Source organism: Pseudomonas sp. GM50 (assembly GCF_000282375.1).
In the GTDB taxonomy this organism is placed as follows: domain Bacteria; phylum Pseudomonadota; class Gammaproteobacteria; order Pseudomonadales; family Pseudomonadaceae; genus Aquipseudomonas.
In genome coordinates this window covers 1-48444 of record NZ_AKJK01000142.1, presented here as the reverse complement: position 1 = coordinate 48444, position 48444 = coordinate 1, and the positions used below count along the sequence as shown (strand labels likewise).

The window sequence follows — 48444 nt, the reverse complement described above, 5'->3', positions numbered from 1 at the left end:
AGCTCCTACGCCGCTTTGGCCACTGGTCAGACCGGTCATGCCAATTTTTCTATTTCCACTTGTAATCCTGAAAAAACCCAGCGTAGACTGCGCCTGCACTGGACATACCGGTAAGACCACAATAATTAAGTCCTGAATCTGATGCGCGAAGCGCACGGCAGCCAGGACACCGACCAGGATTCCTCCCATGCTCAGATGGTGCTCGCGTTCAATCTTCCTCCAAGTGGTTCTCGGACTGGTGCTCGGCATCGTCTGTGGGCTGGCCCTTCCCGAATATTCCGCCCAACTCAAACCCCTCGGCGACGGTTTCATCAAACTGATCAAGATGCTTATTGGTCTGATCGTGTTCTGCGTGGTGGTCAGCGGCATCAGCGGTGCCGGCGACCTGAAGAAGGTCGGACGCATCGGCCTCAAATCGGTGATCTACTTCGAAATACTGACCACCATCGCCTTGGTGATCGGCCTGGTGTTCGCCTTCACGACCGGTATCGGTAGCGGTGCGAACATTCATCTGGAACAGCTCTCCACTGCCGACATGGGCGACATCGCCCAGCGCGGTCAGCACATGCAAACCACCTCCCAGTTCCTGATGAACCTGATCCCGACCTCGGTAATCGGCGCCTTCGCGGAAAACAACATTCTGCAAGTCCTGCTGTTTTCGGTGCTGTTCGGCAGCGCGCTGAACCTGGTGGGCGAAGCAGCGTCGGGTATTTCCCGACTGATTAATGAGCTGAGCCACGTGATCTTCCGCATCATGGGCATGATCGTGCGTCTGGCGCCGATCGGCGTGTTCGGCGCCATCGCCTTCACCACCAGCAAATATGGCCTGGATTCGTTGCAACACTTGGGCAGCCTGGTCGGCCTTTTCTACATGACCTGCGTGGCGTTTGTGACATTGATTCTCGGCCTGGTGATGCGCCTTTCGGGCCTGAAGATGTGGCCGTTGCTCAAGTACCTGCGTGAAGAACTGCTGATCGTCATGGGCACCGCTTCTTCCGACGCCGTGCTGCCACAAATCATGCGCAAGCTTGAGCATCTGGGCATCGGCAGCTCCACGGTCGGGCTGGTGATTCCGACCGGGTACTCGTTCAACCTTGATGGCTTTTCGATCTACCTGACCCTGGCCATTGTGTTTATCGCCAATGCCACCGGCACGCCGCTGGCCATGACGGATCTGCTGACAATTCTGCTGGTGTCGCTGATCACCTCCAAAGGTGCCCACGGGATTCCCGGCTCGGCGCTGGTGATTCTCGCCGCAACCCTGACTGCAATCCCGGCGATTCCGGTAGTGGGCCTGGTGCTGGTGCTGGCGGTGGACTGGTTCATGGGCATCGGCCGGGCGCTGACCAACCTGATCGGCAACTGCGTCGCCACCGTGGCCATCGCCCGCTGGGAAAAGGACATCGATATCCAACGGGCGAACAAAGTGCTTTCCGGTCAGGTGGGCTATACCTTCCAGCCCAGGAAACCGGTCGCCCCGGCCCATCAGCAGGAATTCTGAATAATCGCCGTGCCTGCCTGCGGACAGGCACGGCCATCAATCGTTATGGATGCTTATGGAACAGACAGTGATCACCACATCAACCGTCGTAAATTCAGTCGTAGAAAAACTTCGGGCCGCATTGGCCCGTGGTCAGTGGCGCTCCGGCGAAATGCTGCCGGGCCAGCGTGAACTGGCCGAACAACTGGGCATCAGCCGCCCGAGCCTGCGTGAAGCGGTCATCGTGCTGGAAACCCTCGGGCTGGTGCGCTCCATGCCGGGCAAAGGCGTGGTGGTGCTGGAAGCCAATCTCAACGACAGTCAAAGCCACGACAGCGCGGTAGCCGGGGCCAGCCTGGAAGACGTGCTGCAACTGCGCTACACCCTCGAACCGTTCATTGTGGGCTTGGTGGCGCAGTCCATCAGCAGCAAGGAAGTCGGGCAACTGCGCCTGACCCTGATGGACATGCGCGAAGCCCTTGAGGCCAACGACAGCGAGGCCGGCGTGAACGCCTACATCGCATTCCATGAGGAGCTGTTCACCCTGACATCGAACCCGATTTTCCAGAGCGTGGTGCAGCAAACCAGCAACGCCCTCAAGCAAAGCGCCGACGTGCTGCGCAATTCGCCCGAGCATCTGGCTGAACGCCTTGAAGAAAACGAAGCCGTGGTGCGTGCCATACGCAGCAAGAACAGCGCCCAGGCCAGCGCCGAGATGCGCCGGCACATCCTTCGGGAAGGCCAACGGATGGGCATCGAATTGAACATCCCGGACGACCACCTGGGCAGTTAAACCCTCTTCGAACTGGAGACAGGCCATGAACAGCTTCGCCTCACCACAGATATTCACTGCCCTACCCTTCTCCCGAACGGACACCGGGAAACTGCCGGCGGATGATCTCTATTCACGGATCTTCGACGCCATTCTCGAACAGCGCATCCATGCAGCCAGTCGTTTTACTGAAGACAGCCTGGCGCAGATGTTCAGCGCTCGACGCAGTGACATTCGTGGCGTGCTGACGCAGTTGTCCCATCAGCAGATCATTATCCTTCGCACCAACCATCGTCCCCGAGTCGCCGCGCCCGATGTCGAACAGACTCGGCAGACGCTGCATGCCCGACGACTGACCGAAATCACGCTGGTTCGACTGGCCTGCCAGCGGCCTCGCCCACAAGACTTGAAACGCCTGCATGCCTTGATCGACAGCGAACGCCAATGCACGGCGCGTGGTCCGGCCATTCGATTGTCTGGGGAATTTCATCTGCAACTGGCCGAAATGGCGGGGAACGCACCGTTGGCGCATTTTCTCGGCACTCTGGTGCCGCTGACTTCGCTGGCGATTGCGCAGTTTGATGCGCAGGCAGGCGGTGATTGCGCGTGGCAGGAGCACACGGAGATCGTCGATGCAGTGGCGCGCGGGGATGCTACGGCGGCCGAGATGTTGATGACCCGGCATCTGGATCATCTTGACGAAAAACTGCTGAACGCTGGATCGGTAGTCAGCCAGAATCGTGTTGCCGGTTAGATCGCCTTCGCGGGCAAGCCTCGCTCCTACAGAGGACATGCAATAGCTGTAGGAGCGAGGCTTGCCCGCGAAGGCGTCATTACCGACGAACACATATTCAATCCGCCGCGACCCGCGCAAAACCCTCACGAATCTTCTCTTCCGGCAATTCATCGGCAATAAACACGATCACGCTTTCCCGCGCCTCATCGTCCGCCCACTCGGTATCCCAATCGAAGCCGTACAGTTTCAGCACGCCCTGAAACACCATGCGCCGCGGTTCGCCAAGGATGTTCAAAACACCTTTGTAGCGCAGCAGTTGCTTGCCATGTTCTTCCAGCAACTCGTTCATGAACTCGCTGAGTTTATCGATATCCAGCGGCTTGTCGGTGCGCAGCACCAGGCTGGAGATGCGATCAATGGAGGGCGCCTTGCTCACCGGGCGCAAACTCACGCCACCACCGAGGTCGGCATTGAGGTTGAAGCCGCGCACGTCGAGCAGTTCGGCCAGATCAATCTTGCCGTGGTCGACCACGCGGATTGGCGCGCGACGGTTGATGCGGGTCAGGCGCTCGCTGAGGGCAGTGAAGGTCGGCTCGTCCACCAGATCCCGTTTGCTCACCAGCAAGCGGTCGGCAAAGCCGATCTGTGCCTGGGCAATGGTCTGGGTCAGGTGCAGGTCGGCGTGGGCCGCGTCCACCAGGGTGATGATGCCGTCGAGGATGTAGCGCTCACGCAGTTCTTCGTCGATGAAGAAGGTTTGCGCCACCGGGGCCGGGTCGGCCAGGCCGGTGCATTCGATGACCAGACGATCGAAGGCGATTTCACCGCTGTCCAGGCGTTCGAGCAGCAGGTACAGCGCCTTGGTCAAATCGGTGTGGATGGTGCAGCAGACGCAGCCGTTGGACAGCGTCATCACTTGCACCGGCTCGTCGCCCAACAGTTGGGTGTCGATACCGGCGTCACTGAATTCATTTTCGATCACGGCGATTTTCAGGCCGTGCTCGGCTTTGAGCAGGTGGCGCAGCAAGGTGGTTTTACCAGCGCCGAGGAAGCCGCTGAGGATCGTGACAGGGATGGGAGAGGACAACTGGAATCTCCTGTTTCACAAAATTAGAAATCAACACAAAAACAAATGTGGGAGCTAGCCTGCTAGCGATGGCGGACTGTCAATCAACAGTGATGTTGAATGTTCAGGCGCCATCGCTAGCAGGCTAGCTCCCACAGGGATTGCTATTAACCCGACAACCGGGTCAACAGCACTTCGGCCCACCCTTGCCACCGTAACGGGCTTCCTGACGTTCGCGAAAGAACATCTCGTAGCTCATCACCGGTTTGTCCGGGTGTTTGGTTTGCATATGCTCGACGTAGTTGTCGTAGTCGGGCATGCCGACCATCAGGCGCGCGGCCTGACCGAGGTATTTACCGAGGCGACTCAGGTCATTGAACATGGTGCAGTCCTCGATTACGCATCCGGCTGAGCCTGGAATGGAGATTCTTTATCCGTACGTTCTTTGCTACCCCAGGCGGCAATGCCGACCTTGAGCGCATAGAACAGGATGCTGAATACCACAAACAGGAACAGCGCGGTCAGCGTTGCGTTGGTGTAGGCGTTGTAGATCACATGCTGCATCTGCTCGATGCTCTTGGCCGGGGCCAGAATCTGCCCGTTAGCCAATGCATCGCTGTATTTCTTCGCCAGCGACAGGAAGCCGATTGCCGGGTTGGCATCGAACAGCTTGATAAAGCCTGCGGTGGTGGTGCAGATCAGCAACCACACGGCGGGCAGCATGGTGACCCAGATGTAACGTTGGCGCTTCATTTTGATCAGCACAACGGTTGCCAGCATCAGCGCGATTCCGGCCAGCATCTGGTTGGAGATACCGAACAGCGGCCACAAGGTGTTGATGCCACCCAGTGGATCGATCACGCCTTGGTACAGCAGGTAACCCCACATCGCTACGCAACCGGCGGTTGCGATCAGGTTGGCGGTCCAGGACTCGGTGCGTTTCAGCGCCGGAACGAAGGAGCCGAGCAAATCCTGAAGCATGAAACGCCCGGCACGGGTGCCAGCGTCGACCGCGGTCAGGATGAACAGCGCTTCGAACAGGATCGCGAAGTGGTACCAGAACGCCATGGTGTTTTCACCGGGCAGCACACTGTGCAGGATCTGCGCGATACCGACCGCCAGGGTCGGCGCACCACCGGCACGGGCCAGGATGGTGGTTTCACCGATGTCCTTGGCCACCGCTTGCAGGGCTTCCGGAGTGATCGCAAAGCCCCAGTTGCTGACCGCTTGCGCCACCGCCACCACATCACCCCCGACCACGGCCGCCGGGCTGTTCATGGCGAAGTACACGCCTGGCTCGATCACCGAAGCGGCAACCATTGCCATGATCGCCACGAAGGATTCCATCAGCATGCCGCCGTAACCGATGTAACGGGCGTTAACTTCGTTATCCAGCAACTTCGGCGTGGTGCCGGAGGAGATCAGCGCGTGGAATCCCGAGACCGCGCCACAGGCAATGGTGATGAACAGGAACGGGAACAGACCGCCCTTCCACACCGGCCCGGTGCCGTCGATGAACTGGGTCAATGCCGGCATTTTCAGCTCAGGCATGGTGATCAGAATGCCGATCGCCAGCGCAACGATGGTGCCGATCTTCAGGAAGGTGGACAGGTAATCACGCGGCGCCAGAATCAGCCACACCGGCAACACCGCCGCCACGAAACCGTAGCCGATCAGCATCCAGGTGATCTGGACTCCGGTAAAGCTGAATGCCTTGGCCCACACTGGGTCAGCGGCAATCTGCCCGCCCAGCCAGATCGAACCCAGCAGCAACGCCACGCCGATCACCGAGATTTCACCGATGCGACCCGGGCGGATGTAGCGCATGTAGATGCCCATGAACATCGCGATCGGGATGGTCGCCATCACCGTGAAAATACCCCACGGGCTTTCGGCCAAGGCCTTGACCACAATCAGCGCCAGCACCGCGAGGATGATGATCATGATCAGGAAGCAGCCAAACAGCGCGATGGTCCCGGGGATGCGGCCCATTTCTTCACGGACCATGTCGCCCAAAGAGCGACCGTTGCGACGGGTGGACATGAACAGGACCATGAAGTCCTGAACCGCACCGGCCAGCACCACGCCGGCAATCAGCCACAGCGTACCGGGCAGGTAGCCCATCTGCGCCGCCAATACTGGACCGACCAGCGGCCCCGCGCCGGCGATGGCTGCGAAGTGGTGTCCGAAGAGTACGTGTTTGTTGGTCGGTACGTAGTCCAGACCATCGTTGTTGAGTACGGCGGGAGTGGCTCGATTGGGATCGAGCTGCATCACCTTGGTGGCGATGAACAGGCTGTAATAGCGGTATGCGACGAGATAAATAGCGACTGCTGCGACTACGATCCAGAGGGCGTTGATGGCTTCGCCGCGGCGCAGGGCCACGACACTTAGCGCAAACGCTCCCAGGACAGCCACGGCAAACCAGGCAAGGTGTTTAGCCAGACGGGGCATAGCGTGTCTCCTGCCAACAGCCAGTAGCTGCGGCGGTAATTATTATAATTGTGTCCGCAGTGCGGAGCGGGCCCAATATCCGCCCATGCTGTCGACAAATAAATCCGCGTTACTACGTACGTGGTGTCTACGTAGTTCTACGTAGATGACGCAAAACCTGTGGGAGCGAGCCTGCTCGCGATAGCGGACTGACATTCAGCGTCGATGTTGACTGTGCCACCGCTATCGCGAGCAGGCTCGCTCCCACAAGGTTTTGCATTTCGCAGGTCATTCTGTCCAGCACCGCTACTGGAGGCGCGTATCTTTGGCATATGATGCCGGGCCTTCGCCCTCCCTCGGTCTGGCCAGGAGTAGAGATGCAGCTCAAACACAAAATCGTCGCGCTCGGGATTCTGCCGCTTGTGCTGGCGATCGCGGTCATCTGCGCGCTGGTGATTTCCCTGAACCGCCAACTGGGTGATCAACAGGCGCAACTGATCGAAGACAGCATTCTGGCCAGCAAGCGCGCAGAACTGAAAAACTACGTCGAAATGGCGCAGAGCCTGATCGCGCCGCTGTACGACGACGGTCGGGGTGATGAGCGCGCACAGCAACAAGTGCTCGAAGAACTGCGCAAGCTCAGCTTTGGCATCAACGGCTACTTCTTCGTCTACGACCGCGAAGGTCGCAGTCTGATGCACGCGCGCCAGTCTGAGCTGGTGGGCAAATACCTGTGGAACATGACCGACCCTCATGGCCTGCCGGTGATCCAGGCGTTGCTCAAAAGTGCGCAATCGGGCGAAGGTTTTCAACGTTACGCCTGGAACAAACCCTCTTCCGGCCAGGTGACCGACAAGCTCGCCTACGTGGTGATGCTCGACCATTGGGGCTGGATGCTCGGCACCGGCATCTACCTTGAAGACGTCGAACGCGCCACCCAACAAGCGCGTGCCGAGGTGGCTCAGGGCATCCGTAAAACCATGCTGGCGATTGCCGCGGTGGCCCTTGTGGCAGTGCTGTTTGTCTTCGCCAGCGGCATGACGCTGAACGTCAGCGAACATCGCCTGGCCGACAAAAAACTCCAGCGCCTGACTCAACGCATCGTCAGCTTGCAGGAGGAAGAACGGTCGCGGGTTTCCCGAGAGCTGCACGACGGCATCAGCCAGCTACTGGTGTCTATCAAGTTTCAGTTCGAACTGGCCAGCCATGTGCTGGAGAATGGGCAAGACAAGGGATTGGGCATTTTAAGAGACGCCACGCAGCGCCTCGGAGACGCGATTGGCGAAGTTCGCAGCCTCTCTCATGACCTGCGCTCGTCGCTGCTCGACACCCTCGGCCTGCCGGCGGCGATCGGTCAGCTCGCCGCAGAGTTCGAGCAACGCAGCGGTCTTGTCGTGACCTTCAACGATAACGAATTCGACTGTCACCTGGTCGATGGCGCTGCCGTCTCGTTGTTTCGCATCGTGCAAGAAGCCCTGACCAATATCGAACGCCACGCACAGGCAAAAAACGTCATCATTACCCTGCACGGCTCTGAAAAGTCCGTACAGTTGACGGTGGTCGATGACGGTATCGGTTTCAACGTCGCCCAGGTCGAACGTCGTCACGCTGGCATTGGCCTGCGCAACATCCGTGAACGTATCGAGCATTTTGGCGGTCGATTCGACCTGACCTCGATGCCGGGAAGAAGTGAGCTGGACGTGCTGTTGCCGATGAAACTGCCCGGTACAGAACGCTGACTCACCCCATAACAATTAGAGTGAATGCCTGCGATGAACCTGCCCTACCCGATCCGCGTCGCCCTGGTCGACGATCACTCCCTGGTCCGCGACGGGATCAAATCGCTGCTGGCGGTCATGGCGCAGCTGGAAGTGGTCGGAGAAGCCGAGAATGGCGTCGATGCCATCGAGATGGTCGGGCGCTGCCAGCCGGATCTGTTGCTGGTCGACATCAGCCTGAAGGACATCAATGGCCTTGAGCTGACGCGGTTGTTACGCAGCCAGTACCCGTCGCTCAAGGTGCTGGTGCTGAGCATGTACGACAACTATGAATACGTGAGTGAATCGGTTCGCTCGGGTGCCAGCGGCTATGTGCTGAAGAATGCGCCTTCACGGGAAATCATTGCGGCGATCGAAGCCATTGTCAGCGGCGGGACGTTCTACAGTGCCGAAATCGCACAGCGGCTCATCGCCGATAAAAGTACCGACAACGAGCTTACTCCGCGCGAAAGCCAGGTGCTGTACAAGATGGCTCAGGGGCTGAACAACAAGGAAATGGCTCGCGAACTGGACATCAGTGTCCGCACTGTAGAAACCCATCGCCTGAGCATCCGTCGCAAGCTCAACATCGACAAACCCGCCGCCCTCGTAAAGTACGCGATCGATCACGGGATCATTTCGCGCTAGAGGCGATTCACACCGCACTCGTGTTAACGACACGTGCCGTGCGAATGAACAAGGCGCGTACCTTGTCCCAGAAATTCCCGCCCAGTACGAAAAAGCTGCCGATCAACATGGCATCGCCCAGCGCCTGGAGCTGCCAGATATTGGGTCTCAGCCCCGGCCAGAGAGTATCTATGTAAGGTTCGAGAAATCCCGAGATCAGCGGCAGGCAAAACATCACTAGGCCAATTCTATGGCGAGCCGGGCCTACTTCCACGTCTGCCGGTGCCAGTGTGGAGACGTAACCGAACATGCTGCGCTTGAGCTGCTGAAAGCCGGATTTTCCCATAATGGCAATGACCAGAATCAACAGAACCTTGTTACTGATAAACAAAACGCCTGTCAGTGCCGCGATCTTTGAGCCGGGCACATCCAGTGCGGCAGCGATAGGCACCATCAGCCAGGATCCCAGCATCAAACAGATAATCGCGATGCCCAGTTTGAAGCGCCAACCAGCGGAACCAGGTGCATTGTCATCCTGAGGGGTGCTCATGGTCTTCTTAACCTTTTTTGCCGGGATTAATGGATCTTCAGAAGCGTAGCAGTTGGTTGATTCCATGATCATTCAACATGACCTTGTATTTGTCGGAGCTGTACTAACCTAAGCAAACCGGCTCAAGCCTTGATACCTGTAGGAGCGAGCGGTGCGGCGATCCGACTTGCCCGCGAAGAATGCACCGCGGTTTTTCAGGTATTACGCGTCAACGTTCTTCGCAGGCAAGTCGGATCGCCGCACCGCTTGCTCCCACAGGATTTGTGTAGGCACTCAATACTTGGGGACTCTTGGATGAGGTTTTCCCGTGATCTGTTTGTAGTGCAGCGATGCTGACGCGCTCGGGTCGGCTGCTTCTGCTATGCACCCTCAGCCTTGGCGGCTGTGTCCGTCTGGGGCCGGATTTCCAGGCCCCCGGCGAAGCATGGACAAAACTCTGGAGCAGTCCTGCACTTGAACAGGCCAGCCAACGACGCCTGGATCCTGATCTTCGCCAGTGGTGGCAAGTGTTCGCCGACCCGGTCCTCGACGCGCTGATCGCCGAATCGGATGCGCACAATTCAGACCTGAAAATCGCCGGCCTTCGCGTCATGGAAGCCCGTGCCCGGTTGGGTATTGCGCAAAGCGGGCGCTATCCGCAACTGCAACAGGCCAGCGCCGACAGTCTGTACTTCAACCGCAACCAGTCTGGCGGCAACAACCCGCAGGACAGCCACTTCTGGCAACACAGCGCGGGCTTTGACGTCGGTTGGGAGCTGGACTTCTGGGGGCGTTTCAGTCGCGCCATCGAGTCGTCCGATGCCAGTTACTTCGCGGCTCAAGCCAACTATGAAGACGCACTTGTACTGCTGCGAGCTCAGGTGGCCGACACCTACTTCTCGTTGCGCACCACCGAAGCGCGTTTACGCGTCGCCCGAGAAAACGCCGAGCAGCAAAAGCGCAACTTTGAGATCACCGAAAAACTGTTCAACAGTGGCCAGAGCGCCGAACTCGATTTGCAACAAGCCAAGACTCAGTACCTGGGCACCTTGAGCAGTATCCCGGATCTTGAGGCGCAAGTACTGCGCACCCGCAACGCGTTGGCCGTGCTGATCGGCCGGCCGCCCAGCGCCCTGCCCCAATTGCTCGAAAACGAGGGACTGATCCCGCTGGTGGACCGAGCCGTGCTGCAGGACGTGCCGGCCAGCCTGTTGTTGCGTCGCCCGGACGTGCGCGCCGCCGAGCTCAATGTCGCCGCCCAGTCGGCGCTGATCGGTGTGGCGCAAACCGACTTCTATCCGTCGCTGACCTTGCTGGGCAGCATCGTCTGGACCACCGACACCTTGAGCGGCACCTCCAACAGCCTGGACCTGATCGGCGGCCCCAGTTTGCGCTGGAACCTGTTTGACCACGGCCAGATCAGCAACAACGTGCGTGTACAGGATGCGCGGTTGCAGCAGCTGATTGAGGTTTACCGCGACAAAGTCCGCCAGGCCGCACGGGAGGCCGATGATGCCGCCAGCAGCCTGATCAAATCACTGGAACGCGAGCGCATCCTGGGTGAAGCACAGGTCGCCGCCAAGCGCTCGTTGAGCCTGGCCAGCACCCAATACCGCGAAGGTTACTCGGACTTCCAGCGCGTGCTGGATGCTCAACGCGCATTGCTCGAACAGCAGGACAATTACCTGCTCAGCCGCAGCAATGCCGTGAGCAACCTGATCGCGCTGTACAAAGCCCTTGGCGGTGGGTGGTACAGCACGCGGCCGACAGTCGATCAAAGCACTCGCCAGCAAATGGAACAACGCACCGACTGGGGCAACCTGCTGAATGAGCCGGCCCCTTCGCAAGCATCCTATCCCGAGCCAGAAGGTCAAAGCCGATGACTGAGCCCTCGCCGCCCGCCACAGAGGCGCCCTCCCCCAAAGCGCCCGAGCCTGCTGCCGATCCCGCAAAAAAGGGCATCAAATGGGTGATGCTGCTGATCGTATTGAGCCTGGCCTGGTACTTGTTGGCTGACCGTTTCACGCCCTATACGCAACAGGCTCGGGTGGGCGCTTTTGTCATTCCGGTGGCCTGCGAAGTGGCCGGTCGGGTGATCCGTGTGAATGTGCGCAACAATCAGGACGTCAAAGCGGGCGATGTGCTGTTTGAAGTGGATCAGCAGCCCTATCAAATAGCCGTCGACCGCGCACGCGCAGACCTTGAATCGACACGCCGGCAGGTCGGTGCCAGCACCGCCGGCATTGCCTCCGCGCAAGCCAATTTGCGCGCCGCCCAGGCCAATGAACTCAAGGCGCGGCAGGACAATCAGCGTCTTGAAGGTTTGTACCGCGAAGACCCTGGCACCATTTCCGTGCGCCTGCTGGAGGTTTCTCGGGCCAGCCGTGAACAGGCCGTCAGCCAGGTCGCCGCAGCCCGCGCCGAAGTCCAGCGGGCACGGGAGCAGGAAGGTGGCAGCGAAGAAGACAACGCGCTGTTGCGTAGCGCCGCCACGGCGTTGTCAAAAGCCGAACTGGACTTGTCCAACACGCAGATTCGCGCACGGTCGGCGGGACTGATCACCGATCTGCGCACCGATGTCGGACAGTTCGCCACTGCCGGCAGCCCGGTCATGACCCTGATTGCCATCCACGATGTATGGATCAGCGCGGACATGACCGAAAACAACCTCGGCCTGGTCGAGGTCGACACCCCTGTCTCGATCGTTCTGGATGCCATGCCGGGGAAGGTTTTCGAGGGCCGCGTGCGCAGTGTCGGCTACGGTGTCAGCGTCGGTCAGCCCGCTGCGCCCGGCAGCCTCCCCAGTGTGCAGAACAGTCGTGACTGGCTGCGTCCGGCCCAGCGTTTTCCTGTGATCATCGAGTTTTCGGAGGACTCAAGGAAAACGCTGTTCGACAATCGCGCCATCCGTGCCGGTGGACAGGCTGAAGTCATGGCGTTTCCTACCGAAGGCAATCCACTGAACCCGCTTGGGCGTCTGTTTGTGGGGCTGATGAGCTGGCTAAGCTATGCCTATTAAGGGCGTGCCTACTCAGCGCACGCCTCGTGTTCAACGGGCGTTGCGTCTAGGCACAGGCACGGCGTTGTGCCTGGCGGCCAGCTTCGGCCTGGGTTTGCCGATCCCGTTCCTTGCGCCGGTGCTCGCCGTGTTGCTATTGGCCACGCTCAATCGGCCGCTGCCCTTCAAGGCCGGATTGATTCTCGCACTGGCTGCGATGTTAACCACCGGCGTCGGCCTGTTGTTGATTCCGATCCTGCGTTATTACCCGATTACCGGCGTACTGCTGATCGGAGTCAGTCTGTTCCTGGCTTTTGGTTTTGGCCTGCGCGGCGGCAACGCCTTGATCATGACCTTTCTGATCATTGGCCTGACCATGATTTCCTCGGCCGGCGTCGCCGAGTTCGATCTGGCGATCATGGTCATCGGCGCCTTGGTCAAGGGCTTGATCCTTGCCGTCCTCGTCGTGACGGTCAGTCACTGGCTGTTTCCCGACCCGGCCAATGCGCCCTCCCCACCCGCCGCCAGCGCTCTGCCAGCGCAAGAAGTGGCCAGGGTTGCACTGCGTGCGACCCTGATTGTCATGCCGGCATTCCTGTTGGCCCTGATCGACCCGGCCAGCTATCTGCCGATCATTTTGAAAGCGGTCAGTCTTGGCCAGCAGAGTTCGACAACAACGGCGCGCAACGCTGCTCATGAGCTGCTCGGTTCGACTTTCATGGGGGGGCTGTTGGCTGTTGTGTTCTGGTGCGCACTCAGCCTGTTTGTGCACTTGTGGATGTTCTTTTTGTGGATGCTTCTGTTCGGCTTGCTGTTGGCGCGCAAGCTCTATGCCCTGAGCCCGACCCGACAAACCCCGGGGTTCTGGCTGAACAGCCTGATCACGTTGATCATCCTGCTGGGTCAATCGGTTCAGGACAGCCTCGCCGGAAAGGACGTCTATACCGCCTTCGTCGTGCGCATGGGATTGTTTATCGCCCTCACGCTCTATGCCTTGCTGATGGTCCATCTGCTTGATCGGCGGCAGCGCAATCCAGGCGTCACCCAGCTCACGGAGTGACCTGATAACCCCGCCCTTGCAGGCAACCGTGATGCTGCTGTTTCACATCCCCCTCGAGCTGCTCATAAAACTCGTCATGTTGACGTCCTGGTACCTGCGTAGCATCCACCGCAGCACCCTCCGAGGCTGGCGGGCTTGAGGTGCTCTGGTTGTTCGTGACGTTGCTGCAATCATTGATATCCAGCTGGATTTGTTCCGAGGTCTGCCCTTTCAAGGGCACGACCGTTTCGGCCTGAACCTGCGAATAGATCATCGACATGACGACACACAGGCTAAAAGACGATAACCGACTCATGATGACCTCCGACAAGGTCCACTGTGTTTGCGGGCCAGTGTTTGGCTGGGAAGCTCCTGGAACAACGCTCGATAACTGCTGGAAAACCGCCCCAAATGCCAGAACGACCAATCCATCGCCACTTGCGCGACCGTCGTTTCCCCGGCCGTTCGCCTGAGCAATTCGCGGCGCGCGCTGTTGAGCCGACGCAAGCGCAACCAATGCGTGGGTGTCATTCCGGTGTATGCCTTGAACGCATGCTGCAACTGACGCAGCGAAACCCCGGCCACCTGGGACAGCTCCAGTAAATTGAGGGTTTCTTCCGGGGTATCGGCGGCCCATTCGGCGACGCGCTTCATGATCGTTCGCTCGTCCGCCCGGCGCTGCAAGCCTGCGCGATCAAGGCACACACAGGCGTTATCGAGGATGTACAAACAGTCCTCCAACAGTTGCTGGGTCAACGCCTCTTTGTTCGGCGGATCCAGCGTCTGCGTCAGCCGCGTCAACGTCCCGCTCAACCAGCGGCTGAACAGCGCGTTCTGCCCTGAATTGAGCGGCGACATGAACAAGCCTTCGAGCCGCGCCACGTCCAGGCCATGCCGTTGAACGAATTCCGGACCGAACACCACGGCGATTTCCTGGTAGTTCTCCGGGGTGATCCAGATGTTGCGGCTTTCACCATTCAACACATACAGCGAGTTGTCGCTGCGATCGAAACAGAACGCCAGCGATCCCTCGGGGGCGCTGAAATTCTGCTCGACCCGGGTGTTCATCTGTTCCTCGTAAATCTCTACGCCTTGCAAGTCCAGATAGCGCACCCGCCCGGCGAAATGCCCCGGCGACATCTGCTGGTAATGCTGCACCCAACCCGGTGTGGCGCGGATTTGCTCGGCCACGTCGGCGGTGTTGAACGCTTGAACCTGTAATGGATTGCACGCTGTCATGGGGTGCCTTACGCACTCTTTTGGTGCGCTTTGTACTTGTTTAAAGTGGATAGATGGAACGGCAAGGCTCACCCAAGATAGTCGTCAACGCGCCACAGGGGAAGTGTTCGGTGGATGAAGCCGCTTTCCCCGGCGTCAATAAAACCAACAACGAGGTCTTTATGAATGTCCCTTTCGATCAGCTGCTCACGTGGCTGAAAGATCACAAGATTACCGAGGTCGAGTGTGTGGTCAGCGACTTGACCGGCATTGCTCGCGGCAAGATTGCACCCACCAACAAGTTCCTGCATGAGCGAGGCATGCGCCTGCCGGAAAGTGTGCTGTTGCAAACGGTAACCGGGGACTTTGTCGACGACGACATCTACTACGACCTGCTCGACCCGGCCGACATCGACATGGTCTGCAAGCCCGTCGCCGATGCGGTTTACGTCATTCCATGGGCCATCGAACCCACCGCCATCGTGATCCACGACACGTTCGACAAGTTCGGCAATCCCATCGAGTTGTCGCCACGCAACGTGCTGAAGAAAGTACTGCAGCTCTACACCGAAAAAGGCTGGAAGCCGATTGTCGCGCCGGAAATGGAGTTCTACCTGACCCAGCGCTGCGAAGACCCGGACTTGCCGCTCAAGGCGCCACTGGGACGCTCCGGCCGTGCGGAAAGCGGTCGTCAGTCATTTTCCATCGACGCCGCCAACGAGTTCGATCCGCTGTTTGAAGACGTCTACGACTGGTGCGAACTCCAGGGCCTGGACCTCGATACGCTGATCCACGAAGACGGCCCGGCGCAGATGGAAATCAACTTCCGTCACGGCGATGCGCTGGACCTGGCGGACCAGATCACTGTGTTCAAACGCACCCTGCGTGAGGCGGCGCTCAAGCACAACGTCACCGCAACCTTCATGGCCAAACCCATTGGTGACGAACCCGGCAGCGCGATGCATATCCATCAAAGCGTGGTGGACATCGCCACCGGCCAGCCGATTTTTGCCGATGCAGACGGGCAGATGAGCGAGTTGTTCCTGCACCACATCGGTGGCTTGCAAAAGTACATTCCCAAAGTGCTGCCGATGTTCGCGCCCAACGTCAATTCGTTCCGCCGCTTTCTGCCCGACACCTCGGCGCCGGTCAACGTTGAATGGGGCGAAGAAAACCGCACCGTCGGCCTGCGCGTACCGACCTCCAGCCCCGACGCCATGCGCGTGGAAAACCGCTTGCCGGGCGCCGATGCCAACCCTTATCTGGCAATTGCCGCGAGCTTGTTGTGCGGTTATCTGGGCATGGTCGAAAAGGTCGAACCGAGCGCCGCAGTGCAGGGCCGCGCCTACGAGCGGCGCAATCTGCGCCTGCCGATCACCATCGAGGACGCACTGACGCGCATGGAAGAGTGCGAAACCATCGAGCGTTATCTGGGCAGCAAATTCGTCCGGGGTTACGTCGCGGTCAAGCGGGCCGAACACGAAAACTTCAAGCGGGTGATCAGCTCCTGGGAGCGCGAGTTCCTGCTGCTCAGCGTTTAGTCCGAAACGGCCCCATCGCGAGCAGGCTCGCTCCCACATTTGAAATGCATTCCCCTGTGGGAGCGAGCCTGCTCGCGATGACGGCCTACCAAACACCAAAGAAGCGCCTGAAGAATCCAATAACTCCAAGAGGTGTCGATATGCGTCTATTGAAATCCGTGGTTCCGGTTGCGCTGACCTTGCTGTTCAGCGCCACTGCACAGGCTCAGCCAAGTGTGAGCGTCTACAACTGGACCGATTACATCGGCGAGACCACCCTCGCCGACTTCCAGGCGAAAACCGGGACCAAAGTGATCTACGACGTATTCGATTCCAACGAAACCCTGGAGGGCAAACTGCTCGCCGGCCGCACAGGTTATGACGTGGTAGTGCCCTCCAACCATTTCCTCGCGCGCCAGGTGAAGGCCGGCGCGTTCCTCAAACTGGATCGCTCGCAGTTGCCCAACTGGAAAAACCTCGACCCGAAGCTATTGGCCCTGCTGGAAAAAAACGATCCGGGTAATGAACATTCCGTGCCGTACCTGTGGGGCACCAACGGCATTGGTTACAACGTCGACAAGGTCAAGCAGGTGCTGGGCATCGATCGCATCGATTCCTGGGCGGTGTTTTTCGAGCCAGAGAACCTGAAGAAGCTCAGTCAGTGCGGCGTGTCGATGATGGATTCGGCGGATGAAGTGTTCCCGGCAGTCCTGAACTACATGGGCATGGACCCCCGCAGCGAAAACCCCGCGGACTTTAAAAAGGCCGAAGCCAAACTGATGACCATCCGGCCTTACATCACCTATTTCCATTCGTCCAAGTACGTGTCGGACCTGGCCAATGGCGACATTTGCGTTGCGTTCGGCTATTCGGGCGATGTGTTCCAGGCGGCTAACCGTGCCAAGGAAGCGAAGAATGGCGTGAACATCGCCTACTCGATCCCCAAGGAAGGCAGCAACCTGTGGTTCGACCTGTTGGCGATACCTGCCGACGCCAGCAACCCGAAAGAGGCCCTCTCGTTCATCAACAACCTGTTGGACCCGCAGGTAATCGCCAAGGTCAGCGCCTCGGTGGGTTACGCCAATCCGAACCCGGCGGCCAAGCAATACATGGACCCGGAGCTGGTCAATAATCCAGAGGTCTATCCTCCTCAGGAAGTCCTCGACAAACTCTACATCTCCACCACCCCGCCCCAGCCGATCATGCGTCTGATGACCCGCTCCTGGAGCAAAGTGAAGTCCAACCAATGAATCAGTACGACAACGAACACGCTCATTCCTATTACGCCGCGTCGGCCAACAGCCTGGCGCCCTACCCCGTACTGGCTTCCGACCTCACCGCCGATGTCTGCGTGGTGGGCGGCGGTTTTACCGGCGTCAACACCGCGATCGAGCTGGCGCAGCGTGGGCTCTCGGTGATTCTGCTGGAAGGCCGGCGAATCGGCTGGGGCGCCAGCGGGCGTAACGGCGGGCAACTGATCCGCGGTATCGGCCATGACGTCAGCGGTTTCGCCCGATATGTCGGTCAGGACGGCGTGCGCTATTTGGAGCGTGCAGGCATCGAATCGGTGGAACTGGTGGGCAACCGCATCCGCGAGCATGGGATCGATTGCGACCTGCGCTGGGGTTTCTGCGAGTTGGCCAACACCCCGGCGCAGTTCGAGGCGTTCAAGGCGGAACTGCAAAGCCTCGCCAAACTGGGTTACAGCCATGAAACCCGACTTGTCGGCCCCGAGCAGATCCGCCAGCAAGTGGTGGGCTCCGATGTTTATGCCGGCGGCCTGATCGACATGGGTTCGGGGCATTTGCATCCGCTGAATCTGGTGCTTGGCGAAGCGCGCGTGGCCGAATCCCTCGGGGTGCGAATATTCGAACAAAGCCCGGTGCTGGAGTTGATCCATGGCGGCACCGTTCAGGTTCGCTGCGCGGGCGGCACGGTGCGCGCCGGTAGTCTGGTGCTGGCCTGCAACGCGCACCTGGAAGAACTCGAACCCCACCTGAGCGGCAAGGTTTTACCGGCAGGCAGTTACATCATCGCTACCGAACCCTTGGCGCCTGAGGTTGCTGCACAATTGATCCCGCAGAACCTGGCGCTGTGCGACCAGAAAGTCGGCCTCGATTACTACCGGCTCTCGGCGGATCGACGCTTGTTGTTCGGCGGTGCCTGTCATTATTCCGGGCGCGATCCGGGGGATATCGGCGCTTACATGCGGCCAAAAATGCTCAAGGTCTTCCCACAGTTGGCGGACGTGCGCATCGATTATCAATGGGGCGGCATGATCGGCATCACCGCCAACCGCTTTCCCCAGGCCGGACGCTTGAGCCAGTACCCGAACGTGTTCTACGCCCAGGGTTACTCCGGTCATGGCCTGAACGTGACCCATTGGTGCGCACGGTTGCTGGCCGAAGCGATTCATGCCGGGCACAGCCAGGGGCTGGACGTTTTCAGCGCCGTGCCACACATGACTTTTCCCGGTGGAAAAGTCCTGCGTTCGCCACTGCTGGCCCTCGGGATGTTCTGGTATCGCCTGCGCGAATTGCTCGGCTGAGGTTCGGACAAGAACCTTACACAAACCTGTGGCGAGGGGGCTTGCCCCCGTTCGGCTGCGCAGCAGTCGTCAATATTCTATATGCGGTATGCCTGACGGAATGCGATGGCAAATTGTGGGGCCGCGTTGCGACCCAACGGGGGCAAGCCCCCTCGCCACAAATGCCCATCTGATCATGATGGGGCCGGTGCATCCTTGATCGGTCTTTTAATTTGCTCAATCGCAAGTCACTTCTATATTGAGGGAGTGCTCTGACTTTCCTGCCTCCTCGCGAGTGCGGCCTATGGCTACGACTGACCAACTGATCATTTGCGAGCACTGCGACTGCGTGTATGAAAAAGTCACGCTCGCCAAACATCAAAAAGCCCTGTGCACCTGCTGCGGCGGCGTGCTCCAGCGTTATAACGCGCTGTCGGTGGAGCAGCGTCTGGCCTTGGCCTTCACGGCAACGGTGTTGTGGATTTTCGCCAATTTCTATCCCGTCATGAGCATCAGCCTCAAGGGCCTGAAAAACAGTGCGACGCTGTGGGATTCGGTATTGGCGTTGAGCCAGGGGCCGATCACCTTTATTGCGCTGGTGGCAGCGATATCCATCATCATCGCGCCGCTGTTTCAACTGGTGTTGCTGATCTGGGTCCTGAGCTTCGCCCTCGGGCGTCGGCGCTCGCCCGGCTTCAAGCTGTGCATGCGCTGGCTGGAAACCCTCAGGCCCTGGAGCATGCTCGAGGTCTGCCTGCTGGGCGCAATGGTCGCAGTGTTCAAGCTCGCCGGGTTGCTGGATGTCATACCCGGCATCGGCCTGTTTGCCCTGGCCGTTCTCAGCCTGCTGTTGATTCGCATTGCCGGGCGCGATGTGCGTGAACTGTGGGACATCCTATGAACCGGCCACCGCTCGCCAGCGAACTCAACCTGTGCCTGTGCCATAGCTGCGGCCTGGCCTGCGACATCACCGATAACCCTCACGAATGCCCACGCTGCGGCGCGCCACTGCATGCCCGTAAAACCAACTCATTGACCCGCACATGGGCCTACTTGCTGACCTCGCTGGTGTTTTATATCCCGGCCAATCTGCTGCCGGTGATGAACACCAGTCTGTTCGGCAACGGCTCCGACAGCACCATCATGAGCGGTGTGCTGGAGTTCTGGGCACACGGAGCGTGGGACATTGCCCTGATCATTTTCATCGCCAGCATCGCGGTGCCAGGCATCAAGTTCGTTGCCCTCTCCCTGCTGCTGATCACGGTGCAACGCGGCAGCCTTTGGGCGCGCAAGGAGCGTTCGAAGCTTTACCGTTTCGTCGAGTTGATCGGCTACTGGTCGATGCTCGATGTGATTGTTGTCGCGCTGGTCGCCGCACTGGTGAAATTCCAGGCCCTGGGCGATATTCAACCGCGCCTGGGCATTCTGTTTTTTGGCCTGGTGGTGGTGTTTACCATGCTGTCTGCCATGAGTTTCGACCCGCGGCTGATCTGGGATGACGAGCGGGCCAACCCACCAAACGAGGAGGTCATGGATGAAGTCGCAAGCCACTGATGGGCCGCAAGACCCCGGCCAGGCCAATATCAAGACTCGTCGCTTCAGCGTTTCGCTGGTGTGGATCGTGCCGATCGTTGCGGTGCTGGTGGGCATCTCCCTGGTGATACACAGCGTGATGCAGGAAGGCCCGACCATCAACGTCACCTTCAAGACCGGTAGTGGCCTTACGGCCAACAAGACCGAGGTCAAGTATCGCAACGTGGTCATCGGCCACGTCTCGGAAGTGAAGCTGAGCAACGATCAGAAAAGCGTCAACGCCACGATCCAGCTCGACAAACAGGCTGAAAGCTTCACCCGCGAAGACTCGCAATTCTGGGTCGTGCGCCCGCGCATTGGTGCCGGCGGCGTCTCGGGCATCGATACCCTGCTGTCAGGCGATTACATTGGCGCCGACATCGGCGTGGCGCATGCCCGTTCCAAACACTTCATTGGTCTGGAAAACCCGCCGCCCATTACCTATGGCGAGCCGGGCAAGCGCTTCATGCTGCACACCCAGGATCTGGGCTCGCTGGACATCGGCTCCCCCATCTACTATCGCAAGATTCCGGTTGGCCAAGTGGTGGCCTATGCACTGGATGCGGATGGTAAAGGGGTGAACATCGAAATTTTCGTGCATTCGCCCAATGACGCCTACGTTACGGAGAACACCCGGTTCTGGAACGCCAGTGGTATTGATGTGAGCGTCGGTGCCAATGGTTTTGCAGTGAGTACCGAGTCCTTATCGTCCTTGTTGGTGGGCGGCATCGCGTTTCGCGCGCCGGAATACAGCCCCAACGATCAGCCGGCCAGCGAGGATAAAGCCTTCGACCTGTTCGAAGATCAGCAAACCGCCCTCGCTCCCCCCTACGGCAAGGCGCAGTACCTGGGCTTGCGTTTCGACCAGGCCCTGCGCGGGCTCAAGGTCGGTGCACCGGTGGAATTCCTCGGCATGGAGTTCGGCAAAGTTGTGTCGGTCACTCTGGATTTCGACGCGAAAAAACGCAGCTTCCCAGTCAATGTCGGCATCGTGATCTACCCGCAACGCCTCGGTCAGGCTCACGCCAAAATGCTCGAGGCCTTGAAGCATGACCCTAATGACGAAGCCGCTGGCGTGCGGCTGATGGGCAGTTTCATCGAAAACGGCCTGCGCGCTCAGGCCCGCAGCGGCAATCTGTTGACCGGTCAGCTTTACATCGCACTCGACTTCTACCCCAAAGCCGAGAAAGTCGTGTTCGATCCGACCGCCCGTCCCGTCATCATCCCCACCATTCCCGGCAGCCTCGAGCAGTTGCAGGAAAAACTGGAGGGCATGGTCAACAAGATCAACCAGCTGCCAATCGAACGCATTGCCGGCAATCTCGACGGTAACCTCGTCGAACTGCGCAAGAGCCTTGTACAGTTCAACGCCAGGACCCTGCCCGGCGTGCAGACCACCCTGGCGGACGTCAGCAAGACCTTGCAATCGGCCAGTTCGACCCTCGCCGACGATTCGCCGCAACGGGAGCAGTTGACTCAAACCCTGGACGAACTCGGACGCATGTCACGCTCGCTGCGTGAGCTCTCGGATTACCTGGGCCGGCATCCGGAATCACTGATTCGCGGTCGCCCCGACAATGCCGCGCCGATCGATTTGCAGGCGCCACCGCGCAACTGACCACAGGAGCAACATCCATGACTTTCTCGCTAAAGATCACGCTGGTCACCGCGTTGTTGTTGCTCACCGCTTGCCGCAGCGATCCGATTCAGTTCCACACCCTGACCCCGGCCCAACCGAGCGGCGCAAGCAGCAGCGCGGAGATCCAGATCGAAAGCATCACGGTGCCGCCCCAGGTCGACCGCCCGCAGATTGTCATTCGCCAGGGCAACAGTGGCGTGGCAATCCTCGAAACCGAATGGTGGGCCGCGACACTGGTGGATGAATTGCGCAGCGCCCTGGTCGATCAACTGGTCAACAGCAATCTGCAACGCAGAGTGTCGTTGCGCCTGGACGTGCAGCGCTTTGATTCGATTCCCGGTCAATACGCCTTGATCGACGCCAAATGGCGCCTGCGCAGCCTCGGTGCTGGCGTTAGCGCACTGATCACCTGTCGCAGCACGTTGCAGACCCCTTCCGGTGCGAGCATTGATGACCTGGTGGTCGCCCATCAGAACAATGTGAAGCGGTTAGCTGCCGCCATCAGCCAGGCAGCAATCGGAGCTTCGCAGGGCTGCCCGTCGGTCAAGTAGCGAGTGCGCAAGAAATGCCGGTGTGGTTTTCCCTCGATGGCAAAGCACGTAGGATGCCGCCCAACCACCGAGGCTGACCGATGTCCCATACAGGTACCCTTCAGGGTTCGAGCGTAAGAACCCTGATTTTTCTTCTGTTCGTGATCCAGCTCATCTCCATGGGCGCGATGGAAATGAGCGGGCCGTTCTGGCCCGTCCACCTGCGTGGGCTGACGTCGTCGGAGTCGGTGTTCAGCTTCGCCAGCATTGCCGTCTACGTCGGGCCGATGCTGGGCATTATTCTGACCAGCGCATTCTGGGGTCGTATCGGCGACCGCTATGGCCACAAGTTGATGATGATCCGTGCCCTCGCCGGCTTATCGTTAACCCAGCTTGGGCTGGCCCTCTTCAGCGATATCTGGGTGATCCTGCTCCTGCGCTTCTTGCAGGGCGCGTTCGCCGGGTACATTGCCCCGGCCCAAGCCTACGGAGTCAGTATCGAAGCGCCTTCGCGACGGGCCCGGTTGTTCGCGATCCTGCAAATATCCACCAACGTCGGCTCATTGCTCGGCGCGGTGATCGGCGGGCTGATCCTCGATTACGCAACCTTCTTCTGGATCAACATCATTGCCTCGGCCCTCTGCGCGATCTGCACCATGGTGGCTGCCGTGACCTTGCCGGATGTTCCTCCGGTGAAAAAAACACCGATGGCGGATGCGATAACGCCGGTCAGTCGTTCACGCAGCGTCTGGCAAGGTTCACCACTGCTGTCGTTGCTGGGTGTGATGGGGATTCTGTTGCTGGCGCGGATGCTGCCGCAGACTTCGTTCTCGCTGTATGTCAGCTCGGTGTTCGAGGTCAGCAACTCGGTGGTCGGTCTGTGCTATGGCTTGTTGGCGCTGGGGTTCATCATCTCGGCCACGCCATGGTCGCGGTATTTCGAACACCTGAGCCACCAGGAAACCCTGCACCGCATCACCTGGATTGTCATCGGTTGCGTCGGCTTGACCGCCGTGGCCGGCATCACCCGCAACCCGGCAGTATTTGTCATTGCCTACTTCGTTTGGGGCGTGCTGTTGGGCGCGACGACGCCCGTACTGATGGCGTTGATCTCGAAAACCGCCGACAGCTCACAGCAAGGTCATGTATTGGGGATTGCCCAAAGCACCGCGCAATTCGCTTCCATCGCAGGCATCTCGGCCGGGGGGGTGCTCAGCCAGATCTATGGTTTGCAATACACCTACCTGTTTGTTTGCCTGGCCTACGTGGTCGCGCTGATTCCCATTGTCGCCCTGCGCTATTGGCCAGTGGTGATGCAGCCGAGCCAGGTGCCCCCCGGCGACTGATCCAGCAGGCCCCTCTTGCGCCGCAGGGTCACAGTAAATTAGCATTGGGAATACTTCTCAATCGCTAAAAATTATCATCCATGAGCGATACCCTGCCCGCGACCCATAACAACCATCTGCGCGCGATCGAGGCCCTGTACAGCGGCCATCACGGCTGGCTGTACGCCACGCTGCGCAAAAAACTGGGCAACGCCATGGATGCGGCCGATCTTGCACAGGACACTTTCACCCGCATACTCGCCTCCCGAGTCGCGGTCATTGAGCAGCCTCGGGCTTACCTCAGCTGCGTGGCCAAGGGCATTCTGGTCAATTGGTATCAGCGCAAGGCGCTCGAACGCGCCTATCTGGACGCCTTGGCGCTGTTGCCCGCGCCCGAGGTGCCCTCCCCCGAATTGCGCTTCATGGTGCTGGAAACCCTGCACGAAATCGACGCGATGCTCGACTCCCTGCCCCCACTGGTGAAGCGTACGTTCCTGCTGTCGCAGATCGGCGGGCTGAAATACGAGGACATCGCCAAGCAACTGGGCGTCTCGCTGATTACCGTCAAGCGCTACATGAAGCAGGCCTTCGTGCAATGCCTGATGCTGGTGGAATGAATGCCGACTCGCCACAGCGACGCGCAAATCGATCCGCGAGTTCTCGAAGAAGCCGCCGAATGGCTGATGCGTCTGAGCGAAAGCGACTTCAACGAAACCCAGCGTGCCGAGTGGGAATGCTGGCGTGTCAGCAGCCCCGAGCGTCATCGCGCCTGGGCTCGTGCGCAATTGCTGCAAAGCAAGCTCGGCGGGCTGCCGCCGTCACTGGCGATGTCGGCGCTGGATCGCCCAAGCAATCCTGAGCGACGCACCGCACTGGCAAAACTGGCGACTATCCTCGCGGTACTGCCCACCGGCTGGGGCAGTTGGAAACTGCTGGAATCGCAACAATGGACGGCCGACTATCGGACTGCCGTGGGCCAACGTCGTGAAATGACCCTGGCCGACGGTTCGCACATCACCTTGAATACCGACACCGCCATCGATGTGCTGTTCGACGCTAACCAGCGACTGATCAACTTGCGCGAAGGTGAAATTCTGGTGCAGACCGTGCCGGATGTATTGCCCCAGGCCAGACCTTTTCTGGTCAGCACCCGTCAGGGGCGCATGCAGGCCTTGGGCACACGGTTTACCGTTCGCCAATGGCAGACCCGCACCCACCTTGCCGTGCTGGACGGCGCGGTCAGAGTCGAGTTGCCCCGTGACAGTCACGTCGCCCCATTGATCGTCAATGCCGGGCAACGCACCGATTTTTCCGCGCAAGCCTTTGGCCGGTTGAACCCGGTGGACAGCGCCGTCAGCGCCTGGGCTCAAGGCATGTTGATGGCTGACAACGTACGTCTGGCCGACTTCCTCGCCGAACTGGCGCGCTATCGCAAAGGCTTCGTACGCTGCGACCCGGCCATTGCCGATCTGCGCATTTCCGGCGCCTTCCCCATCAGCGACACACAACGCACCCTGAACATGCTCGTGCAAACGTACCCAGTAATCGCCACCGGGCATTTAAGCGGCTATTGGGTCACGCTTTCTCCCGCCTGAGCTCGCAAAAAAATATTGCGGTGCAGGTGATACTTTTTTTGATCTCGACTGGCTAGGGAAGGAAGAACTTCTCAACCTCGTCGAAAGGGTCATCACTCCATGTTCGTTGCACGCCCTCAGTGTTCGGATCGCTCGTTGAAACTGGCTGTCCGTAGCGCGTTGCTAAGCCTTGCCCTGACCGGTGCCGTCAGCCCGACTGCCTCGGCCGCCGCGCCGGTACAGCTGGATGCCGCAGCTACCCGCGCCTACAACATCGCGCCGGGGCCATTGGGTGCAACGTTGTCCAGATTTGCCGTGGACGCCGGCATTGCCCTGTCATTTCAGCCCTCGATGACCGAAGGCCTGACCAGCCCGGGCCTGTCGGGCACTTACTCGACGCAGGAAGCGCTCAACCGATTGCTGGCCGGCAGCGGGCTGGACATCGTCTCACGCAATGACGGCAGCTACACTCTGGCACCGCGTCCAGCTGACAGTGCAGGCGGGTTGACCCTTGATGAAACCACGGTCAACGGTATCGCCGGCCGTACCAACAGTCTGCCGCCGGCCTATGCAGGCGGTCAGGTCGCCCGCGGCGGGCGCCTCGGCCTGCTGGGCAACAAGGATGTGATGGACGCGCCTTTCAGCGTCAGCAACTACACCTCGGCACTGATGAAGGATCAGCAGGCGGTCACCGTGGCCGATGTGCTGGAGCGTGATTCCTCGGTGCGCTCCACCGGCCAGACCGGCGGCATCGTCGACTCCTTCTTCATCCGCGGCTTCCCGGTAGGGGAAGGCAACCTCGGTGAGTTGGCCTTCGATGGCGTGTACGGTGTGGCCCCCAACTACCGGGTGTTCACCGAGTACGCCGAGCGCATCGAAGTGATCAAAGGTCCCGGCGCCCTGCTCTACGGCATGTCACCGAACAGCGGTGTCGGCGGCGTGATCAACGTGGTGCCCAAGCGCTCCCTCGATGAAGACCTGACCCGGTTCACCGCCAGTTATGCCATGAACTCGCAGATCGGCGGGCACATCGACGTCAGTCGGCGCTTCGGTGAGGAACGCCAGTTTGGCGTGCGCATCAACGGCAGCACCCAGCAAGGCGACACCGCCATCGATGATCAATCCCGGGACGTCGATATCGGCTCGATCTCGCTGGATTACCAGGGTGAACGCCTGCGTACCACCCTGGACCTGATCAGCCAGAAGGAAGAGTTTGACGGGGCGTCCCGGCCTTTCCTCATCGCTTCCGGTGTGGAAATCCCCTCCGCCGCCAACGGCCGAACCAACGTCAGCCAGGACTGGGGTTGGTCCGAAACCCGTGACAAATCGGCCTTGCTCGGCGCCGAGTACGACCTCAACGACGCCCTGACCGTATTCGCCCACGCCGGCGGCGGCAAGTCGGATGTCGCGCGAATGTCCGACCAGACCCCGACCATCCTCAACAGCGCTGGCGATACCCGGTCAACCCCCGGCTATTACAAATTCGAAGTCGAGCGCTACACCGTGGATGCCGGTGCTCGCCTGCGCTTCGACACCGGCCCAATCAGCCACAGCACCACCGTGCAAGTCACCCGTTACCGCGATGAGTTGTCCAGGGGTATCAACTCCGGCCCGGCGGTTCTGTCGAACATGCATCACCCGGTCGACCGTCCGAAACCATCGATTGCCAGCCCCGATGCGCTGAAAGTCTCCGAGACCGAACTGTCCGGCGTGGCCCTGGCCGACACCCTGTCGATAATGGACGAACGTTTGCAGGTCACCCTTGGCTTGCGTAAGCAGAACATCAAGTCCGATAACTTCAACACCGCCGGCGTAGTCACAACCTCGTACGATGAAAGCGAAACCACGCCGCTGTTCGGGGTAGTGGTCAAACCCTGGGATCACGTTTCGTTCTACTACAACTACATCGAAGGCTTGAGCAAGGGCGACATCGCGCCAGCCACAGCCTCGAACTCGGGCGAGATCTTCGCGCCTTACATCTCCCGTCAACAGGAGGTCGGGGTCAAGGTCGATTACGGCACCTTCACCTCAACGCTCGCCCTGTTCCAGATAAAGAAGCCCAGCGGCGAACTGGCCAGCGGCGTGTTCTCGGTGCAAGGCGAACAACGCAACCGCGGCGTGGAGTTGAACGTGTTCGGTGAAATCGCCCAAGGCACGCGCCTGCTCGGTGGCGTGACCCTGCTCGACGCCGAACTGACCAAAACCGGCACCGCCGCCAATCGCGGCAATAAACCGGTGGGTGTGCCCGAGGTTCAGGCCAACCTCTGGGCCGAGTGGGACACGCCGTGGGTCGAAGGTTTGACGCTGACCAGCGGCGCGATCTACACCGCCAGCCAATACGTGAACCAGGCCAACACCCAGGAACTCGATCCGTGGACCCGCTTCGATGTCGGCGCTCGTTATGCCACCCGTATCGCGGAACGCCCGACTACTTTCCGGGCGACAGTGCAGAACGTGTTCGATCGTGAGTACTGGTCTGGCGTCGCGTCTTACGGCGCCTTCTCCCAAGGTTCGCCACGCACCCTGCAACTGTCGGCCACCGTCGATTTCTGAAAACGTTCAGCCCGAGCAGTGGCTGAACCGCTGCTCGGCTGACCCTGTAAAGGCTTCAACCATGGCATCTGTTCATCGACACAGCCACGCCTTCGTTGCCCTGCTATTGGCAGGACTGCTGGGCGTGGCATTGTTTTTTTCACTGGCACCGCGCAACGCGGTTGCCGCCGTTCAGGACCCTGCAGCAGTTACGGTGACCGACTTGCTGGGCCGCAAGGTCAAGGTTCACCTGCCGGTCAGACGGGTGATTCTCGGCGAAGGTCGTCAGCTGTACCTGGTCGCCGCACTGGATACGCAGAACCCGATCGAGCGCATCGTCGGTTGGCGCAAGGACTTGATCCAGTCCGACCCGGACACCTACGGCGCCTACCTGCGCAAATTCCCCGACATTGGGAAGATTCCCACCTTCGGCGGCTTTGAAGACGGCACGTTCGACATCGAGCAAGCGATCTCCCAGCAGCCGGACGTGATCATTCTCAACATCGAAGCCCAACATGCCACTGAAGACGCTCGCTACATCGAGAAACTCGACGCCTTGGGTATTCCAGTGGTCTATGTCGATTTTCGCAACAACCCGATGGACAACACCGAACCGACCATGCGCCTGTTCGGCAAGCTGTTCGGCAAGGAAGCGCGCGCCGAGGCATTCCTCGACTTTCGGCAACCAGCAAATCCGTCGTGTCACCGACGTCATCAAGGCCAGTCAAGCGCCGCGCCCGAACGTGTTCATCGAGCGCATCGGCGGTTACACCGACGACTGTTGCCTGAGTTTCGGCAACGAGAACTTCGGTCGTTTCGTCGAGATGGCCGGCGGCAACAACATCGCCAAAAGCATAATCCCAAGCACCTTTGGCCAGTTGAACCCTGAACAGGTAATTGTCGCCAACCCGGATCAAGTGGTCGTGACCAGCGCCAACTGGGAAGCGTTTGCGCCCAACGGGCGTTGGGTCGGCGTCGGCCCGGGCGCCGACCTCACAGAGAGTCGACGCAAACTGGCCTGGTACACCCAGCGCCCGGCTTATGCCGGGATCAGGGCTCAGGACACTCAGGCCTTTCATGCAATTTGGCACCAGTTCTACAACAGCCCTTACCAATTCGTGGCTATCCAGCAACTCGCCAAATGGTTTCACCCCACGCTGTTTGCCGACCTCGATCCCGACGCCTCGTTTCGCGAACTGCATGAGCGATTCCTGCCGGTACCGTATGAGTCGGGTTACTTCGTCAGTCTGAAGGAGAGCCCTCAATGAGCTCCCTGGGTGAAGTACAGATCGTGCAGCGCGATACGTATCGCCAACTGGTCTTGCGCAAACGGCTGATCCTCGCGGCGTTGGTGGTGTTGCTGGTGTGCAGCGTGTTGTTGGACCTGGCCTTGGGACCCGCCAGTTACAGCCTGAACGAAGTACTCAATGCGCTGTTTTCACCGGACACCGCGTCGGCGCAAGTGCGGGTGGTGATGTGGGAAATCCGTCTGCCGGTGGCGCTGATGGCGGTGGCGGTCGGCGCCGCGTTGTCCCTCGCTGGCGCGCAAATGCAGACGATCCTCAACAACCCCCTCGCCAGCCCTTTCACCCTTGGCATTTCCGCCGCCGCCAGTTTTGGCGCAGCCATGGGGCTGGCCTTCGGCGTGGCGTTGTTCCCGCTGGCAGCGCAGTACATGGTGCCGGTGAATGCCTTCATCATGGCGATGCTTTGCGCACTGCTGATCCACTTCCTGAGCCTGCGTCGCGGCGTGACGGCGGAAACCATCGTGCTGCTGGGCATTGCTCTGGTGTTCACCTTCAATGCGCTGCTGGCGCTGGTGCAGTTTTTTGCCACCGAACAAGCGGTCGCGGCGGTGGTGTTCTGGACCATGGGCAGTTTGACCAAAGCCACCTGGCCAAAACTCGGCGTGATCTGCCTGGTGATCCTGATCACCCTGCCGATTTTCGCCAGACGTGCCTGGGCTTTGACCGCCCTGCGCCTGGGCGATGACAAGGCCGCAAGTTTCGGGATTAACGTGCGCAGGCTGCGCTTTCAGACGCTGATCATGGTCAGCCTGCTCGCCTCGTTTCCGGTGGCGTTTGTCGGCACCATCGGCTTTATCGGGCTAGTCGGGCCGCACATCGCACGGATGCTGATCGGCGAAGATCAGCGGTTCTTTTTACCCGCCTCGCTGCTGACCGGTTCGCTGATTCTGTCCGCCAGTTCGGTGGTCAGTAAAACCCTTATCCCGGGTGCGATATTTCCCATTGGCGTGGTCACCTCGCTGATCGGCGTACCGTTCTTCATATCTCTGATTCTCAGCGGGAAGAAAAACTCATGGTGAAGATCCAGCTTGAGAACCTCGGCGCCCGCTACGGCCAGCGCGAGATCATTTCCGGCGTGACCACCGCGACCTTCACCGGTGGCCAGGTGGTCGCCGTGGTCGGGCCGAACGCGGCGGGCAAGTCGACCCTGTTCAAACGCATGGCCGGGCTGATCGATGGGCCAGGACAAGTCATTCTGCAAGACTCGAAAAAAGGCCTCCAAGGCATCAGCTACATGCCCCAAGGCCTGAATGCCAGCGCCCGTCTGACGGTTTACGAATCGGTACTGCTGGCGCGCAAGCAGCTGACGCCCGCTTGGGTCGTGCACGACGACGAATTGAGACTGGTGGACGATATCCTCGGAGCACTGGGGATCACCGAGCTGTCTTTTCGTAACCTCGGTGAACTCAGTGGCGGCCAGCAACAACTGGTGTCCATTGCACAAACCCTGGTGCGCGAGCCGGAAATCCTGCTGATGGACGAACCAACCAGCGCCCTCGACATGCACCGGCAGGTGCAAGTGCTGAACTTCATGCGCGCACTGGCGCGTAGACGCGAGGTGATTGTGTTCATCGCGATCCACGACCTGAATCAGGTCCTGCGCTTCGCCGATCAGGTGCTGGTCATCGCCAACGGCACCAGCCACGGCAGCGGGCCCAGTGATGAAGTGATCACTGAGCAGATGCTGCGAGAGGTCTACAAAGTCGAAGCGCGGATCGAGAAATGCAGCCGTGCCCAAAGCCACATTCTGATCGACGATATCGTCTGAAACCCGCCGTCAAAGGTCGAAGCGGTCCACTGCCCGACGGCGTTCATTGTCGTCGCGCACATCGTAATTGGCCGTGGTCTGGATGTTGCTGTGGTGGGCCAGTTTCTGCGCGATCGACAGGTCGTGCTCTTCAATCACTCGGGTGATGAACGACCGCCTGAAATCGTGCGGCATGATTTTCACCCCGACTTGCGCACCGCGTTGCCGGGCAATGTAGTAGATCGCATGCTTGGTGATGCGCTCGCGGGTAATGTGGCTGCCACGGCGGATGCGGTTGAACAGGAACGGATCATCCGTCTCGCCCTCCTTTAACTGCGAACGCCGCAACTCCAGCCACGCATCCAGTTTGGCGAAGGCCCAGGCTGGCGCGTACTTGATCAACTGTTTGTTGCCCTTGGCGGTGACGCACAGGCTGCGCTCGGTGAAATCCACCTGGGCCAGGTCCAGATTCACCGATTCCGATTTGCGCATCCCCGAACCGTACAGAATCCCGATGATTGCCGCATCCCGCAGCCCTTGTGGCCGTGGATCGGCGGCGCAAACCTCCATCAGATCGCGGATCAAGGTGCGCTTGAGGTTGCGCCCCTGGGACAGTCGCGTGCCGGCAATGCCTTTGACCGAACGCATTTTCAGCAAGTGCTCCTGACTGATCAGGCTCATGCGCCACGCCTCGTTCATCACCCCGCGCACCGCGTTTACGTACAGCGACGAGGTGTTGGGCGCGTAGCCGTCTTCGCGCAAGGTCGCCACCAGTGCAACGACATCCTCGGGTTGCAGCTCGTGCCAGGGAATCTCTTCGATGTTCACGTCTTCGAAGTCCAGACGGTCGGCGGCGTCCTGCAACACATAGCGCATGGTCAGCTGGCTGGACGGTGCCAGGCGCGCCAGATACAGGGTTAACGGGTTGGCTTTTGAAGCGATGGATTCAGTTGCAGGTAAGTCAATCAATGAAACGGCCTTGAAATGAATAAAGTTCAACAAAACAACTAAGGAATGCAACACAAGTCCTTTAACGAGGACACTTCTGTAAGTCTTTTCCTATGAAAAACGCGATAAGCGGTAGAAGTCTGAACAGTGGCTGTATGAGCTTCAGATAAACGATTCAACTACCGGTTTTTCATGTTCCTTTCACAAAATCGCGCTTAACCTCAATGGGTCGAGGGTCACTCCCTGCGAACACCCAACCTGCCGGCCTCGGCAGGAAAAGTCAATCAATGTGATTTGTCACAAGTTTCTGGCAACTGCTTGATGCAGCTTTTGTTTTAGCGTCTACGCTGACATTGGATCCACTGTTTTTAGCTTCAAGGCTATTCACTTTTCAGCTCCGAGGTACCCATGAGTCAGGCGTTTCTCCCCTTCTCTCGCCCCAGTATCGGCGACGAAGAAATTGCCGCCGTAGAGCAAGTACTGCGCTCCGGCTGGATTACCACCGGGCCGAAAAACCAGCAACTGGAAGAGCACTTCGCCAACTATGTCGGCTGTCGCCATGCCGTCGCATTGTCTTCAGCCACCGGCGGCATGCACATCACATTACTGGCATTGGGAATTGGTCCCGGCGACGAGGTCATCACACCGTCCCAGACCTGGGTATCGACCGCCAACATGATCTGCCTGCTCGGCGCGACGCCGGTTTTCGTCGACGTTGACCGCGACACATTGATGAGCGACCGGGCAAGCATCGAAGCGGCGATCACGCCTCGTACCAAGGCAATCATTCCAGTGCATTACGCCGGCGCGGCGTTCGACCTCGATCCGCTCTACGCGCTGGCCGACAAACATGGCATCGCTGTCATCGAAGACGCGGCGCATGCGGCGGGCACTTTCTACAAAGGTCGTCATGTCGGCGCCCAAGGCACGGCGATCTTCTCGTTCCACGCAATCAAGAACATGACCTGCGCCGAGGGTGCGATGTTCGTCAGCGACGATGAAGCGCTGGCCACTCGGGTGCGCATGCTCAAGTTTCATGGTCTTGGCGTGGATGCCTACGACCGCCTGACTCACGGCCGCAAACCTCAGGCCCAAGTGATGGAGCCTGGCTTCAAGTACAACCTGGCCGACATCAACGCGGCCATCGCCCTGGTGCAACTGGAACGACTGGACGCGATCAACGCCAAGCGCACGGAGCTGGCCCAGACCTATTTGCAACGCCTGGAAGGCTTGCCGGTGCAACCGCTGGCCGTTCCGGCGTACGCGCAGCAGCACGCCTGGCACCTGTTCATTCTGCGTATCGACACCGAACGTTGCGGGCTGGACCGCGAGGCGTTCATGAAAGCCCTGCAGGAACAGAACATCGGCACCGGCATTCACTTCATCGCCACTCACCTGCACACCTACTACCGCCAGCGTTTCCCCAACATCTACCTGCCCAACACCGAATGGAATTCGGCGCGGCTGTGTTCGATCCCGTTGTTCCCTGACATGACCACCGATGATGTCGATCGTGTTGTCGGCGCCATTGAAAAAACACTGGACAGAAGCCTGTGAAACCTTATCCGATCCGTTGCGTATCAATCGTCATCCCGGTCTACAACGAGCAAGACAGCCTGCCCGAGCTACTGCGTCGCACCGAAGCGGCGTGCCAGCAACTGCACCACGATTACGAAATAGTGTTGGTCGATGACGGCAGTCGCGACAACTCGGCGCAAATCCTCGAGGACGCTGCCAATCGCGAGTGCAGCCCGGTGGTGGCGGTCATTCTCAACCGTAACTACGGCCAGCACGCAGCGATCATGGCCGGTTTCGAACAGTGCAAGGGTGATGTGGTCATCACCCTAGACGCGGACCTGCAAAACCCGCCGGAAGAAATCCCGCGGCTGGTGGCTCAGGCCGAACTGGGCTACGACGTGGTCGCCACGGTGCGCAACAATCGTCAGGACTCGGCCTTGCGCCGCTGGCCGTCGAAACTGATCAACCTCGCCGTGCAACGTTCCACCGGTGTTGCCATGAGCGACTACGGCTGCATGTTGCGCGCCTATCGCCGGACCATTGTCGACGCCATGCTCGCCTGCCGCGAACGCAGCACCTTCATCCCGATCCTGGCCAATAGCTTCGCCCGCCACACCACCGAAATCCTGGTGACCCACGCCGAGCGCGAACACGGCGAATCCAAATACAGCCCGATGCGCCTGATCAGCCTGATGTTCGACCTGATCACCTGCATGACCACCACACCGCTGCGATTACTGAGCATCGTCGGCTTCGGCATGGCCGGCATCGGCCTGCTGTTCGCCGTCATGCTGATCGTCCTGCGCCTGGTCTTCGGCGCCGAGTGGGCTGGCGATGGTCTGTTTGTGCTGTTCGCCGTGCTGTTCGTCTTTACCGGCGGGCAATTCATCGGCATGGGCCTGTTGGGTGAATACCTGGGCCGCATGTACAGCGACGTCCGGGCGCGTCCACGGTTCTTTATCGAAAAGGTTTTGCGTAGCACCCCCTCTGCTCCTGCCCCCGTTGTCACCGTTGACGGTCTCACTTCCACTTCTTCAGATCAGGTTCTCTCATGAGTGCAAAAGCTGTTGTCTTCGCTTATCACGATATTGGCTGTGCCGGCATCGAAACCCTGCTCAACTCGGGTTACGAGATTGCCGCCGTGTTCACCCATCCCGATGACCCGAAGGAAAACGCGTTCTATGGCTCGGTTGCGCAGCTGTGCGCGCGCAAAGGCATCCCGGTGCACGCCCCGGAAGACGCCAACCACCCGCTGTGGATCGAGCGCATCAGCAAGCTCAACCCCGATTACCTGTTCTCGTTCTACTACCGCAATCTGTTGAGCGAACCGCTGTTGGCCACGGCCAGTAAAGGCGCATTCAACCTGCACGGCTCGTTGCTGCCTCGCTACCGTGGCCGGGCACCGGCCAACTGGGTGCTGGTCAACGGTGAAACGGAAACCGGCGTGACCCTGCACCGCATGGTCAAACGTGCCGATGCCGGCGCGATCATCGCCCAGCAACGGGTGGCGATCGAGCGCACCGACACCGCGCTGACCTTGCACGGTAAATTGCGCCTGGCGGCCACCGATCTGCTGCGCGACACCCTCCCCGCGCTGCTTCAGGGCAAAGTCAGCGAAACCCCACAGGACGAATCCAAAGCCACGGTGTTCGGTCGCCGCACCCCGGCGGACGGCAAACTGCTCTGGAACAAACCGGCTGAAGAGCTGTTCAATCTGGTCCGCGCCGTGACCCAGCCTTACCCGGGCGCCTTCTGCGCCGTGGGAGAGCACAAGCTGATTGTCTGGAGCGCCGACATCGTCAAGGGCAATGAAGGCCAGGCACCGGGCCGGGTCATCAGCGTCGATCCGCTACGCATTGCTTGCGGCGAAGACTCGCTGGTAATCAACGCCGGCCAGCGTAACGACAACGGCCTGTACCTGAGCGGCCCGCAACTGGCCAACGAACTGGGGCTGGTCGATGGTTCGGTGCTGCGTGGCGCTGAATCGGGCCGTGCACCGCGTCGCACCCGGGTACTGATCCTTGGCGTCAACGGTTTCATCGGCAATCACCTGTCTGAACGCCTGCTGCGTGACGACCGCTATGAAGTGTATGGCCTGGACATTGGCTCGGACGCCATCGATCGCCTGCGCAGCCACCCGAATTTCCACTTCGTCGAAGGCGATATCAGCATCCACTCCGAGTGGATCGAATACCACATCAAGAAATGCGATGTGGTTCTGCCGCTGGTGGCGATTGCCACGCCGATCGAATACACCCGCAATCCGCTGCGGGTATTCGAACTGGATTTCGAAGAGAACCTGAAACTGGTTCGCTACTGCGTCAAGTACAACAAGCGCGTGATCTTCCCCTCGACCTCGGAAGTCTATGGCATGTGCCAGGACGCCAACTTCGACGAGGACAGCTCCAACCTGGTGGTCGGGCCAATCAACAAGCAACGCTGGATCTACTCGATCTCCAAGCAACTGCTTGACCGGGTGATCTGGGCTTACGGCCAGAAAGGCCTGAACTTCACCCTGTTCCGACCTTTCAACTGGATGGGACCACGCCTGGACCGTCTGGACTCGGCGCGCATCGGCAGTTCCCGGGCCATCACCCAATTGATCCTGAACCTGGTAGAAGGCACGCCGATCCGTCTGTTCGACGGTGGCGAACAAAAGCGCTGCTTCACCGACATCGCCGATGGCGTCGAAGCCCTGGCGCGGATCATCGACAACGACAACGACGCCTGCAACGGCCAGATCATCAACATTGGCAACCCGGATAACGAAGCCAGTATTCGGCAGTTGGGCGAAGAACTGCTACGTCAGTTCGAAGCGCACCCACTGCGCGGCAACTTCCCGCCATTCGCCGGTTTCCGCGACATCGAAAGCAAGGCCTTCTACGGCACCGGCTACCAGGACGTGTCTCATCGCAAACCGAGCATCGCCAACGCCAAGCGTCTGCTTGACTGGGCACCCACGGTGGAGATGACCGAGACCATCGGCAACACACTGGACTTCTTCTTGCGCGAGGCAATGCTCGAAATCGCGGACAAAAAACGTTGATGCAGGCCGGCCTTCGAATCGATGTCGACACTTACCGAGGCACCCGTGAAGGGGTGCCGCGGCTGCTGGAAATGCTCGATGAAGCGCAGGTCAAGGCGACGTTTTTCTTCAGCGTCGGGCCGGACAACATGGGCCGCCACTTGTGGCGCCTGATCCGCCCGCAGTTCCTCTGGAAGATGCTGCGTTCCAACGCCGCCGGCCTGTATGGCTGGGACATTTTGCTGGCCGGCACCGCGTGGCCGGGCAAACCGATCGGTCGCGATCTCGGGCACCTGATGCGCCAGACCCTGGCGGCCGGGCATGAAGTCGGCCTGCACGCCTGGGATCACCATGGCTGGCAAGCCAATGCCGGACGCTGGAGCCAGGCGCAACTGATCGAACAGATTCGCCGTGGCGTCGACAGCCTCAGTGACATCCTCGGGCAAAAGGTCGAGTGCTCGGCGTCCGCCGGTTGGCGGGCGGACGAGCGCGTGATTGAGGCCAAGCAGCGTTTCGGCTTTCGCTACAACAGCGATTGTCGAGGCCAGCACCTGTTCCGGCCGACCTTGGCCGATGGCCGTTCGGGGGTACCGCAGATTCCGGTGGACCTGCCGACCTTCGACGAGGTGGTCGGCCCGACCGTCGCAGCCAAAGACTTCAACGCCTTCATTCTTGAGCGGTTCTCCCCGCAAAAACTCAACGTCTACACGATCCATGCTGAAGTAGAAGGGATTCTGATGGCCAACGATTTTCGCCAATTATTGGCCGATGCTCGCCAACGTGATATTCATTTCCAACCCTTGGGCAATTTACTACCCGAAGCCCCCGTCATCTTGCCGAAGGGCCGGGTTGTACGCGGCACCCTCGAGGGCCGTGAAGGCTGGCTGGGGGTACAAGGCGCATGAGCAAGCGCTGGGCACTGCCGTTTTTGCTGGTCGTCTTGGCGCTGGCGTACTTGCTGCCGCTAGGCACCCACGGCTTATGGATTCCCGACGAAACCCGTTACGCCCAGATCAGCCAGGACATGCTCCTGAGCGGCAATTGGGTGTCGCCGCACTTCATGAGCCTGCGTTACTTCGAAAAGCCCATCGCGGGCTACTGGATGATCGCCATCGGTCAGGCACTGTTTGGCGACAACCTGTTTGGTGTGCGCATCGCCTCGGTGCTGAGCACCGGGCTGAGCGTATTGCTGTGTTATCTGATCGCCCGGCGGCTGTGGAATGAGCCGCGCAAGAGCTTTGCCTGCGCGCTGCTGTACATGAGCTTCACGGTGGTTGCTGGCCAGGCGGGTTACGCCAACCTTGATCCGCAATTCACCTTCTGGGTCAATTTGAGCCTGGTGGCTTTGTGGTTTGCGCTGGACAGCGTCAGCCGTGGTCGGCGTCTACTCGGTTGGGCGGTGCTGGGGCTGGCCTGCGGCATGGGCTTCATGACCAAGGGGTTCCTCGCCTGGCTGCTGCCGGTGCTGATCGCCCTGCCCTGGGTACTCTGGCAGAAACGCTGGCGCGAATTGCTGACTTACGGCCCGGTGGCGATTGCCGTGGCCATAGCGGTGAGTCTGCCGTGGGCCTTGGCGGTGCACACGCAGGAACCCGATTACTGGCGGTTCTTCTTCTGGCACGAACACATTCGCCGTTTCGCCGGGGATGACGCACAACACGATGCGCCATGGTGGTTCTACCTGCCGTTGCTGGTGGCATTCAGTCTGCCGTGGGCGGCGTTGCTGCCGTCGGCGCTGAAACAGGCCTGGCAGACCCGGCGTCAGGCCAACATCGCTTTCCTGCTGCTGTGGTTGCTGATGCCCTTGCTGTTTTTCAGCCTGAGCAACGGCAAGCTGCCGACCTACATCATGCCCTGCCTGCTGCCCCTGGCGCTGTTGCTGGGCCATGCCTTGGCGGACCGACTGAAACTGGAGCAGGGCCGGGTGCTGGGGATCAATGGCCTGCTTAACATGACGCTGGGCCTGATCGTCCTGATTGCACTGATCTACCTACAACTGAAAAAACCGCTGTACACCCACGAACTGCACAATCTGGTGCTGGTGTTCATCGGGTTGATCGGCTGGATCATCACCAACCTGCTTCAGGCCTTCCGTCCCTTGCAATGCTGGGCGGCACCGGCCTTCGGCAGCTTGCTGCTGATCGGCGTGCTGCCGGCCGGGATGCCCGACTCGGTGGTGGCGAACAAGATGCCCGATCAGTTCATCCTCCAGCACGCCCCGGAACTGGCGCAAACCGACAAGCTATTGAGCAATGACCTGGGCGCCGCCTCGGCCCTGGCCTGGCGCCTGAAACGCCCTGACGTGGCCTTGTACAACACAATAGGTGAATTGAAATATGGCCTCGCCTATCCTGACGGCATACAGCAGCGGGTCGACCTCAAGCACGTGCAACAGTGGATGCGCGAAGCCCGCCAGAGCGGTTCTGTCGGCGTGGTGATGCGGGTCAAAGGGGATGACGAACTGCAAGAAATCGAACTGCTGCCCAAGGATGGCAAACGTTATGAACAAGGCAACCTGGTGATTCTGATCTTCCCTCAGGGTGCATCATGAGCCTGCTGCTGCTACTGGCCGCCTGCCTGCTGACCTGCCTGGGCCAGGTCGCCCAGAAGTACGCCGTGGAAAGCTGGCGCGGCAAGGCCTCGGGCTGGGGCGAGAAACTGCGTTCGCCGTGGCTGTGGCTGGCGCTCGCCTCTCTGGGGTTGGGCTTGCTGGTCTGGCTGCTGGTGTTGCAGCGCCTCGAAGTCGGTATCGCCTATCCCATGCTCAGCCTGAATTTCGTGCTGATCACACTGGTCGCCCGTTTCGTCTTTCACGAAGTCATCGACCGCCGTCACTGGTTGGGTGTGGCGCTGGTGATCGCTGGCGTGGCGCTGCTGGGGCAACACGCATGAGCCTGCGTCGCGGAATCGTCTACGCCCTGGGCAGCGTGCTGCTGGGCAGCGTCGCACAGTTGGGCATGCGTTGGAGCATGACCCGCTTGCCACATCCCGAACAATGGCTGGCTTCCTTGAGCGACGGCAGCGTCGATGTGTCCGCCGTGGCCGTCGTGCTGGCCGCCATCCTCGCCTATGCCGTCTCGATGCTCACCTGGCTCGCCGCCCTGCGGGATCTGCCCCTAGGCCGGGCTTATTCGCTGCTGAGCATCAGCTACGCGCTGGTGTATGTGCTGGCCGCCAGCCTGCCACTGTTCAACGAATCCTTCAGTCTTTCAAAAACCCTGGGAGTGGCGCTGGTCATCCTCGGTGTTATCACGATTAATTCTCGACCTGCTCGCGCGCCCGAACTTAGGAGTGCATCATGAAAATCAGTGTATTTGGTAGCGGTTATGTTGGTCTGGTGCAGGCCGCCGTCCTGGCTGAAGTCGGCCACGACGTGGTGTGCATGGACATTGACGAGAAGAAGGTTGCGTTGCTGCAACAAGGCCACGTCAGCATCTTCGAACCGGGGCTGGCCAGCCTGGTGCGCGAAAGCCTGGAAGCCAAACGGCTGCAGTTCACCTCGGACGAAAAATTCGCGGTGCAACATGGCCAGGTGCTGTTCATCGCCGTCGGCACGCCGTCGCGGGAGGATGGTTCAGCGGATCTGCAATACGTGTTGTCCGTGGGTGAAGCGGTGGCGCGTCACCGCGAACAACCGGTGATTCTGGTGGAGAAATCCACGGTACCGGTGGGCACGGGCGATACGCTGCGCGCGCATATTGAAAAGTACCTGCTCAAGGCCGGTCGGCTGCTGCAGTTCGATATCGTCTCCAACCCCGAGTTTCTCAAGGAAGGTTCGGCCGTGGCCGATTGCCGGCGCCCGGACCGCATCATCATAGGCTGTGAGCGCGATGAAGTGCGCGACGTGATGCGCGACCTCTACGCCCCGTTCAACCGCAACCATGACCGCATCATGTTCATGGACCTGCGCAGCGCCGAGCTGACCAAATACGCCGCCAACTGCATGCTGGCGACCAAGATCAGTTTCATCAACCAGATCGCCGAGCTGGCCGAACACCTGGGCGCCGATATCGAATCGGTACGACTGGGCATCGGCGCCGATTCACGCATCGGTTACCACTTTATCTATCCTGGCTGCGGTTATGGCGGCTCGTGTTTCCCCAAAGACATGCGCGCACTGATTCACAGTGCCGAAGAGGCCCACTGCTCCAGCGACCTGCTGCAAGCAGTGGAAGCTATCAACGAGCGGCAGAAACACAAACTGTTCGAACGCATCAACGCCTTCTACAAGGGCGATTTACGCGGCAAGACCTTCGCCGTGTGGGGCCTGGCCTTCAAGCCCAACACCGACGACATGCGCGATGCGCCGAGCCGGGTGCTGCTGGAATCGCTGTGGGCCGCCGGGGCTCATGTGCGGGCGTTCGACCCGGAAGCCATGCAGGAAACCCAGCACCTTTACCCGGACGAATCCAGGCTGATGCTCATGGGCACACCAGAATCGGTTCTTACCGGGGCCGACGCACTGATCGTCTGCACCGAATGGCAGCAGTTCAAGGCGCCGGACTTCGATCTGATCCAGCAGCGGCTTAACGCACCGGTGATTTTCGACGGGCGTAACCTGTACGACGCCGAGCGCCTGGCCCGCAGCGGCTTCCTGTACTTCCCGATGGGCCGCGGTGAATCGCGCAAACTGCCGATTCCCCTTCAGCAATGGCCAGCGGCCTCAGTCGTCGCGTGAATACGGTATCACCCGGCATTCGTCGGCAGTCCCTGGGGATTGGGCTGCTGGCGCTAATGCTGTTCGTCGCCGGGGTTTATCAGCAAGCAGCAATCGGGTTCGACTCGCGGTTTGTGCTGTTCGCCCAAGAGATGCTGCGTCACGGGCCATCGGTTTTTCCGACCACTTATGGTCAGCCTTATGCGGATTACTCGGCGGTTTCTACGCTGTTCATCTGGCTGTTGTCCCTGCCGTTCGGGCAGGTCAACAGCCTTAGCGCCTGGTTACCGAGCGCCATCGCTGCCGCTGTGATTGTCACGTTGATGTACCGGTTGCTCGCGCCGTACTCCAGACGCTGGGCGCTGCTGAGCATCGCCCTGATGTTGCTGACCAGTACGTTTGTCACTGAAACACGTGCCGTCTCCCAGGACTTGATGCTGGCAGCCGTCGCGTTTTCGGTGTTCTACCTGGGGTATGCCACCGATCATTTCGCGATGCCTCGTCGGCTGCCGCTGATTCTTGCCTTGTTGCTGCTGGGCTTCGGGATTCGCGGGCCGATCGGGCTGGTGATTCCCACCGGCATGCTGTGCAGCTATTACGTGCTCAATCGCCAATGGTCGCGGTTATTCGGCTTCGGTTTGGCGGCAGCCGTGGCGCTGGCGGTGTGTGTCGGGGTGCTGCTGTGGTTTGCCGAAACCAGCGGCGGACCGGCCTTCATGCAGGACGTGGTGCGCATGCAGTTTTTGGGGCGCATGGACGGCAGTGAAGGTGTCAGTGGTTCGCTTTATTACTTCACCGCTTCGTTAGGCAACTATGCGCTCGCTTATCCGCTGGCGTTGCTGGTGTTGGCCGCGGTCTGGCTGACGAATCCACGGCAGGCCGGTCCGGCATTGCGGCTGTTGCAGTACTGCACGGCGGCCGGGTTGATCGTGATGATTGGCTTGTCGATTCCGCAAGCGAAAAAGGCCCGTTACCTTCTGCCGATGCTGCCTATGGCGGCGATCATTGCGGCGTACCCGTTTCAGGTGGCCCAGGGGCGGGTGTTCGGTTGGTTGCGGACCTTGATGCAAGGGCTGTGGTTGCTGATTCCGGGGCTATTGATCGTCGCATTGCTGGTTGCTCAGCGGCGCCTGCCCACGCAACCGACAGCCTTTGTGCCGGTACTGATCGGGCTTGCCGCGTTGCAACTCATCGCGCTGGTGGCGTGGTTACGATCTCACTGGCGGGCCGAAGTATTGGCCGGTTGCGCGGTCCTGGCACTGTGGTCGGTTTACATCCTCGTGTTTGAACCAGTCGAACGTCAGCTTTACGACACGCAAACCTTCAGCCGAGCCACGTTTGCAGAGGTTCAGAAAGACCCGGCGCCGCTGGTGCTGCACGGCATGGGCAAGGATGCCAAGGCGATCAAGTTCATGGTCAATATCGAGCAGGATTTGCAACCGGTGTTCACCGAATCGATTCAGGAACTGGAAGCCCTCTCGGCACCGGTTTGGTTGATGATGGATCGAAGCGACTATAAGGCCTTGCAAGGGACTTCGCTCGGGGCCCTGCAACCGGTGTTGAGCGGACGTTTCGATAAAAACGATTTCGTGTTGCTGCATTTGAAACCGTAGTTTGGGCCGGACCTGTTGGCGACTGTAGGAGCTGCCAAAGGCTGCGATCTTTTGGCGGCTTCAAGGTTGCAAAAGAGCAAGATCAAAAGATCGCAGCCTTCGGCAGCTCCTGCACAGGCATGTATTGTCCGCTAGTTATTGTTAGCCACATTGACATCAAACCGTGGCCTTCAAATCCACGCCCAGCGCCTGGGCAAACGCCTTCACCAACGGACTGCGCACGGTGTTGTGGCGCAGGATCAGATTGAACGGCGTGACGATGTTGATCAGGTCCGGCCGCACCGCCCGAAACAGTCCCTGAGCCACCAGTGTTGCCGCGTAATGCTCGGGCAGAAAACCCACAAAACGGCCGGTCTTGACCAGCAACGCCACGGCTTCCACTTGAGTCGCCGAGGCGGAAAAGCTGTCGTAGCGGGCAAAATTCAGTTTGTCCCGATGGATCGCGTAGCGGTGGTTGATGCACTCGTAATCCAGCAGCACGTTGCTGCCCATGTCCGCCTCCGGTAGCGCGAACAGTGGATGGCCAACGGCGCAATACACATACGAGCGTTCTTCATAAAGCGGAAAGTAATCGAACTCTTCTCTTTTCTGATAAACCGGCACGATCCCGGCCACTAACCGCCCCTCGACCACGCCTCTTTCTACCTCATCTAACTGAGACGCTTGAAGTTGAAACCTTACTTTTGGCGACTCTTCATTTATTTTTCTAAGCGCTGCAACTAACGGCGAATTAGCGTCCGTGATCGTATTATCAATAACACCCACTCCAAGGTCGCCAATAAGTTCGTTCTGAGCCGAACTAAGCCGGTCACGAAAGTTGTCGACGGAGGCAAACAAATCGATCGACGCCTGATACACCAGACGGCCTTCTTCAGTCAGGTGAAAACCTTCCCGCCCTCGAGTGCACAGGCGCATGCCGATGCGAATCTCGAGGTCGGAGATCTGTTTGCTGATGGCCGCCAGGCCCACATTCAGCTCATTCTGCGCTGCACTGAAGCCGCCAGCCTCGACCACAGCCTTGAATACTTTGAGCAGTTTGAAGTCCAGACCGCTGAGGGCCAGCGGTGCCCGATGCACCGATTTTGGCGGCGGGTTTCCGGAATTGGAAAGTGGGGTTTCCATAATGCTTATTTACCTCTGGCGCCCTATTCAACAATCTGTGTCCAACAACAAAAACAGTGCTGGCTAATAATAATGAACACAGAAAACAAGGCTTGGCAACCGTTAATAAATCCCGCCGATCAGTGCCAACTCACTGATTTCGAACTATTAAAAGCTGACACTTCGATCAGCTCTCGCCATTTAGCAACTGCGCTTTCCCCTGCCCTCGAATATTGATTGAGCCGAACCACGCCCGAATGATTTTCGGCGGGTGTTCCGGGCTCTGCACACTGGTGATCTGTAGGAGCGAGGCTTGTCCGCGAAGCTCTTCGGCCTCACACCGGATTAATTTTTAACTTCCGAGCAACGACGAGGAAAACAACAATGTCTCAAACCACCGACCGTCTCTGGGGTGCCCGCTTCAAGAGCGGCCCGTCCGAAGCCCTGGCGGCCCTGTCCCGTTGCCCCGAGCGCTACTTTCGCCTCACCCCGTACGACCTCGCCGGTTCCAAGGCGCATGCCCGGGAATTGCAGCGCGCTGGGCTTCTGAGCGAGCAGGAAACCCAGACCATGCTCGACGCCCTGGAGCGTATCGGTGATGACTTCCGTGCCGGCAGCATCGCGCCGACGCTGGACGATGAAGACGTCCACACCTTCATCGAGCGCCTGCTGACCGAGCGCCTCGGCGCTCTGGGCGGCAAGCTGCGCGCCGGCCGTTCGCGCAACGACCAGACCGCCAACGACCTGCGCCTGTTCCTGCGTGATCACGTGCGCACACTGGCCGTTGAAGTGCTGGCCCTGCAACAAGCGCTGGTGGATCAGGCCGAGCAACACATCGAGAGCATCTGCCCCGGTTTCACTCATCTGCAACAGGCCCAGCCGATCGTCTTCGCTCACCACTTGCTGGCCCACGCCCAATCGATGCTGCGTGACGTGCAGCGCCTGGTGGATTGGGATGTGCGCACCTCGCTGTCGCCACTCGGTGCGGCGGCCATGGCCGGTTCCGCCATTGCTCGCCTGCCACAGCAGTCGGCCAAGGAAATGGGCTACATCGGTGTTTGCGAAAACTCCATCGACGCCGTGGCCAGCCGCGATCACGTTGCCGAGTTCCTGTTTATCGCCAGCATGCTGGGGATCAACATTTCCCGCCTCGCCGAAGAGTTCTGCCTGTGGTCCTCGCGGCAATTTCGCTGGGTCGCGCTGGACGATGCCTACGCCACCGGCAGTTCGATCATGCCGCAGAAGAAAAACCCGGACATCGCTGAACTGGCCCGGGGCAAGGCTGGGCGCCTGATCGGCAACCTGACTGGTTTGCTGTCGACCCTCAAATCACTGCCGCTGTCCTACAACCGCGACTTGAGTGAAGACAAGAACGGCGTGCTCGACAGCGTCGACACCCTGCTGCTGGTATTGCCGGCCATGGCCGGAATGGTCGCGACCATGAAGGTCAACGTCGAAGAGCTGCGTCGTCAGGCACCGCTGGGTTTCACCCTCGCTACCGAAGTGGCCGACTGGCTGGCGGTGCGCGGCGTGCCGTTCAAGGAAGCACACGAAATCACCGGCGCATTGGTCCAGGCCTGTGAGAAGCACGACATCGAATTGTGGGAAGCGTCCCCGGCGCTGCTGGCCGAGATCGATCCGCGCCTCAAGCCTGAAGTGCGCGACAGCCTGACGCTGGAAGCCGCCATCGCCGCCCGCAGCGGCTGGGGCGGAACCGCGCCGCAACAGGTGCGCGAGCAGATCGGCCGACTGAAGACTGCCCTCGCCGCCCAGCAGCAATGGACCGAGAACTATCAGGGTTTCCGCCTCTGATTCACGGCGAAACCCTGTAGGAGCGAAGCTTGCTCGCGAAGGCGGTGGGTCAGTCAACACTGATTACAACTGATCCACCGCCTTCGCGAGCAAGCTTCGCTCCTACAGGGATTAATACCAGCGTACGGAGAACCAACATGAGCCAGACTCAGGCAGAACGACTCCAGTCGGAGCGCAAACTGGCGGAAAACCAGTTCGATATCACCCAGTACCAGCATGTGCCACGGCGTTATTACGGGAGGATTTTCTTCGCCACGGTGATCGTGATTGCGATTGTCGGCCTGGTGCGGGCCTTCGCCGAAGGCAAGATCGAATGGTCGTACATCGGCCAGTTCCTCACCTCACAGGCCATTATGTGGGGCTTGCTCAACACCATCGTCATGGCGGTGCTGGCGATGGCGTTGGGCATCGTGTTCGGGGTGATCACCGCCATCATGCGCATGTCGGCCAATCCGATCCTGCGCTATGTGGCGCTGACCTACACCTGGCTGTTTCGCGGTACGCCGCTGATTCTGCAGCTGCTGCTGTGGTTCAACCTGGCGCTGATCTTCCCCACCATCGGCATTCCCGGCCTGTTCGAAATGGACACCGTGAGCCTGATGACACCGTTTGTGGCCGCCCTCCTCGGCTTGAGCATCAACCAGGGTGCCTACACCGCCGAAGTGGTGCGCGCCGGTCTGCTGTCGGTCGACACCGGGCAGTACGAAGCCGCCAAGTCGATCGGCATGCCACGCCTGCAAGCCTTGCGCCGGATCATCCTGCCCCAGGCCATGCGGATCATCATTCCGCCGGTGGGTAACGAGTTCATCGGCATGGTGAAAATGACCTCCCTGGCGAGTGTCATCCAGTACTCGGAACTGCTCTACAACGCCCAGAACATCTACTACGCCAACGCCCGCGTGATGGAGCTGCTAATCGTCGCCGGTATCTGGTACCTGGCCACCGTCACTGTTCTGTCCTTTGGTCAAAGCCGTCTGGAGCGTCGTTTCGCTCGCGGCGCCGGCAAGCGTTCTTGAGGAGCCCCACATGAGAAGCATCGTCAAGGCCGTGAGCCTGAACAAGTACTACGACCATTTCCACGCACTCAAGGACATCAACATCGAGGTCGAGCAAGGCGAAGTGCTGTGCATCATCGGCCCGTCCGGCTCCGGCAAGAGCACCCTGCTGCGCTGCGTGAATCAGCTGGAAAAAATCGACAAGGGCGGCCTGTGGGTCGACGGCGAACTGGTGGGTTACCGCATCGTCGGCAACAAGCTGCACGAACTCAACGAGTCGCAGATCGCCCGTCAGCGCCTGGCGACCGGCATGGTGTTCCAGCGTTTCAACCTGTTCCCGCACATGACTGTGCTGCAAAACATCATCGAAGGGCCGTGCCAGGTGCTCAAGCGTTCGCCCAAAGAGGCGCACGAAGAAGCCTTGGAATTGCTCGCTCGCGTCGGCCTGGCCGACAAGCGCAACAGCTACCCGATCGAACTGTCGGGTGGTCAGCAACAACGTGTCGCCATTGCCCGTGCATTGGCCATGCGCCCCAAGCTGATGCTGTTCGATGAACCCACTTCGGCACTCGACCCGGAACTGGTCGGTGAGGTGCTGTCGGTGATGCGCGATCTGGCGCAGACCGGCATGACCATGATCGTCGTCACCCATGAACTGGGCTTCGCTCGCGAGGTTTCCAACCGCATGGTGTTCATGGACGAAGGACAGATCGTGGAGGCTGGAAGCCCCGAAGAAATACTAATAAGTCCGCAAAACCCACGCACCCAAAGCTTCATTTCTGCCGTTCGAACCTAAGCGCCAGCCTCGGAAACCAAGAGCTGCGTAATAACACTCATAAGAGAACGACCATGAAGAACATAGTTATCCCAGCAGTACTCGCAGGCGTTATGGCTTCCAGCTTCACCTGGGCCGCCGAGCTACCGGCAAGCATCAAGGACAAGGGCGAGGTCGTTGTGGCAATCATGCCGAACTACCCGCCGATGGATTTCAAGGACCCGGCCACCAACACCCTCACAGGCCTGGACTATGACCTGGGCAACGCCCTGGCCGAGCGGCTGGGCGTGAAGATCAAATGGCAGGAAACCGGTTTTGAGCAAATGATCAACGCGCTGACCACCGACCGCGTCGACATGGTGATGTCGGGCATGACCGACACCGCCGAGCGTCAGGCCAGCGTGACCTTCGTCGACTACTTCACCAGCGGTCCGCAGTTCTACACCTTGCAGAAAAACAAGGACACGAACGAAATCATCGACCTGTGCGGCAAGAAAGTCGGCACTAGCCGACGCACCACGTTCCCGGCGGAAATCGCCGAATGGAGCAAGGCCAACTGCGAAGCCGCCGGCAAGCCTGCAATCAACGTGATCGGCACCGAAGGCTCGGCCGACGCCCGCGCGCAACTGCGTCAAAGCCGTATCGACGCGGCCATGCAAGGCAGCGAAACCCTGCCGTACCTGAAGACCCAGGAAAAGGACATGTACAAAACCGTGGGCCTGCCAATTTCCAAGCAATTCACCGGGCTGGGTGTGAGCAAGAAAAAGCCTGAGCTGAGTGAAGCGGTGAAAGTGGCGATGCAAAGCATGGTCGATGACGGCAGCTACCAGGCGATCCTGAAGAAGTGGGACCTGGAATTGGGTGCAATCAAGACAGTGACCATCAACGCCGGCAAGTAATGCTTGCCCCGTAGGAGCGAGCGGTGCGGCGATCCGACTTGCCCGCGAAGGCGATCTGTCAGATGACATCGATGTTGAATGTACTGGCCCCTTCGCGAGCAAGCTTCGCTCCTACAGGGTTAGATGTCGATCCGGATTCTGCGGGCAACCTCGAATACCTGTAGGAGCGAGGC

At 59.7% G+C, this 48444-nt stretch carries 43 protein-coding genes and 1 pseudogene; 35 read left to right on the top strand and 9 right to left on the bottom strand.

Annotated features, from left to right (window positions below; translation table 11 throughout):
- Positions 1–189 (bottom strand): hypothetical protein (locus PMI30_RS31865; RefSeq protein ID WP_081501318.1); only part of this gene is annotated, 189 nt, incomplete at its 3' end.
- Between PMI30_RS31865 and PMI30_RS00905 the strand changes: the two genes are divergently transcribed.
- The 3 genes from PMI30_RS00905 to PMI30_RS00915 all read left to right on the top strand — a co-directional run bounded on the left by PMI30_RS00905 (position 188) and on the right by PMI30_RS00915 (position 3006).
- A complete protein-coding gene (locus PMI30_RS00905) occupies positions 188–1501 on the top strand; it encodes a C4-dicarboxylate transporter DctA (protein ID WP_008015041.1) in 1314 nt (437 codons plus the stop codon). The two genes, PMI30_RS31865 and PMI30_RS00905, sit on opposite strands and share 2 nt — an antisense overlap.
- A 67-nt stretch (positions 1502–1568) precedes the next feature.
- A complete protein-coding gene (locus tag PMI30_RS00910; RefSeq protein ID WP_032836307.1) occupies positions 1569–2273 on the top strand; it encodes a FadR/GntR family transcriptional regulator in 705 nt (234 codons plus the stop codon).
- Between the two features lie 25 nt (positions 2274–2298).
- A complete protein-coding gene (locus PMI30_RS00915; protein WP_008015039.1) occupies positions 2299–3006 on the top strand; it encodes a GntR family transcriptional regulator in 708 nt (235 codons plus the stop codon).
- A gap of 97 nt (positions 3007–3103) precedes the next feature.
- On the opposite strand, the gene yjiA is transcribed toward PMI30_RS00915, so the two are convergent.
- The 3 genes from yjiA to PMI30_RS00930 form a co-directional block, all read right to left on the bottom strand.
- On the bottom strand, positions 3104–4075 hold the full coding sequence (yjiA, locus tag PMI30_RS00920) for a GTPase (protein ID WP_008015038.1): 972 nt from the start codon (positions 4073–4075) through the stop codon (positions 3104–3106).
- Positions 4076–4238: 163 nt separating this feature from the next.
- Positions 4239–4436, bottom strand: coding sequence for a YbdD/YjiX family protein (locus PMI30_RS00925; RefSeq protein WP_007895266.1), 198 nt, complete (start codon positions 4434–4436; stop codon positions 4239–4241).
- 14 nt (positions 4437–4450) lie between these two features.
- Entirely contained in the window at positions 4451–6508 is a 2058-nt protein-coding gene (locus tag PMI30_RS00930; protein ID WP_008015037.1) for a carbon starvation CstA family protein, read from the bottom strand.
- 356 nt (positions 6509–6864) lie between these two features.
- Here PMI30_RS00930 and PMI30_RS00935 point away from each other — a divergent pair, with 356 nt between their 5' ends.
- On the top strand, positions 6865–8226 hold the full coding sequence (locus tag PMI30_RS00935; protein WP_008015036.1) for a cache domain-containing protein: 1362 nt from the start codon (positions 6865–6867) through the stop codon (positions 8224–8226).
- A 33-nt stretch (positions 8227–8259) separates the two neighbouring features.
- The gene (locus PMI30_RS00940) at positions 8260–8892 is read left to right on the top strand and encodes a response regulator (RefSeq protein WP_008015035.1); all 633 of its coding nucleotides are present in this window, start codon (positions 8260–8262) and stop codon (positions 8890–8892) included.
- Positions 8893–8899: 7 nt separating this feature from the next.
- Here the strand turns inward: PMI30_RS00940 and PMI30_RS00945 are convergent, their stop codons facing one another.
- Positions 8900–9421, bottom strand: a complete 522-nt coding sequence (locus PMI30_RS00945; protein ID WP_032836304.1) for a transporter suffix domain-containing protein — start codon at positions 9419–9421, stop codon at positions 8900–8902.
- 329 nt (positions 9422–9750) lie between these two features.
- On the opposite strand from PMI30_RS00945, the gene PMI30_RS00950 reads away from it, so the two are divergent.
- The 3 genes from PMI30_RS00950 to PMI30_RS00960 are packed head-to-tail and all read left to right on the top strand — an operon-like array spanning position 9751 to position 13458.
- The gene (locus PMI30_RS00950; RefSeq protein WP_008015033.1) at positions 9751–11283 is read left to right on the top strand and encodes an efflux transporter outer membrane subunit; all 1533 of its coding nucleotides are present in this window, start codon (positions 9751–9753) and stop codon (positions 11281–11283) included.
- Complete coding sequence (locus PMI30_RS00955) at positions 11280–12419, top strand: HlyD family secretion protein (RefSeq protein WP_008015032.1); 1140 nt, start codon at positions 11280–11282, stop codon at positions 12417–12419. Before PMI30_RS00950 ends, PMI30_RS00955 begins: the two co-directional genes overlap by 4 nt.
- Complete coding sequence (locus tag PMI30_RS00960) at positions 12409–13458, top strand: DUF2955 domain-containing protein (RefSeq protein WP_008015031.1); 1050 nt, start codon at positions 12409–12411, stop codon at positions 13456–13458. The genes PMI30_RS00955 and PMI30_RS00960 overlap by 11 nt, the downstream gene beginning before the upstream one ends.
- Here the strand turns inward: PMI30_RS00960 and PMI30_RS00965 are convergent.
- Positions 13448–13753 (bottom strand): hypothetical protein, encoded by a 306-nt coding sequence (locus PMI30_RS00965; RefSeq protein ID WP_008015030.1) that lies wholly within the window; start codon positions 13751–13753, stop codon positions 13448–13450. The two genes, PMI30_RS00960 and PMI30_RS00965, sit on opposite strands and share 11 nt — an antisense overlap.
- Positions 13750–14676, bottom strand: a complete 927-nt coding sequence (locus PMI30_RS00970; protein ID WP_008015029.1) for a helix-turn-helix domain-containing protein — start codon at positions 14674–14676, stop codon at positions 13750–13752. Before PMI30_RS00970 ends, PMI30_RS00965 begins: the two co-directional genes overlap by 4 nt.
- 161 nt (positions 14677–14837) lie before the next feature.
- Here PMI30_RS00970 and PMI30_RS00975 point away from each other — a divergent pair, with 161 nt between their 5' ends.
- The 14 genes and pseudogenes from PMI30_RS00975 (at position 14838) to PMI30_RS01035 (ending at position 30949) form a co-directional block, all read left to right on the top strand.
- Positions 14838–16196 carry a glutamine synthetase family protein gene (locus PMI30_RS00975; RefSeq protein WP_008015028.1) on the top strand — a complete coding sequence of 453 codons (1359 nt, stop codon included), beginning with the start codon at positions 14838–14840 and terminating at the stop codon, positions 16194–16196.
- A gap of 140 nt (positions 16197–16336) precedes the next feature.
- Positions 16337–17425, top strand: coding sequence for a polyamine ABC transporter substrate-binding protein (locus PMI30_RS00980; RefSeq protein WP_008015027.1), 1089 nt, complete (start codon positions 16337–16339; stop codon positions 17423–17425).
- Positions 17422–18723, top strand: coding sequence for an NAD(P)/FAD-dependent oxidoreductase (locus PMI30_RS00985; RefSeq protein ID WP_008015026.1), 1302 nt, complete (start codon positions 17422–17424; stop codon positions 18721–18723). The genes PMI30_RS00980 and PMI30_RS00985 overlap by 4 nt, the downstream gene beginning before the upstream one ends.
- Before the next feature lie 283 nt (positions 18724–19006).
- The gene (locus PMI30_RS00990) at positions 19007–19603 is read left to right on the top strand and encodes a paraquat-inducible protein A (protein ID WP_008015025.1); all 597 of its coding nucleotides are present in this window, start codon (positions 19007–19009) and stop codon (positions 19601–19603) included.
- On the top strand, positions 19600–20256 hold the full coding sequence (locus PMI30_RS00995) for a paraquat-inducible protein A (RefSeq protein ID WP_008015024.1): 657 nt from the start codon (positions 19600–19602) through the stop codon (positions 20254–20256). Before PMI30_RS00990 ends, PMI30_RS00995 begins: the two co-directional genes overlap by 4 nt.
- A complete protein-coding gene (locus tag PMI30_RS01000; RefSeq protein WP_008015023.1) occupies positions 20237–21892 on the top strand; it encodes a PqiB family protein in 1656 nt (551 codons plus the stop codon). The genes PMI30_RS00995 and PMI30_RS01000 overlap by 20 nt, the downstream gene beginning before the upstream one ends.
- 17 nt (positions 21893–21909) lie before the next feature.
- A complete protein-coding gene (locus PMI30_RS01005; protein ID WP_008015022.1) occupies positions 21910–22464 on the top strand; it encodes a PqiC family protein in 555 nt (184 codons plus the stop codon).
- Positions 22465–22544: 80 nt separating this feature from the next.
- Positions 22545–23789 (top strand): MFS transporter, encoded by a 1245-nt coding sequence (locus tag PMI30_RS01010; protein ID WP_008015021.1) that lies wholly within the window; start codon positions 22545–22547, stop codon positions 23787–23789.
- Positions 23790–23869: 80 nt separating this feature from the next.
- Positions 23870–24385 carry a sigma-70 family RNA polymerase sigma factor gene (locus PMI30_RS01015; RefSeq protein WP_008015020.1) on the top strand — a complete coding sequence of 172 codons (516 nt, stop codon included), beginning with the start codon at positions 23870–23872 and terminating at the stop codon, positions 24383–24385.
- Positions 24386–25363, top strand: coding sequence for a FecR domain-containing protein (locus tag PMI30_RS01020; RefSeq protein ID WP_008015019.1), 978 nt, complete (start codon positions 24386–24388; stop codon positions 25361–25363).
- Positions 25364–25462: 99 nt separating this feature from the next.
- Positions 25463–27895 carry a TonB-dependent receptor gene (locus tag PMI30_RS01025; protein WP_008015018.1) on the top strand — a complete coding sequence of 811 codons (2433 nt, stop codon included), beginning with the start codon at positions 25463–25465 and terminating at the stop codon, positions 27893–27895.
- A gap of 61 nt (positions 27896–27956) precedes the next feature.
- Positions 27957–29142 (top strand): annotated as a pseudogene (locus tag PMI30_RS0130045) (ABC transporter substrate-binding protein).
- Entirely contained in the window at positions 29139–30200 is a 1062-nt protein-coding gene (locus PMI30_RS01030; protein ID WP_008015016.1) for a FecCD family ABC transporter permease, read from the top strand. Before PMI30_RS0130045 ends, PMI30_RS01030 begins: the two are co-directional and overlap by 4 nt.
- Positions 30194–30949 (top strand): ABC transporter ATP-binding protein, encoded by a 756-nt coding sequence (locus PMI30_RS01035; protein ID WP_008015015.1) that lies wholly within the window; start codon positions 30194–30196, stop codon positions 30947–30949. Before PMI30_RS01030 ends, PMI30_RS01035 begins: the two co-directional genes overlap by 7 nt.
- A gap of 9 nt (positions 30950–30958) precedes the next feature.
- Here PMI30_RS01035 and PMI30_RS01040 read toward each other — a convergent pair whose 3' ends face one another.
- A complete protein-coding gene (locus tag PMI30_RS01040; protein WP_032836306.1) occupies positions 30959–31897 on the bottom strand; it encodes a tyrosine-type recombinase/integrase in 939 nt (312 codons plus the stop codon).
- Between the two features lie 387 nt (positions 31898–32284).
- On the opposite strand from PMI30_RS01040, the gene arnB reads away from it, so the two are divergent.
- The 9 genes from arnB to PMI30_RS01085 are packed head-to-tail and all read left to right on the top strand — an operon-like array spanning position 32285 to position 42689.
- Positions 32285–33433 (top strand): UDP-4-amino-4-deoxy-L-arabinose aminotransferase, encoded by a 1149-nt coding sequence (arnB, locus tag PMI30_RS01045; protein WP_008015013.1) that lies wholly within the window; start codon positions 32285–32287, stop codon positions 33431–33433.
- Positions 33430–34449 carry an undecaprenyl-phosphate 4-deoxy-4-formamido-L-arabinose transferase gene (gene arnC, locus PMI30_RS01050; protein ID WP_008015012.1) on the top strand — a complete coding sequence of 340 codons (1020 nt, stop codon included), beginning with the start codon at positions 33430–33432 and terminating at the stop codon, positions 34447–34449. The genes arnB and arnC overlap by 4 nt, the downstream gene beginning before the upstream one ends.
- Positions 34446–36440, top strand: coding sequence for a bifunctional UDP-4-amino-4-deoxy-L-arabinose formyltransferase/UDP-glucuronic acid oxidase ArnA (gene arnA / locus PMI30_RS01055; RefSeq protein ID WP_008015011.1), 1995 nt, complete (start codon positions 34446–34448; stop codon positions 36438–36440). The genes arnC and arnA overlap by 4 nt, the downstream gene beginning before the upstream one ends.
- The gene (arnD, locus tag PMI30_RS01060) at positions 36440–37324 is read left to right on the top strand and encodes a 4-deoxy-4-formamido-L-arabinose-phosphoundecaprenol deformylase (protein WP_008015010.1); all 885 of its coding nucleotides are present in this window, start codon (positions 36440–36442) and stop codon (positions 37322–37324) included. Before arnA ends, arnD begins: the two co-directional genes overlap by 1 nt.
- Positions 37321–38970: a lipid IV(A) 4-amino-4-deoxy-L-arabinosyltransferase gene (arnT, locus tag PMI30_RS01065; protein ID WP_008015009.1), complete on the top strand. Its 1650-nt coding sequence runs from the start codon at positions 37321–37323 to the stop codon at positions 38968–38970. The genes arnD and arnT overlap by 4 nt, the downstream gene beginning before the upstream one ends.
- Positions 38967–39311 carry a 4-amino-4-deoxy-L-arabinose-phosphoundecaprenol flippase subunit ArnE gene (gene arnE, locus PMI30_RS01070; RefSeq protein ID WP_008015008.1) on the top strand — a complete coding sequence of 115 codons (345 nt, stop codon included), beginning with the start codon at positions 38967–38969 and terminating at the stop codon, positions 39309–39311. Before arnT ends, arnE begins: the two co-directional genes overlap by 4 nt.
- Positions 39308–39721 carry a 4-amino-4-deoxy-L-arabinose-phosphoundecaprenol flippase subunit ArnF gene (gene arnF, locus PMI30_RS01075; protein ID WP_008015007.1) on the top strand — a complete coding sequence of 138 codons (414 nt, stop codon included), beginning with the start codon at positions 39308–39310 and terminating at the stop codon, positions 39719–39721. The genes arnE and arnF overlap by 4 nt, the downstream gene beginning before the upstream one ends.
- On the top strand, positions 39718–41097 hold the full coding sequence (locus tag PMI30_RS01080) for a UDP-glucose dehydrogenase family protein (RefSeq protein WP_008015006.1): 1380 nt from the start codon (positions 39718–39720) through the stop codon (positions 41095–41097). Before arnF ends, PMI30_RS01080 begins: the two co-directional genes overlap by 4 nt.
- A complete protein-coding gene (locus tag PMI30_RS01085; RefSeq protein ID WP_008015004.1) occupies positions 41070–42689 on the top strand; it encodes an ArnT family glycosyltransferase in 1620 nt (539 codons plus the stop codon). The genes PMI30_RS01080 and PMI30_RS01085 overlap by 28 nt, the downstream gene beginning before the upstream one ends.
- Positions 42690–42845: 156 nt before the next feature.
- Here PMI30_RS01085 and PMI30_RS01090 read toward each other — a convergent pair whose 3' ends face one another.
- A complete protein-coding gene (locus PMI30_RS01090; protein WP_008015003.1) occupies positions 42846–43811 on the bottom strand; it encodes a LysR family transcriptional regulator in 966 nt (321 codons plus the stop codon).
- Positions 43812–44174: 363 nt separating this feature from the next.
- On the opposite strand from PMI30_RS01090, the gene argH reads away from it, so the two are divergent.
- The 4 genes from argH to PMI30_RS01110 all read left to right on the top strand — a co-directional run bounded on the left by argH (position 44175) and on the right by PMI30_RS01110 (position 48271).
- Positions 44175–45602: an argininosuccinate lyase gene (gene argH / locus PMI30_RS01095; protein WP_008015002.1), complete on the top strand. Its 1428-nt coding sequence runs from the start codon at positions 44175–44177 to the stop codon at positions 45600–45602.
- Positions 45603–45739: 137 nt separating this feature from the next.
- The gene (locus PMI30_RS01100) at positions 45740–46618 is read left to right on the top strand and encodes an amino acid ABC transporter permease (protein ID WP_008015001.1); all 879 of its coding nucleotides are present in this window, start codon (positions 45740–45742) and stop codon (positions 46616–46618) included.
- Positions 46619–46628: 10 nt separating this feature from the next.
- Positions 46629–47393 (top strand): amino acid ABC transporter ATP-binding protein, encoded by a 765-nt coding sequence (locus tag PMI30_RS01105; RefSeq protein WP_007900205.1) that lies wholly within the window; start codon positions 46629–46631, stop codon positions 47391–47393.
- 53 nt (positions 47394–47446) lie between these two features.
- Positions 47447–48271: an ABC transporter substrate-binding protein gene (locus PMI30_RS01110; protein WP_008015000.1), complete on the top strand. Its 825-nt coding sequence runs from the start codon at positions 47447–47449 to the stop codon at positions 48269–48271.
- The last annotated feature ends 173 nt before the right edge of the window (positions 48272–48444 follow it).

Coding starts and splice junctions, on each gene's coding strand:
- PMI30_RS00990 (WP_008015025.1), top strand. CDS start 19,007: ATGGCTACGACTGACCAACTGATCATTTGCGAGCACTGCGACTGCGTG.
- PMI30_RS01035 (WP_008015015.1), top strand. CDS start 30,194: ATGGTGAAGATCCAGCTTGAGAACCTCGGCGCCCGCTACGGCCAGCGC.
- arnB (WP_008015013.1), top strand. CDS start 32,285: ATGAGTCAGGCGTTTCTCCCCTTCTCTCGCCCCAGTATCGGCGACGAA.
- PMI30_RS01020 (WP_008015019.1), top strand. CDS start 24,386: ATGCCGACTCGCCACAGCGACGCGCAAATCGATCCGCGAGTTCTCGAA.
- PMI30_RS01010 (WP_008015021.1), top strand. CDS start 22,545: ATGTCCCATACAGGTACCCTTCAGGGTTCGAGCGTAAGAACCCTGATT.
- PMI30_RS00915 (WP_008015039.1), top strand. CDS start 2,299: ATGAACAGCTTCGCCTCACCACAGATATTCACTGCCCTACCCTTCTCC.
- PMI30_RS01025 (WP_008015018.1), top strand. CDS start 25,463: ATGTTCGTTGCACGCCCTCAGTGTTCGGATCGCTCGTTGAAACTGGCT.
- PMI30_RS00930 (WP_008015037.1), bottom strand. CDS start 6,508: ATGCCCCGTCTGGCTAAACACCTTGCCTGGTTTGCCGTGGCTGTCCTG.
- PMI30_RS01005 (WP_008015022.1), top strand. CDS start 21,910: ATGACTTTCTCGCTAAAGATCACGCTGGTCACCGCGTTGTTGTTGCTC.
- arnD (WP_008015010.1), top strand. CDS start 36,440: ATGCAGGCCGGCCTTCGAATCGATGTCGACACTTACCGAGGCACCCGT.
- PMI30_RS00925 (WP_007895266.1), bottom strand. CDS start 4,436: ATGTTCAATGACCTGAGTCGCCTCGGTAAATACCTCGGTCAGGCCGCG.
- arnF (WP_008015007.1), top strand. CDS start 39,308: ATGAGCCTGCGTCGCGGAATCGTCTACGCCCTGGGCAGCGTGCTGCTG.
- PMI30_RS00995 (WP_008015024.1), top strand. CDS start 19,600: ATGAACCGGCCACCGCTCGCCAGCGAACTCAACCTGTGCCTGTGCCAT.
- PMI30_RS01110 (WP_008015000.1), top strand. CDS start 47,447: ATGAAGAACATAGTTATCCCAGCAGTACTCGCAGGCGTTATGGCTTCC.
- PMI30_RS00965 (WP_008015030.1), bottom strand. CDS start 13,753: ATGAGTCGGTTATCGTCTTTTAGCCTGTGTGTCGTCATGTCGATGATC.
- PMI30_RS01000 (WP_008015023.1), top strand. CDS start 20,237: ATGAAGTCGCAAGCCACTGATGGGCCGCAAGACCCCGGCCAGGCCAAT.
- PMI30_RS00970 (WP_008015029.1), bottom strand. CDS start 14,676: ATGACAGCGTGCAATCCATTACAGGTTCAAGCGTTCAACACCGCCGAC.
- PMI30_RS01015 (WP_008015020.1), top strand. CDS start 23,870: ATGAGCGATACCCTGCCCGCGACCCATAACAACCATCTGCGCGCGATC.
- PMI30_RS00980 (WP_008015027.1), top strand. CDS start 16,337: ATGCGTCTATTGAAATCCGTGGTTCCGGTTGCGCTGACCTTGCTGTTC.
- PMI30_RS00955 (WP_008015032.1), top strand. CDS start 11,280: ATGACTGAGCCCTCGCCGCCCGCCACAGAGGCGCCCTCCCCCAAAGCG.
- PMI30_RS00905 (WP_008015041.1), top strand. CDS start 188: ATGCTCAGATGGTGCTCGCGTTCAATCTTCCTCCAAGTGGTTCTCGGA.
- PMI30_RS00945 (WP_032836304.1), bottom strand. CDS start 9,421: ATGAGCACCCCTCAGGATGACAATGCACCTGGTTCCGCTGGTTGGCGC.
- PMI30_RS01080 (WP_008015006.1), top strand. CDS start 39,718: ATGAAAATCAGTGTATTTGGTAGCGGTTATGTTGGTCTGGTGCAGGCC.
- PMI30_RS00950 (WP_008015033.1), top strand. CDS start 9,751: ATGCTGACGCGCTCGGGTCGGCTGCTTCTGCTATGCACCCTCAGCCTT.
- PMI30_RS01090 (WP_008015003.1), bottom strand. CDS start 43,811: ATGGAAACCCCACTTTCCAATTCCGGAAACCCGCCGCCAAAATCGGTG.
- PMI30_RS00985 (WP_008015026.1), top strand. CDS start 17,422: ATGAATCAGTACGACAACGAACACGCTCATTCCTATTACGCCGCGTCG.
- PMI30_RS00940 (WP_008015035.1), top strand. CDS start 8,260: ATGAACCTGCCCTACCCGATCCGCGTCGCCCTGGTCGACGATCACTCC.
- PMI30_RS01105 (WP_007900205.1), top strand. CDS start 46,629: ATGAGAAGCATCGTCAAGGCCGTGAGCCTGAACAAGTACTACGACCAT.
- arnE (WP_008015008.1), top strand. CDS start 38,967: ATGAGCCTGCTGCTGCTACTGGCCGCCTGCCTGCTGACCTGCCTGGGC.
- arnA (WP_008015011.1), top strand. CDS start 34,446: ATGAGTGCAAAAGCTGTTGTCTTCGCTTATCACGATATTGGCTGTGCC.
- PMI30_RS01085 (WP_008015004.1), top strand. CDS start 41,070: ATGGCCAGCGGCCTCAGTCGTCGCGTGAATACGGTATCACCCGGCATT.
- PMI30_RS01100 (WP_008015001.1), top strand. CDS start 45,740: ATGAGCCAGACTCAGGCAGAACGACTCCAGTCGGAGCGCAAACTGGCG.
- PMI30_RS00935 (WP_008015036.1), top strand. CDS start 6,865: ATGCAGCTCAAACACAAAATCGTCGCGCTCGGGATTCTGCCGCTTGTG.
- PMI30_RS00960 (WP_008015031.1), top strand. CDS start 12,409: ATGCCTATTAAGGGCGTGCCTACTCAGCGCACGCCTCGTGTTCAACGG.
- PMI30_RS00975 (WP_008015028.1), top strand. CDS start 14,838: ATGAATGTCCCTTTCGATCAGCTGCTCACGTGGCTGAAAGATCACAAG.
- PMI30_RS01030 (WP_008015016.1), top strand. CDS start 29,139: ATGAGCTCCCTGGGTGAAGTACAGATCGTGCAGCGCGATACGTATCGC.
- arnT (WP_008015009.1), top strand. CDS start 37,321: ATGAGCAAGCGCTGGGCACTGCCGTTTTTGCTGGTCGTCTTGGCGCTG.
- argH (WP_008015002.1), top strand. CDS start 44,175: ATGTCTCAAACCACCGACCGTCTCTGGGGTGCCCGCTTCAAGAGCGGC.